The 57,671-nt window shown below is 72.9% G+C and carries 50 protein-coding genes and 1 pseudogene (1 of these 51 running past the window's edge); 25 read left to right on the top strand and 26 right to left on the bottom strand.

What is annotated here, in order from left to right; genetic code table 11:
- Both IF30_RS0123065 and IF30_RS0123060 read left to right on the top strand, forming a co-directional pair.
- Positions 1–271 carry the end of a purine-nucleoside phosphorylase gene (locus IF30_RS0123065; protein ID WP_030241621.1) on the top strand. It extends 551 nt beyond the left edge of the window, so only the last 271 of its 822 coding nucleotides appear in the window; its start codon lies off the left edge, out of view; its stop codon occupies positions 269–271.
- 368 nt (positions 272–639) lie between these two features.
- Positions 640–2,364, top strand: coding sequence for a phospho-sugar mutase (locus tag IF30_RS0123060; protein ID WP_030241619.1), 1,725 nt, complete (start codon positions 640–642; stop codon positions 2,362–2,364).
- 70 nt (positions 2,365–2,434) lie between these two features.
- Here IF30_RS0123060 and IF30_RS0123055 read toward each other — a convergent pair whose 3' ends face one another.
- Entirely contained in the window at positions 2,435–3,115 is a 681-nt protein-coding gene (locus IF30_RS0123055; protein ID WP_030241616.1) for a PH domain-containing protein, read from the bottom strand.
- Positions 3,116–3,221: 106 nt separating this feature from the next.
- Here IF30_RS0123055 and deoC point away from each other — a divergent pair, with 106 nt between their 5' ends.
- The 4 genes from deoC (at position 3,222) to IF30_RS0123035 (ending at position 7,519) form a co-directional block, all read left to right on the top strand.
- Entirely contained in the window at positions 3,222–4,208 is a 987-nt protein-coding gene (deoC, locus tag IF30_RS0123050; RefSeq protein ID WP_030241613.1) for a deoxyribose-phosphate aldolase, read from the top strand.
- Between the two features lie 5 nt (positions 4,209–4,213).
- Positions 4,214–5,695: an aldehyde dehydrogenase family protein gene (locus IF30_RS0123045; protein WP_051710892.1), complete on the top strand. Its 1,482-nt coding sequence runs from the start codon at positions 4,214–4,216 to the stop codon at positions 5,693–5,695.
- Positions 5,688–6,593 carry an aldehyde dehydrogenase family protein gene (locus tag IF30_RS0123040; RefSeq protein WP_030241608.1) on the top strand — a complete coding sequence of 302 codons (906 nt, stop codon included), beginning with the start codon at positions 5,688–5,690 and terminating at the stop codon, positions 6,591–6,593. Before IF30_RS0123045 ends, IF30_RS0123040 begins: the two co-directional genes overlap by 8 nt.
- A 284-nt stretch (positions 6,594–6,877) precedes the next feature.
- Positions 6,878–7,519, top strand: a complete 642-nt coding sequence (locus IF30_RS0123035) for an ATP-binding protein (protein ID WP_078891611.1) — start codon at positions 6,878–6,880, stop codon at positions 7,517–7,519.
- A gap of 209 nt (positions 7,520–7,728) precedes the next feature.
- On the opposite strand, the gene IF30_RS0123030 is transcribed toward IF30_RS0123035, so the two are convergent.
- Positions 7,729–8,712, bottom strand: a complete 984-nt coding sequence (locus IF30_RS0123030) for a SigE family RNA polymerase sigma factor (protein WP_420791153.1) — start codon at positions 8,710–8,712, stop codon at positions 7,729–7,731.
- Between the two features lie 268 nt (positions 8,713–8,980).
- On the opposite strand from IF30_RS0123030, the gene IF30_RS0123025 reads away from it, so the two are divergent.
- From IF30_RS0123025 to IF30_RS41820, 4 genes are all read left to right on the top strand, one after another.
- Positions 8,981–9,658, top strand: a complete 678-nt coding sequence (locus IF30_RS0123025) for a response regulator transcription factor (protein WP_030241600.1) — start codon at positions 8,981–8,983, stop codon at positions 9,656–9,658.
- Between the two features lie 87 nt (positions 9,659–9,745).
- Positions 9,746–11,287, top strand: a complete 1,542-nt coding sequence (locus tag IF30_RS0123020) for a sensor histidine kinase (RefSeq protein ID WP_051710890.1) — start codon at positions 9,746–9,748, stop codon at positions 11,285–11,287.
- Complete coding sequence (locus IF30_RS0123015) at positions 11,284–11,598, top strand: hypothetical protein (RefSeq protein ID WP_030241593.1); 315 nt, start codon at positions 11,284–11,286, stop codon at positions 11,596–11,598. The genes IF30_RS0123020 and IF30_RS0123015 overlap by 4 nt, the downstream gene beginning before the upstream one ends.
- Positions 11,599–11,776: 178 nt before the next feature.
- On the top strand, positions 11,777–12,406 hold the full coding sequence (locus tag IF30_RS41820; protein ID WP_051710888.1) for a VanZ family protein: 630 nt from the start codon (positions 11,777–11,779) through the stop codon (positions 12,404–12,406).
- On the opposite strand, the gene IF30_RS0123005 is transcribed toward IF30_RS41820, so the two are convergent.
- Complete coding sequence (locus IF30_RS0123005) at positions 12,376–13,050, bottom strand: PhzF family phenazine biosynthesis protein (RefSeq protein WP_051710886.1); 675 nt, start codon at positions 13,048–13,050, stop codon at positions 12,376–12,378. The genes IF30_RS41820 and IF30_RS0123005 overlap by 31 nt on opposite strands.
- A 145-nt stretch (positions 13,051–13,195) precedes the next feature.
- Between IF30_RS0123005 and IF30_RS43825 the strand changes: the two genes are divergently transcribed.
- Both IF30_RS43825 and IF30_RS0122995 read left to right on the top strand, forming a co-directional pair.
- Positions 13,196–13,759, top strand: a complete 564-nt coding sequence (locus tag IF30_RS43825) for a hypothetical protein (protein WP_051710883.1) — start codon at positions 13,196–13,198, stop codon at positions 13,757–13,759.
- Between the two features lie 276 nt (positions 13,760–14,035).
- Complete coding sequence (locus IF30_RS0122995) at positions 14,036–14,221, top strand: PspC domain-containing protein (RefSeq protein WP_030241583.1); 186 nt, start codon at positions 14,036–14,038, stop codon at positions 14,219–14,221.
- Positions 14,222–14,297: 76 nt separating this feature from the next.
- Here the strand turns inward: IF30_RS0122995 and IF30_RS41815 are convergent, their stop codons facing one another.
- The 3 genes from IF30_RS41815 to IF30_RS0122980 all read right to left on the bottom strand — a co-directional run bounded on the left by IF30_RS41815 (position 14,298) and on the right by IF30_RS0122980 (position 17,243).
- Complete coding sequence (locus IF30_RS41815; protein WP_051710881.1) at positions 14,298–14,669, bottom strand: hypothetical protein; 372 nt, start codon at positions 14,667–14,669, stop codon at positions 14,298–14,300.
- Between the two features lie 226 nt (positions 14,670–14,895).
- Positions 14,896–16,053, bottom strand: a complete 1,158-nt coding sequence (locus tag IF30_RS0122985; protein WP_030241578.1) for an adenosine deaminase — start codon at positions 16,051–16,053, stop codon at positions 14,896–14,898.
- A gap of 221 nt (positions 16,054–16,274) precedes the next feature.
- Complete coding sequence (locus IF30_RS0122980) at positions 16,275–17,243, bottom strand: LysR family transcriptional regulator (protein WP_078891609.1); 969 nt, start codon at positions 17,241–17,243, stop codon at positions 16,275–16,277.
- Positions 17,244–17,335: 92 nt separating this feature from the next.
- Between IF30_RS0122980 and IF30_RS0122975 the strand changes: the two genes are divergently transcribed.
- Positions 17,336–18,622, top strand: coding sequence for an MFS transporter (locus IF30_RS0122975; RefSeq protein WP_030241572.1), 1,287 nt, complete (start codon positions 17,336–17,338; stop codon positions 18,620–18,622).
- 176 nt (positions 18,623–18,798) lie between these two features.
- On the opposite strand, the gene IF30_RS0122965 is transcribed toward IF30_RS0122975, so the two are convergent.
- From IF30_RS0122965 to IF30_RS0122930, 8 genes are all read right to left on the bottom strand, one after another.
- Positions 18,799–20,076: a thymidine phosphorylase gene (locus tag IF30_RS0122965; protein ID WP_030241569.1), complete on the bottom strand. Its 1,278-nt coding sequence runs from the start codon at positions 20,074–20,076 to the stop codon at positions 18,799–18,801.
- Between the two features lie 106 nt (positions 20,077–20,182).
- Positions 20,183–20,584, bottom strand: coding sequence for a cytidine deaminase (locus IF30_RS49520; RefSeq protein WP_030241564.1), 402 nt, complete (start codon positions 20,582–20,584; stop codon positions 20,183–20,185).
- Entirely contained in the window at positions 20,581–21,846 is a 1,266-nt protein-coding gene (locus IF30_RS49515; protein ID WP_030241562.1) for an ABC transporter permease, read from the bottom strand. Before IF30_RS49515 ends, IF30_RS49520 begins: the two co-directional genes overlap by 4 nt.
- Positions 21,843–22,997, bottom strand: coding sequence for an ABC transporter permease (locus IF30_RS0122950; RefSeq protein WP_030241559.1), 1,155 nt, complete (start codon positions 22,995–22,997; stop codon positions 21,843–21,845). The genes IF30_RS49515 and IF30_RS0122950 overlap by 4 nt, the downstream gene beginning before the upstream one ends.
- Before the next feature lie 4 nt (positions 22,998–23,001).
- The gene (locus IF30_RS0122945) at positions 23,002–24,594 is read right to left on the bottom strand and encodes an ABC transporter ATP-binding protein (RefSeq protein WP_199807910.1); all 1,593 of its coding nucleotides are present in this window, start codon (positions 24,592–24,594) and stop codon (positions 23,002–23,004) included.
- Positions 24,595–24,887: 293 nt separating this feature from the next.
- Positions 24,888–25,949, bottom strand: a complete 1,062-nt coding sequence (locus IF30_RS0122940; protein ID WP_030241549.1) for a BMP family lipoprotein — start codon at positions 25,947–25,949, stop codon at positions 24,888–24,890.
- 264 nt (positions 25,950–26,213) lie between these two features.
- Positions 26,214–27,467, bottom strand: coding sequence for an amidohydrolase (locus IF30_RS0122935; protein ID WP_030241547.1), 1,254 nt, complete (start codon positions 27,465–27,467; stop codon positions 26,214–26,216).
- 293 nt (positions 27,468–27,760) lie between these two features.
- Positions 27,761–29,386 carry an acyl-CoA mutase large subunit family protein gene (locus IF30_RS0122930; RefSeq protein WP_051710879.1) on the bottom strand — a complete coding sequence of 542 codons (1,626 nt, stop codon included), beginning with the start codon at positions 29,384–29,386 and terminating at the stop codon, positions 27,761–27,763.
- A 131-nt stretch (positions 29,387–29,517) separates the two neighbouring features.
- Between IF30_RS0122930 and IF30_RS0122925 the strand changes: the two genes are divergently transcribed.
- From IF30_RS0122925 to IF30_RS0122895, 7 genes are all read left to right on the top strand, one after another.
- Positions 29,518–30,273, top strand: coding sequence for an SDR family oxidoreductase (locus IF30_RS0122925; RefSeq protein WP_030241544.1), 756 nt, complete (start codon positions 29,518–29,520; stop codon positions 30,271–30,273).
- Positions 30,274–30,340: 67 nt separating this feature from the next.
- A complete protein-coding gene (locus tag IF30_RS0122920; protein ID WP_030241542.1) occupies positions 30,341–31,996 on the top strand; it encodes an alpha/beta hydrolase in 1,656 nt (551 codons plus the stop codon).
- Positions 31,997–32,289: 293 nt separating this feature from the next.
- Positions 32,290–32,775: a 2-oxo-4-hydroxy-4-carboxy-5-ureidoimidazoline decarboxylase gene (locus IF30_RS0122915; protein ID WP_037900903.1), complete on the top strand. Its 486-nt coding sequence runs from the start codon at positions 32,290–32,292 to the stop codon at positions 32,773–32,775.
- A gap of 527 nt (positions 32,776–33,302) precedes the next feature.
- Positions 33,303–33,683, top strand: a complete 381-nt coding sequence (sdhC, locus tag IF30_RS0122910; RefSeq protein ID WP_037900898.1) for a succinate dehydrogenase, cytochrome b556 subunit — start codon at positions 33,303–33,305, stop codon at positions 33,681–33,683.
- Positions 33,684–33,691: 8 nt separating this feature from the next.
- Complete coding sequence (gene sdhD / locus IF30_RS0122905; RefSeq protein WP_030241534.1) at positions 33,692–34,183, top strand: succinate dehydrogenase, hydrophobic membrane anchor protein; 492 nt, start codon at positions 33,692–33,694, stop codon at positions 34,181–34,183.
- A gap of 51 nt (positions 34,184–34,234) precedes the next feature.
- Entirely contained in the window at positions 34,235–35,977 is a 1,743-nt protein-coding gene (sdhA, locus tag IF30_RS0122900) for a succinate dehydrogenase flavoprotein subunit (protein ID WP_030241531.1), read from the top strand.
- Positions 35,977–36,750: a succinate dehydrogenase iron-sulfur subunit gene (locus tag IF30_RS0122895; protein WP_030241529.1), complete on the top strand. Its 774-nt coding sequence runs from the start codon at positions 35,977–35,979 to the stop codon at positions 36,748–36,750. The genes sdhA and IF30_RS0122895 overlap by 1 nt, the downstream gene beginning before the upstream one ends.
- Before the next feature lie 118 nt (positions 36,751–36,868).
- Here IF30_RS0122895 and IF30_RS0122890 read toward each other — a convergent pair whose 3' ends face one another.
- The gene (locus IF30_RS0122890) at positions 36,869–37,126 is read right to left on the bottom strand and encodes an SCO4848 family membrane protein (RefSeq protein ID WP_030241526.1); all 258 of its coding nucleotides are present in this window, start codon (positions 37,124–37,126) and stop codon (positions 36,869–36,871) included.
- A 142-nt stretch (positions 37,127–37,268) separates the two neighbouring features.
- On the opposite strand from IF30_RS0122890, the gene IF30_RS0122885 reads away from it, so the two are divergent.
- Entirely contained in the window at positions 37,269–38,465 is a 1,197-nt protein-coding gene (locus tag IF30_RS0122885; protein WP_234322810.1) for a D-alanyl-D-alanine carboxypeptidase family protein, read from the top strand.
- 28 nt (positions 38,466–38,493) lie between these two features.
- On the opposite strand, the gene IF30_RS0122880 is transcribed toward IF30_RS0122885, so the two are convergent.
- Together IF30_RS0122880 and IF30_RS0122875 are read right to left on the bottom strand one after the other, a co-directional pair.
- Complete coding sequence (locus IF30_RS0122880) at positions 38,494–39,549, bottom strand: YihY/virulence factor BrkB family protein (protein WP_030241519.1); 1,056 nt, start codon at positions 39,547–39,549, stop codon at positions 38,494–38,496.
- Between the two features lie 97 nt (positions 39,550–39,646).
- Positions 39,647–40,642 (bottom strand): glycosyltransferase family 2 protein, encoded by a 996-nt coding sequence (locus tag IF30_RS0122875; RefSeq protein ID WP_030241516.1) that lies wholly within the window; start codon positions 40,640–40,642, stop codon positions 39,647–39,649.
- 133 nt (positions 40,643–40,775) lie between these two features.
- On the opposite strand from IF30_RS0122875, the gene IF30_RS0122870 reads away from it, so the two are divergent.
- Complete coding sequence (locus IF30_RS0122870) at positions 40,776–44,345, top strand: bifunctional glycosyltransferase/CDP-glycerol:glycerophosphate glycerophosphotransferase (protein WP_030241513.1); 3,570 nt, start codon at positions 40,776–40,778, stop codon at positions 44,343–44,345.
- A gap of 218 nt (positions 44,346–44,563) precedes the next feature.
- On the top strand, positions 44,564–47,107 hold the full coding sequence (locus tag IF30_RS0122865; RefSeq protein WP_158835371.1) for a CDP-glycerol glycerophosphotransferase family protein: 2,544 nt from the start codon (positions 44,564–44,566) through the stop codon (positions 47,105–47,107).
- Positions 47,108–47,183: 76 nt separating this feature from the next.
- Here the strand turns inward: IF30_RS0122865 and IF30_RS0122860 are convergent, their stop codons facing one another.
- From IF30_RS0122860 to IF30_RS0122835, 6 genes are all read right to left on the bottom strand, one after another.
- Positions 47,184–47,672: a 2'-5' RNA ligase family protein gene (locus IF30_RS0122860; RefSeq protein ID WP_234322809.1), complete on the bottom strand. Its 489-nt coding sequence runs from the start codon at positions 47,670–47,672 to the stop codon at positions 47,184–47,186.
- A gap of 62 nt (positions 47,673–47,734) precedes the next feature.
- Complete coding sequence (gene trpS, locus IF30_RS0122855; protein WP_063752750.1) at positions 47,735–48,775, bottom strand: tryptophan--tRNA ligase; 1,041 nt, start codon at positions 48,773–48,775, stop codon at positions 47,735–47,737.
- 30 nt (positions 48,776–48,805) lie between these two features.
- Complete coding sequence (locus tag IF30_RS0122850) at positions 48,806–50,017, bottom strand: hemolysin family protein (RefSeq protein WP_267884561.1); 1,212 nt, start codon at positions 50,015–50,017, stop codon at positions 48,806–48,808.
- Positions 50,018–50,141: 124 nt separating this feature from the next.
- Complete coding sequence (locus IF30_RS0122845; protein WP_030241488.1) at positions 50,142–51,134, bottom strand: malate dehydrogenase; 993 nt, start codon at positions 51,132–51,134, stop codon at positions 50,142–50,144.
- A 255-nt stretch (positions 51,135–51,389) separates the two neighbouring features.
- A complete protein-coding gene (locus IF30_RS0122840) occupies positions 51,390–51,815 on the bottom strand; it encodes a DUF3017 domain-containing protein (RefSeq protein WP_030241484.1) in 426 nt (141 codons plus the stop codon).
- Between the two features lie 19 nt (positions 51,816–51,834).
- Positions 51,835–52,689, bottom strand: coding sequence for a bifunctional methylenetetrahydrofolate dehydrogenase/methenyltetrahydrofolate cyclohydrolase (locus tag IF30_RS0122835; RefSeq protein ID WP_030241481.1), 855 nt, complete (start codon positions 52,687–52,689; stop codon positions 51,835–51,837).
- 523 nt (positions 52,690–53,212) lie between these two features.
- Here IF30_RS0122835 and IF30_RS0122830 point away from each other — a divergent pair.
- Positions 53,213–53,821, top strand: coding sequence for a hypothetical protein (locus IF30_RS0122830; RefSeq protein WP_030241479.1), 609 nt, complete (start codon positions 53,213–53,215; stop codon positions 53,819–53,821).
- A 69-nt stretch (positions 53,822–53,890) separates the two neighbouring features.
- On the opposite strand, the gene purH is transcribed toward IF30_RS0122830, so the two are convergent.
- Together purH and purN are read right to left on the bottom strand one after the other, a co-directional pair.
- The gene (gene purH, locus IF30_RS0122825; RefSeq protein WP_030241478.1) at positions 53,891–55,468 is read right to left on the bottom strand and encodes a bifunctional phosphoribosylaminoimidazolecarboxamide formyltransferase/IMP cyclohydrolase; all 1,578 of its coding nucleotides are present in this window, start codon (positions 55,466–55,468) and stop codon (positions 53,891–53,893) included.
- Positions 55,465–56,124 (bottom strand): phosphoribosylglycinamide formyltransferase, encoded by a 660-nt coding sequence (gene purN / locus IF30_RS0122820; RefSeq protein ID WP_030241476.1) that lies wholly within the window; start codon positions 56,122–56,124, stop codon positions 55,465–55,467. Before purN ends, purH begins: the two co-directional genes overlap by 4 nt.
- A 421-nt stretch (positions 56,125–56,545) precedes the next feature.
- Here purN and IF30_RS0122815 point away from each other — a divergent pair, with 421 nt between their 5' ends.
- Positions 56,546–57,178: a hypothetical protein gene (locus tag IF30_RS0122815; protein ID WP_051710876.1), complete on the top strand. Its 633-nt coding sequence runs from the start codon at positions 56,546–56,548 to the stop codon at positions 57,176–57,178.
- Positions 57,179–57,195: 17 nt separating this feature from the next.
- On the opposite strand, the pseudogene IF30_RS0122810 reads toward IF30_RS0122815, so the two are convergent.
- Positions 57,196–57,671, bottom strand: a pseudogene (locus tag IF30_RS0122810) (hypothetical protein); the annotation flags it as partial.

The following is a 57,671-nucleotide window of genomic DNA, read 5'->3' as shown; positions in this document are numbered from 1 at the left end:
CTACGTGCAGTTCCGCGGCCCGCACTACGAGACCCCGGCCGAGGTCAACATGGCCCGGGTGATCGGCGGCGAGCTGGTCGGCATGTCCACCACCCTGGAGGCCATCGCCGCCCGCGAGGCCGGCGCCGAGGTGCTGGGCATCTCCCTGGTCACCAACCTGGCCGCCGGCATCACCGGCGAGCCGCTCAACCACGCCGAGGTGCTGGAGGCCGGCAAGGCCTCCGCCGAGCGCATGGGCGAGCTGCTGGCGAAGGTCCTCGAACGGATCTGACGCCCACACGCATGAGCGACGGGGCCCGCGGGAAACAGTGATCCGCTGATCACACCCGCCCGCGGGCCCCGTCCGCGTGCCGCCCACCGCCTCGGGACGGAGCCGGCAGCCTTGACCGCACCGCGCCCGGAGCCCCGGCCGCCCTCCCTCCCGAGCGGACGCGTCCGCTCCACGGCCGGCCGCCCACGAGGATCGCCGGCCGGGGCGGCGGTCCCGGCCCGCGGCCGCCCACCGGCTCCGCGGACCCGACCCCCCGCCGGCCCGGCGGCACGCCTCGGCAACGCCACGACGCCGCCGAGGCGACACAGTGAGAACCACCCGTCCAGACGCCCTGACCCGTACCCGGGGCAACCACGCAAGGAGTTGGGATGACGCAGGCACCCACCACCGACCTCCTCACCCGGGCCAGGGCCTGGCTGGCCGAGGACCCCGACCCGCAGACCCGCGAGGAGCTCACCGCCCTGCTGGCCCGGGCCGAGGGCCCGGACGCCGAATCGGACAGCAAGACCGCCTGGGCGGAGCTCGCCGAGCGCTTCTCCGACCGCCTCCAGTTCGGCACCGCCGGCCTGCGCGGCGAACTCGGCGCCGGCCCGATGCGGATGAACCGCGCCGTGGTGATCCGGGCCGCCGCCGGCCTGGTCGCGTACGTCCGGAAGCAGGGCCTGGGCGACCTGGTCGTCATCGGCTACGACGCCCGGCACAAGTCGTACGACTTCGCCCGCGACACCGCCGCCGTGGTGGTCGGCGCCGGCCTGCGCGCCGCCCTGCTGCCCCGCCCGCTGCCCACGCCGGTGCTCGCGTTCGCCGTCCGCCACCTGGGCGCGGCCGCCGGCGTCACCGTCACCGCCAGCCACAACCCGCCGCAGGACAACGGCTACAAGGTCTATCTGGGCGACGGCTCGCAGATCGTCCCGCCGGCCGACGCCGGGATCGCCGCCGAGATCGACGCGATCGCCTCGCTGGCGGAGGTCCCGCGCGCCGAGGACGGCTGGGAGGTGCTCGGCGAGGACGTCGTCGACGCCTACCTGGCCCGGGCCGTCTCCATCGTCGACGAGCACACCCCGCGCGAGCTCGACGTCGTCTACACCCCGATGCACGGCGTCGGCCGCGACACCCTCGTCGCCGCCTTCCGCCGGGCCGGCTTCCCCGCGCCGACCGTGGTCGCCGAACAGGCCGAGCCGGACCCGGACTTCCCGACCGTGGCCTTCCCCAACCCGGAGGAGCCGGGGGCGATGGACCTCGCCTTCCGCACCGCCGCCGCGGTCGGCCCCGACATCGTGATCGCCAACGACCCGGACGCCGACCGCTGCGCGGTGGCCGTCCCCACCAACGGCAACGCGGTCGGCAGCGGCAACGGCAGCTCGGGCTGGCGGATGCTGCGCGGCGACGAGGTCGGCGCCCTGCTCGGCTCCGCCCTGGTCGCGAAGAAGGCCGAGGGCACCTTCGCCACCACCATCGTCTCCGCGACGCTGCTGGGCCGGATCGCCGAGGCGGCGGGCCTGGGCTACGCCGAGACGCTGACCGGCTTCAAGTGGATCTCCCGCGCCGACGGCCTGCGCTACGGCTACGAGGAGGCGCTCGGCTACTGCGTCGACCCGCAGGGCGTCCGGGACAAGGACGGCATCACCGCCGCCCTGCTGGTCGCCGAGCTCGCCGCCACCCTCAAGCGGTCCGGCCGCACCCTGTCCGACCTGCTGGACGACCTGGCGCTGGAGCACGGCCTGCACGCCACCGACCAGCTCTCCGTCCGGGTCCAGGACCTCTCGCTGATCGGCGACGCCATGCGCCGCCTGCGCGAGCAGCCGCCGACCGTCCTGGCCGGCCTGGCCGTCACCCGCGCCGACGACCTCGCGGCCGGCTCCGACGACCTGCCGCCCACCGACGGCCTGCGGTACTACCTGGCGGGCGAGGGCGTCCGCTCGGCCCGCATCGTGGTCCGCCCCTCCGGCACCGAGCCCAAGCTCAAGTGCTACCTGGAGGTCGTTCTCCCGGTCGCCTCCGCAGCCGACCTGGCCGCCACCCGCGACCGGGCCGCCGCCCTCCTCGCCACCGTCAAGCAGGACCTCGCCGCGGCGGCCGGCATCACCGTCTGACCCCCGCCCAGCAACGCGCGAGGGCCCGCCGGCGGCGAACCGGCGGGCCCTCGCGCGTCGTCGGGCGGCGTCAGACCGCGATGACCGTGATCAGCGCGATCAGGCCCACCAGGGTGGGGGCGATCACCCACCAGCACCAGCGCACCACGACCGGGCCGGCCGCGTCGGGGCGGGCGGCGTTGCGCTCGGCCATCCCCTGCAGCACGTCGGTGACCTGGTCGGACCAGGCGCGGGTCGGGTCGGACGAGCCCTGGACGACCGGGTTGGTACGGGCGGCGAGGCCCGGCCCCAGGCCCGTCCGGGAGGCGTGCTCGGCGCTGCCGCGGCCCTGCGCGCGGGCGGCGCGCTTGCGCTGGCGCAGCGAGACGGGCACCGCCCACACCTGGTACTTGCGGCCGCCGGCGAACAGTTCGACCGAGTAGCCGGCGCGCAGCCCCTCCACCGAGGCCCACGGCGCGACGATGGTCCGCCACGGATTGCGCACCACCAGCCGGCCGCGGCCGGCCCGTACCTCCGGGCGCAGCGTGTAGGCGATCACCGGGAAGGCGAACACCGGCACCGCGGCGAGCGAGACGTAGGGGGTCTTCCCGGTCCCGGTCACCGCCGCGTCGCCGATCAGCCAGGCGGCGACGGCCAGCAGGAGCACTCCGGAGATCACGCCGGGAACGGAGCGGTACACGCGGTCCGCGTACTCGGGTTCCCCGTCGGGGGCGGCGGGGCCCCGGTCGGGCCTGCCGTCGGAATCGGTCATGGCCTCGATTCTGCCCCATGGCTTTCCCCCCGAGGTCTCGGTCCGGCCACGAAAGGCCGCCACCCTGGCGCACTACTACGCGCGTAGATATGCTGGTCTGGTGACTATGTCCACTGTTGCAGCCAATGCCCCCGGCGTTGCGGGCAGCGGCCTTCAGGACGTTGCGGCGTCCGAGGCCTCGCTCCGCCGCTTCCTGCACGGCCTGCCCGGCGTCGACCAGGTCGGCCTTGAGGCGCGTGCCGCCACCCTCGGTACCCGCTCGATCAAGACCACGGCGAAGGCCTATGCCATCGACCTGGCGATCTCGATGATCGACCTGACCACGCTGGAGGGCGCGGACACGGTCGGCAAGGTGCGCGCACTGTGCGCCAAGGGCAGGACCCCCGACCCGACCGACCCGACCACCCCCCGCGTCGCCGCCATCTGTGTCTACCCGGACATGGTCGCCACCGCGAAGGCCGCCCTGCGGGGCACCGACATCCAGGTCGCCTCGGTGGCCACCGCCTTCCCGGCCGGCCGTGCCGCCCTCCCGGTCAAGCTCGCCGACACCGCCGACGCGGTCGCCGCGGGCGCCGATGAGATCGACATGGTGATCGACCGCGGCGCCTTCCTCTCCGGCCGCTACCTCGACGTCTTCAACGAGATCGTGGCCGTCAAGGAGGCGTGCAAGCGTCCCGATGGCAGCTCCGCCCACCTCAAGGTGATCTTCGAGACCGGCGAGCTGCAGACCTACGACAACGTCCGCCGGGTCTCCTGGCTGGCGATGCTGGCCGGCGCCGACTTCATCAAGACCTCCACCGGCAAGGTCGCCGTCAACGCGACGCCGCCGGTCACCCTGCTGATGCTGGAGGCGGTCCGCGACTTCCGCGCGGCCACCGGCGTCCAGGTCGGCGTGAAGCCCGCCGGTGGCATCAAGACCACCAAGGACGCCATGAAGTACCTGGTCATGGTCAACGAGACCCTCGGCGACGACTGGCTGACCCCGCACTGGTTCCGCTTCGGCGCCTCCAGCCTGCTCAACGACCTGCTGATGCAGCGCCAGAAGCTCGCCACCGGCCGCTACTCCGGCCCCGACTACGTGACGGTGGACTGATCACCATGGCCAAGAAGAAGAACATCGAGGAGCCGACGGGCAAGCCCGCCGGAGGCCTCTTCACCTACGCCCCGGCCCCCGAGTCCCCCGCCGCCGCGGGCGACATCGCCTCCTCCTACGGCCACTTCATCGGCGGCGAGTTCGTCGACTCCTCCGGCAGCGAGGCCCTGAAGACGGTCAACCCGGCCACCGAGCAGGTGCTCGCCGAGTTCGCCCAGGGCACCGACGAGGACGTGGACCGCGCGGTCGCCGCCGCCCGCAAGGCGTTCGGCGACTGGTCGGCGCTGCCCGGCAGCGAGCGCGCCAAGTACATGTTCCGGATCGCCCGGATCATCCAGGAGCGCGGCCGCGAGCTGGCCGTGCTGGAGTCGATCGACAACGGCAAGCCGATCCGCGAGACCCGCGACTTCGACATCCCGACCGTCGCCGCGTGGTTCTTCTACTACGCGGGCTGGGCGGACAAGCTGGACTACGCGGGCTTCGGCGCCAACCCGCGCCCGCTCGGCGTGGCCGGCCAGGTCATCCCGTGGAACTTCCCGCTGATGATGCTGGCCTGGAAGATCGCGCCCGCGCTGGCGACCGGCAACACGGTCGTGCTGAAGCCGGCCGAGACCACGCCGCTGACGGCGCTGCGCTTCGCCGAGATCTGCCGCCAGGCCGGTCTGCCGAAGGGCGTCGTCAACATCGTCACCGGCGACGGCCGCACCGGCGCCGCGCTGACCGCGCACCCGGACGTCAACAAAGTCGCCTTCACCGGCTCCACCCCGGTCGGCCGGGCGATCGCCAAGCAGCTGGCCGGCAGCCGCAAGCGGCTGTCGCTGGAGCTCGGCGGCAAGGCCGCCAACATCGTCTTCGACGACGCGCCGATCGACCAGGCCGTCGAGGGCATCGTCAACGGCATCTTCTTCAACCAGGGCCACGTCTGCTGCGCGGGCTCGCGCCTGCTGGTCCAGGAGTCGGTCCAGGACGAGCTGCTGGACGCCCTGAAGCGCCGGATGGCCACCCTGCGGGTCGGCGACCCGCTGGACAAGAACACCGACATCGGCGCCATCAACTCGGCCGCGCAGCTGGCCCGGATCACCGAGCTGACCGACGCCGGCGAGGCCGAGGGCGCGGACCGCTGGTCGCCGGAGTGCGAACTCCCCGGCAGCGGCTTCTGGTTCCGGCCGACCCTGTTCACCGGCGTCAGCCAGGCCCACCGGATCGCCCAGGAGGAGATCTTCGGCCCGGTGCTTTCGGTGCTGACCTTCCGCACCCCCGCCGAGGCGATCGAGAAGGCCAACAACACCCCGTACGGCCTCTCCGCCGGCATCTGGACGGAAAAGGGCTCGCGCATCCTCTGGGCGGCCGACAAGCTCAAGGCCGGCGTGGTCTGGGCCAACACCTTCAACAAGTTCGACCCGACCTCGCCGTTCGGCGGCTACAAGGAGTCGGGCTACGGCCGCGAAGGTGGCCGCCACGGTCTGGAGGCCTACCTCGATGTCTGACACGACCTTCGCGCGTCTTGACGTCCTCAAGACCTACAAGCTGTACGTCGGCGGGAAGTTCCCGCGCTCCGAGAGCGGGCGGGTGTACGAGGTGACCGACTCGAACGGCCAGTGGCTCGCCAACGCCCCGCTGGGCACCCGCAAGGACACCCGGGACGCCGTGCTGGCGGCCCGCGCGGCGGTCAAGGGCTGGGCCGGCACCACCGCGTACAACCGCGGCCAGGTGCTGTACCGGGTCGCCGAGATGCTGCAGGGCCGGCGCGAGCAGTTCGCCGCCGAGGTGGCCGCCTCCGAGGGCATCGGCCCGAAGAAGGCCGCCGCGCTGGTGGACGCCGCGATCGACCGCTGGGTCTGGTACGCGGGCTGGACGGACAAGGTCGCCCAGATCGCGGGCGGTGCCAACCCCGTCGCCGGTCCGTACTTCAACCTGTCGGCCCCGGAGCCGACCGGCGTGGTCGGGATCGTCGCCCCGCAGGCCGGCTACGGGCACTCGCTGCTCGGCCTGGTCTCGGTGATCGCCCCGGCGATCGCCACCGGCAACACGGTCGTGGTCGCGGCCGCCGCGGACGCCCCGCTGCCCGCGCTGTCGCTGGGCGAGGTGCTCGCCACCTCGGACGTCCCGGGCGGCGTGGTCAACATCGTCTCGGGCCGGACCGCGGACATCGCCCCCACCCTGGCCTCGCACCAGGACGTCAACGCGCTGGACCTCACCGGGGCGATCGCCGCCGACGGTCCCGGCGCGGCGCAGGCGCTGGAAGCGGCCGCCGCGGATACCCTGAAGAGGGTGGTCCGTCCGGTGCTGGACCCGTTCGCCCAGGACTGGACCAATGCGCCCGGTACGGACCGGCTACTCTCGTTCCTGGAGACGAAGACGGTCTGGCACCCGATGGGTATCTGACCCTTCGACGCTCCACCCGCTCCACCGCTCCGCCCGACAGACCGGACGGTGGAGTGACAACCCCACAGACTGGCCGTCCCCAGTGCCCTACCCCCCCCAGGGCCCGGACGGTCATTGGACGGACCCGCGCCTCTCCCCCCCTGGCGCGGGTCCGTCGCGTTCCGTCGACTTCCGTCGGATTCCGTCACCCGGTGCGACAGATCGCGGTCGCAGCCCGGATCGCCGCAGAAGGTCCGTCCCGACCGGTTTCGGCAACGGGCCCTGATGCGTCAGACTGGTGTCCCGTGAGTGACTCCCCCATGAACCCCGCACCGACCTCGCACGCCCGGGTGATCCTGCTCTCCGGGCCCTCCGGGTCGGGGAAGTCCTCGCTCGCCGAGCGCAGCGGCCTGCCGGTGCTCCAGCTCGACGACTTCTACAAGGACGGGGACGACCCCACCCTGCCGAGGCTGCCGGACGGCGCCGTCGACTGGGACTCCCCGCTCGCCTGGCACCGCGACCAGGCCCTCGCCGCCATCCGCGCCCTGCACGAGCACGGCCGCACGGACGTCCCGGTGTACTCCATCCCGGACAACGGCCGGATCGACACCCGCACCCTGGACCTCGGCGGCGCCGAGGCGTTCATCGCGGAGGGCATCTTCGCGGCCGAGATCACCGGCGCGTGCACCGAGGAGGGCCTGCTCGGCGACGCCCTGTGCCTGCGCAACGGCGCGCTCACCACGGCCTGGCGCCGGCTGCGCCGGGACGTCCGGGAGGGCCGCAAGTCGCTGCCGGTGCTGCTGCGCCGGGGCCTGCGGCTGATGCGGGCGGAGCGGTCCATCGTCGGGCGGCAGGTCGCGCTCGGCTCGTACGCGTGCGCCGGCCCGGAGGCCGAGCGGCGGATCCGTGCCGCGGCCCGGCCGACCGTGCTCTCCGCCGCGGCCTGAGGCCGTAGGGCGGCAGGGCGCGCCGAACGGCCCGCAAGGGCGGCCGGAAGGGCAGAACGACGAGCCCGGTGCGTCTCCCCCGCACCGGGCCGTCGCCTTCCCGAACGGTCCTCGGCTCCCCCACGGGCGCGCTCCCCCGAGCCGCCGCCCCCGGACCGTGACCGTCCGCTTCCCGTCCCCCGACGGGAGTCCTTCCCCTGCGTGCCGCGTTACGCGACCAGCTCGCCGAACGCCCGGACGGTGTCGCCCGACTTGTTCAGGTGCTCGTCGTCGCGCAGGCGGCGCAGGGCACGCCAGATGCTGCTCTTGACCGTGCCGACGCTGATCCCCAGCACGTCGGCGATCTCCGGGTCGGTCTTGCCCTCGTAGTACCGCAGCACCAGCATGGTCCGCTGGTTCTCCGGCAGCTTCGCCAGCGCCTGCCAGAGCACGGTGCGCAGCTCGGTGCCGCCCATCGCGTCGGTGTCGCCGGCCGTCTCCGGCAGCTCCTCGGTCGGGTACTCGTTGACCTTGCGGCGCCGCCAGGCGGAGATGTGCAGGTTGGTCATGGTGCGGCGGAGGTAGCCCCCGACCGCCGCCTTGTCGGTGATCCGGCCCCAGGCGCGGTAGGTGCTGAAGAGCGCGCTCTGCAGCAGGTCCTCGGCCTCGTAGCGGTCACCGGTGAGGTGGTACGCCGTGGCGTACAGGGAGGCGCGGCGCTCGCGCACGTACGCGGTGAACTCCGTGATGTGGTCCTCCGCGGCGGCCGAGTGCTCCCCCTGCGCGCCTCCCTGTCCGGCCTCGGCGGTGCGGGCCGCTGCGGGGTTCAGCCGCAGCAGCGTCGCACCGGCGGCCTCGCGACCGGCCGGCTCCCCCGAGCCGACCGTCCGCAGGCCGTTCCCCCCGGTCCCCCGGTTCCCCTCCGGGGCGTCCTTGCCCTCGACGCGGACGGGGAGGATCCCCCGCAGCGTGAGGGTGTCGGCGGAGTCGACCGCACTCCCCAGCCGGCCGATTCCGTACAGCTCCCCCGTCCTGGCACCGCCGCTCACCCGGCGGGCGACAGGGTTTCCACCGGTGCTGTGCGCGCACCCCCGTACGGTCACGGCACCGGAGTTCTCGTCGGTCCTGATCTCGTACCGGGTCCGGTGGGCCGTGGCTGACGAACGCGCGGTCCGGACAGCCGGGTTGGTCCGGGTCTGAAGCGTGGCGTTCATCGTGCGCCCCCTGGGTCGGTACGAGCGGTTCCGGTAGCCGCCCTCCGGCAGGCCTTCCGGCCCGCCGTCCTGCGGCGACACGGAAAATCCTGCCCGCCGGTTGTGATGGCACTGTCCGCCGACTGTCACAGGGGTGTCACAGGGGTGGGCCTTTCGTCCCGGTCCGCCTCCCTCCGTACCGGACGCCGGTGGCGGTCCTTCCGGTTCCCGAACGGCCGTGAGTGGGCCGGGGGGTGATTCGACGCTGCGGGTGGGCCAAAATGGGGCCGTGCCTTTCCTCCTACTGATCGAGGACGACGACGCCATCCGGACCGGCCTCGAACTCGCCCTCACCCGCCAGGGCCACCGTGTGGCCACCGCCGCCTCCGGCGAAGACGGTCTGAGGCTCTTCAAGGAGCAGCGGCCCGATCTGATCGTGCTGGACGTCATGCTGCCCGGGATCGACGGCTTCGAGGTGTGCCGCCGGATCCGCCGCACCGACCAGCTGCCGATCATCCTGCTGACCGCCCGCTCCGACGACATCGACGTGGTGGTGGGTCTGGAGTCCGGCGCGGACGACTACGTGGTCAAGCCGGTGCAGCCACGCGTGCTGGACGCCCGGATCCGGGCGGTGCTGCGGCGCGGCGAGCGGGAGAGCTCCGACTCCTCCGCGTACGGCAGCGTGGTGATCGACCGGGCGGCGATGACCGTCACCAAGGACGGGCAGGACCTCCAGCTCACCCCGACCGAGCTGCGACTGCTGTTGGAACTCAGCCGCCGCCCCGGGCAGGCGCTCTCCCGCCAGCAGCTGCTGCGGCTGGTCTGGGAGCACGACTACCTCGGTGACTCCCGGCTGGTGGACGCCTGCGTGCAGCGGCTGCGGGCCAAGGTCGAGGACGTGCCGTCCGCGCCGACGCTGATCCGCACCGTGCGCGGGGTGGGCTACCGGCTGGACCCGCCGATCTGACCCGGCCCCTCCCACCGTTCCCACCGTCCTCCGCTTCTCTTCCCTTTCCCTTGCCGGCGCTGAACTCCCGTATCACGACAGGCTCTTGTGACTGACCATCAGACGACTGCCCGGCGCTTCCCGGCGGGCCGGTGGCGACGGCTGCGCTCCCTGCGGGTGCGGCTGATCGCGGTGTTCGCGGCGGTCGCGCTGCTCGCCGCCGTCTCGGCCTCCGGCATCGCGTACTGGCTGAACCGCGACGCCGTGCTCAAGCGTGCCCAGGACACCGCGCTGAACGACTTCCGGGTCTCACTCAGCCGCAACGTCTCCGAGCTGCCGTTGAACGCGAGTTGCCCGGAGCTTGCCGCGCTGGCGTCCAACGTGGCCAGCTCGGGCCTGAGTTACGACGTGGTGGTGGTCGACCCGGCACACCCGGAGTGCGCGCCTTCCTCCGACCCCTCGCGCTTCACGCTGGCCGACGTGCCGACCGCGCTGCAGTCCACCGTCGCCAAGCCGCGCGAGATCACCGAGAACAACCCGTACCCGTACCACCTGTACTGGCAGCGGCAGAACCTGGACGGCCGGCCGTTCGTGATCGGCGGCACCAAGGTGGTGCCGAACGGCCCGACGGCGTACATGTTCAAGTCGCTGGAGAACGAGCGGGCCGACCTCAACACGCTGGCCATGTCGCTGGCCATCGCGACCCTGCTCGCGCTGATCGGCTCGGCCCTGCTCGCCCAGGCCGCCTCGGCCACCGTGCTGCGGCCGGTCAGGCGGCTCGGCGACGCCGCCCGGCGGCTCGGGCAGGGGCACCTGGACACCCGGCTCGAAGTCGACGGCTCCGACGAACTCGCCGATCTGGCGAGGACGTTCAACCGGGCCGCGGAGTCGCTGCACGAGCAGGTCGAGGAGCTCAGCGCACGCGAGGCACAGAGCCGGCGGTTCGTCGCCGACATGTCGCACGAACTGCGCACCCCGCTGACCGCGATGACCGCCGTCACCGACATCCTGGAGGACGAGGCCGAGTCGCTGGACCCGATGATCGAGCCGGCCGTCCGGCTCGTGGTCAGCGAGACCCGGCGGCTGTCCGACCTGGTGGAGAACCTGATGGAGGTGACCCGCTTCGACGCGGGCACCGCCAAACTCGTCGCCGACGAGGTGGACATCGCCGACCTGATCATGTCCTGCATCGACGGGCGGGCCTGGTACGACGCCGTCGAGCTGGACGCCCCGCGCGGCGTCCTGGCCGTGGTCGACCCGCGCCGGCTCGACGTGGTCTTCGCCAACCTGATCGGCAACGCGCTCAAGCACGGCGGCTCGCCGGTGCGGGTCAAGGTCCGGCAGACCGAGGACTCGGTCGTGGTCGAGGTCTCCGACAGCGGCCCGGGCATCCCCGAGGACGTGCTGCCGCACGTCTTCGACCGCTTCTACAAGGCGGACCGGGGCCGCGCCCGCTCGGAGGGCAGCGGTCTGGGCCTGTCGATCGCGATGGCCAACGCCCGGATACACGGGGGGACGATCACCGCGGCGAACGGTGAGGTCGGCGCGGTGTTCACCCTGACACTGCCACTGGCCCCGCCGGCGCCGTCCGCGGGCGAGACCGCCGGCGGCCCCGCCCGCGACGCCGCCGAGAACAAGGACGCCACGTGACCGCCCCCGCCCCCCTGCGCCGCGTCGGCGGCGTCCTGCTCCTGCTCGCACTGGCCTCCGGCTGCGGCATCCGGCCGACCGCCGTACCGGTCGACGCCGGCGCCCCGGCCAGCCGGACGGCCTGCCCGACCACCCCGCACATACCGACCGCGCCGGCCACCGCGCCCGGCCCCGCGCCGTCGCCCACCCCGGCCCGCGGCGCCGCCAAGGCGTCCACGAGCCCCAGCCCGTCACCCGCGCCCGTGGCGCCGGGCAGCCCGCCGCCGGACAACGTGTTCAGCGCGGTGCCGACGGCCGCACCCTGCAAGTAGCCGTACGGGCGGCCCGGAGGGCTGCGGCGACGGCAACCCGGGGAGGCGGGAAGAACCGGCCGGAGGAGCTGCCGGAGGAACCGGCGGGGGAACCGCCGGACGAACCGGCGGGGGCGCGTCCGGGAATGTTCACGCCCAGCGTGGAACCGCCGTGCCACCGGCTCACGTCCTTCCCCCCGTGCAGCGAGATGGCACCAGGACACGCGACGAGCGTTCCGGCGCGGGGACCGAAAGCAGCCCGGCGGCGGTCGTCCACCGTTCCCTCCGGCTGGCCGGACTGGCGGGCCTGGCCTGCCACCTGACACTGGTGCTCTGGCTGGTGCTCAGACCCCTGCCGGTGGCCTGGGTCTACGACGCCAACCTGACGCCGCTGGCCTCACTCCGCTCCTCCACGGCCTGGCAGGTGGCCGGCGAGCTCCTGCTGCTGGCCCCGCTCGGCATCCTGCTGCCACTGGCCGGCGGGCGCCTGCGAGCCCCTTGGCTGCCCTCCTTCCTGCGCACCACCGGCGCCTGCGCGCTGCTGGGCACCGCGCTGGAGTTCCTCTCCTCCTGGGCCCCCGGGCACGTCCTCAACGTGGACCACATCCTGTTCGCCGTCATCGGCGTCGCCGTCGTGCACCTCACGCTGGTCCCCGGCCTGCGGCGCCTGCTGCGGGAACGTCGGCCGGCGGCCCCCCGGGCGTCAGGGCCCGCCGACCCGGCCGGCCCGCCGGTGACCACCGTCCCGTTGGCCGCCGTCCCCGTGGTGGTCGGCGTGCACGCCGCCCGCCCCCGCGCCTACGCCGAGCCGACACCGCCCGCGGGCTGAGCCGCCCCGGCCACCACCAGGCCGCCGACCTCGACCAGCCCGTCGGGCCGCGGCCCGGCCAGCAGCCGGGAGCCCCGGCCCTGGGTGACGGTCAGCGCACGGCCGAACCGCGCGGCCAGCAGCAGGGCGGCCGCACCCGTCGCCTCGTCCTCGTCGATGCCGTCACCCCGCCCGGGGAAGGCCCGTGCCCGGACGGTGCCGGCCGCCTCGTCCTGCCAGGCCCAGGCGTAGATCCACTCCCCCGGCGGCGGCACCTCCAGCGCCTCCACCTCGGCCACCGAGCCGTACTGCCGCAGCGTGCGCCCCGGGGCCCACTCCGGCCGGGCCGCGATCCTGGTCAGCCCGTCCTCGCGCCGCACGCCCACCGCACCGGCGGCCGTGACCAGGCGGTCCACCCCGAGCAGCCAGGCGGCCCCGACGCACGGGTGGCCGGCGAAGGGCAGGCGCACCGACGGGGTGTAGATGTCGATCTCCCCGCGCTCCGGATCGTCGATGAACACCGTCTCGCCGAAAGCGAGTTCGCGCGCGATCCGCTGCCGGTCCCGGCGGTGCGGCACGGACGCCCCGTCACGCACCACCCCGAGCTCGTTCCCGTGCTCCCCGCCGGGCCCGCAAAAGACCCGCAGCACCTCATGTCCAGTCATTTCCCACCTCGTCGATCACCTTCCGGGAAGAGCGCAACGACACCGTGACACAAAGGCCGCGACGGATGTCGGCCGCCTCCAGTACTGTGCGCTCTCGTCCCCGAACGGCTCCGCCGTCCCACTTCCCTCCCACAGGAAACCCCCCTTGAACAATCTCGATTTCAGCGCCGAGCCGCTGTTCTCCTGGTACGTCGTCCTGCTGGCGCTCAGCGGCATCCTCATGGTGGTGCTCGGCGCCGTCGGCGGCGGACTGAAGGTCGGCCTGCGGATCCTCAACGTCCTCATCGGCCTCGGTTTCCTGGGGTACGCCTACTACCTCGCCTTCGTCTTCGAGGGCGGCACGTACTACCTCTTCTTCAAGGTGTTCATCCTGCCCGTCGCGATGATCGTCTACTCGGTGAAGACGATGGCCGAGCGCAGCAGGGCCAAGCGGCAGCCGGCCGCGCAGGCCGCCGCGTTCAACCCGAACGCCCCGCAGGCTCCGTACGACCCCAACGCGCCGCAGCCGCCGTACAACCCCAACGCCCCGCACCCGGGCGCGCCCGTGCCGCCGGCCGTGCCGCCGGCCGCTCCGCAGGCGGCGCCGCCGCAGGGCGGCTCGCCGTACCAGCCCGGCCTGCCGCCGCAGCCGGTGGCGGACAACCCGTACGCGCAGCCCGCGCCGCCGGCTCAGCCCGGGCAGCCGCAGCCGCCGCACCCGGTCGGCTGACCGGCCGCACGCCCGCCGTACGCGCGCCCGCGTACGCGCACCGGAAGGCCCGTCCGTGCCCCGCCGTCGAGCGGGGCCGGGCGGGCCTTCCGCGGTTTCCTCAGGGTGACCCTGAGGGCGACCCCGACGTTCGGCTCCGCCTCGCCGGTGAGCCGGGGGGTCGGAGAATCACCTCGCGGGTTGAGGACCGCCCGGCGGTCGCGGAGCAGGATGGAAGTACCCCGCCGGACCGGCCGGACCGGGCCGCCACCGTGCGAAGCAGATCAGGAGTGGATCATGAGCGCCCGCCTCGCCCGACCCCGCCACAACCGTGTCATCGCCGGCGTCTGCGCCGGGATCGCCGACCGCTTCGGCCTGACCCCGTGGACCGTCCGCCTGATCTTCCTGCTCTCCTGCCTGCTGCCCGGCCCGCAGTTCCTGCTCTACCTCGCCCTCTGGGTGCTCCTGCCCCAGGAGCCGTAGGAGGGAACGGCGACGGGCCGCCCGCCCCCGGTGATCCCGGGGGCGGGCGGCCCGTCGCCGTGTCGGGTGGCTCGGATCAGCCGCCCAGGCCCGGCAGACCCGGCAGGGCGCCGGTCAGCCCGCCGATGGGGGTCTTGTCGAGACCCGGGACGGACGGGACGGCGCCGCGCTGCTGGGTGACCCCGGCGATCGGGGCGGCGGCGGCCGGGGCGGCACGGCCGACGGACGGCGCGAGGCTGCCGAGCGTGCCGGTGACCTTGTCACCGCCGGGCAGCTTGGTGGCGGTGTCGGTGACCGCCCCCGTGACCGCGGGGTTCGTCACCGCGCCGGTGGGCAGTCCGAGGCCGCCGGGCGCCGGGGCGGCGTCGGCGGAGGCGGTGCCGGCGCCGACCGCCGCGATGGCGATGCCGAGCGCCGCGGTGCCGGCGGCCTTGAGAGCCTGCTTCATGGTTCGTCCCCTTGGGTCCTCGTCGGTGGCCGGCCTCGCGTACGGGTTCCGACGACCGGGAGGCCGCCACCGCGCCTGGTCGGCAATGACTGGCACACCGTAGTGAGCCGGTCGCGCGAGGACCAAAGGCCGTTCACTCACCCGAGTGAGTAGTCCGATGAACGCCAACTTCCGTGTCCGATCGGCCCGTTCCTCCGACACCCGGGAACGGGCCCGGCGCCACGGCTCAGTTGCCGCCGACACCCGCGCTGAACAGCCATTCCGCCTTCAGCTCGGCGTAGCCCGGCTTGATCACGTCGTTGATCATCGCCAGCCGCTCGTCGAAGGGCAGGAACGCGGACTTCATCGCGTTCACGGTGAACCACTCCAGGTCCCCCAGCGTGTAGCCGAAGGCCTCCACCACGTGGCCGAACTCCTGGCTCATGCTGGTGCCGCTCATCAGCCGGTTGTCGGTGTTCACGGTGACCCGGAACTTCAGCCGGCTGAGCAGCCCGATCGGGTGCTCGGCGTACGAGGTGGCCGCGCCGGTCTGGATGTTGGACGTCGGGCACATCTCCAGCGGGATGCGCTTGTCGCGCACGTACGCGGCCAGCCGGCCGAGCTCGACCGCACCGTCCTCGCCCACCGTGATGTCGTCGACGATCCGCACGCCGTGGCCGAGCCGGTCGGCGCCGCAGCACTGCAGGGCCTCCCAGATCGACGGCAGGCCGAAGGCCTCGCCCGCGTGGATGGTGAAGTGGTTGTTCTCGCCCTTGAGGTAGTCGAAGGCGGCCTGGTGGCGGGTGGGGGGGTAGCCGGCCTCGGCACCCGCGATGTCGAAGCCGACGACGCCCTGGTCCCGGTAGCGGTTGGCCAGTTCGGCGATCTCGGTGGAGCGGGCGGCGTGCCGCATCGCGGTCAGCAGGGTGCCGACCCGGATCCGGCGGCCGGCCTCGCGGGCGTTGGCCTCGCCGAGGCGGAAGCCCTCCTGGACGGCTTCGACGACCTCGTCGAGGGTCAGGCCGGCCTCCAGGTGCTGCTCGGGGGCGTAGCGGACCTCGGCGTACACGACGCCGTCGGCGGCCAGGTCCTCGGCGCAGTCGGCGGCGACCTTGATCAGGGCCTCGCGGGTCTGCATCACGGCGCAGGTGTGCGCGAAGGTCTCCAGGTAGCGGACCAGCGAGCCGGAGTCGGCGGCCTCGCGGAACCACTCGCCGAGCTCCTTCGGGTCGGTGGTGGGAAGGCCCTGGTAGCCGACGGCGGCGGCCAGCTCGACCACGGTCTCCGGGCGCAGCCCACCGTCGAGGTGGTCGTGCAGGAGGACCTTCGGCGCGCGGCGGATCTGGTCGGCGGTGGGGATGCGCGGGCCGGTGCCCGCGGTGGTGACGGGGATCTGCTTTTCCATTGCGGAAATATAGCCCCTACGCGCGTAGACCTACCACCGGGAGTACCACCGGATGGTCCAAACCGCACCCGGAATTCCACCGGCCGGTCCATGCGATCCGCCAAACGCCGACCTCCCGGGGCGGCTCCGCGGGGCCCGGCGGAGCAACGCCACCGGCCTGCCGGAGCAGCACCCCCGGTCGTGCCGAGCGGCACCCGTCAGTCGTGCTGGAGCAGCACCCGTCAGTCGTGCTGGAGCAGCCGCCCGCGCCGGGACAGCACGAAGTCCCGGAACGCCCTCGCCGGCGGGGTCAGCGGCCGCCCCGCCGCCCAGGCCACCCCGATCGCCCGCCGGGTGCGCGGCGCCGTCACCTCCAGCTCCACCACCCCCGGCCTCGGCACCAGGGCCGGCGGCAGCAGCGCCACCCCCAGCCCGGCCGCCACCAGCCCCCGCAGCGTCTCCGCCTCCTCCCCCTCGAACGCCAGCCGGGGCACGAAACCCGCCTCCGCGCAGAAGCCCTCCGTGATCGCCCGCAGCCCGTACCCCTGCTCCAGGCCGACGAACGGCTCCTCGGCGACCTCCGCCAGCCGGATCCTCCGCCGCCCGGCCAGCCGGTGGTCCGCCGGCACGACCAGGTGCAGGCGCTGCTCGTCCAGCGGGCGGGCCGTGAACGCCGGGTCGTCCGGCAGCGGCGACACCAGGCACAGGTCCAGCTCACCGGCCCGCAGCCGCTCCAGCATCGCCGCGCCGTAGTCCTGCACCAACTGGAACCGCACCTTCGGGTGCGCCGCGCGGAAGCCCCGCAGCAGGGCCGGCACCGTGTCCGGACCCATCGTGTGCAGGAAGCCGAAGGCCACCAGGCCCACCTCCGGGTCCGCCTCCGCCCGGGCCGCCTGCGCGCCGCGCTCGACCTCGGCCAGCGCCCGCTCCACGGCGGCCAGCAGCAGCCAGCCCGCCCTGGTCAGCCGGACCGTACGGCCCTGCCGCGCCAGCAGGTCCACGCCCAGGTCCTCCTCCAGCCGGGCCACCGCGCGCGACAGCGTCGGCTGCGGCACCCCGAGCAGCGCCGCCGCCTGCGTCACGTGCTCCAGCCGGGCCACCGCCGCGAACTGCGCGAGCCGGGGCGCCAGCCGGACGGCCGGCCCGTCCGACTCCAACTCGGCCAGCCGGTACCGCTGTTCGCCACCGTCCGACACCTCGGGACCGGTCATCGCGCCACCACCTCGACTCATACGCCAGTGCATCGATCATCCACGCTTCATGCATTGGACGCATCAACGGCGGCGGGCCTACCGTCGATGTCATGCAGCCCTCCGATACCAGGGCATCCGTGACCGCCCCGGATGCCCCAGCCACCGGCCCCGACACCCGCCCCACCGAGGACGACCGCCACCGCCCGGGGCAGCGCGCCTTCCGCCGCGCCAACCTCGCCCTGTTCTCCGCCGGGGTCGCGACCTTCGTCCTGCTCTACTCCACCCAGGGCCTGCTGCCGGTCCTCTCCGCCGACCTCGACCTCACCCCCGGCCAGGCCAGCTGGACGGCCTCCGCCGCCACCCTCGGACTCGCCCTCGGGCTGCTCCCGGCGAGCGCGCTGTCCGACAAGTACGGCCGCACCGCGGTGATGACGGCCTCCACCCTCGCCGCCTCCGCCCTCGCCCTCGCGCTGCCCTTCGCACCGGACCTCACCACCCTCGTGGTGCTGCGCGTCCTCCAGGGCGCCGCCCTCGCCGGGCTCCCGGCCACCGCCATGGCCTACCTCGCCGAGGAGGTCCACCCCAGCGCCCTGGCCTCCGCGATGGGCCTGTACGTGGCCGGCAACAGCATCGGCGGCATGGGCGGCCGACTGCTCTCCGGCTGGACGGCCGCCGGCTTCGGGTGGCGCTGGGGCCTCGCCGCCTCCGCCGCCCTCGCGCTGCTCGCCACCCTCGCCTTCCGGCTGCTGATCCCCGCCGCCCGGCACTTCACCCCCGCGCCGGTGGACGCCCGCGCGCTCGGCCGCACCGTCGCGGGGCACCTGCGCAACCCGCTGCTGGTGCGGCTGTACGCGCTCGGAATGCTGTTCATGGCCGTGTTCGGCGCGGTCTACAACACCGTCGGCTACCGGCTGATCGGCGCGCCGTTCCACCTGCCGGAGTCGATCGCCGCCTCGATCTTCGTGGTCTACCTGGTCGGCACCGGCACCTCCGCCGCGGCCGGCCGCCTCTCCGGCCGCCTCGGCCGCCGGGGCGCCCTCTACGTCTCCATCGGCGTCACCGCCACCGGCCTGCTGCTCTCCCTCGCCGACTCGCTGGTCTGCGCGCTGCTCGGCCTGGTCCTGATCACCGCCGGCTTCTTCGCCGGCCACGCCACCGCGTCGTCCGCCGTCGGCCGCACCGCCACTGCGGGCCGCGCCCAGGCCTCCGCGCTGTACCTGATCGCCTACTACCTCGGCAACAGCCTCGGCGGCACCGTCGGTGCAGACGCCTACCACGCCACCGGCTGGCCCGGCGCCGCCGCCGTCGGCCTCACCGCCATGACCCTGGCCGCCGGCGTGACGCTCTACGCCACCCGGCAGGCGCACACGGCCCGGCGAGCGGTCGCGGACGCGTGACAGCCGACGCCGACACGGTCCGGAACATGACCGGCACCGTGCGTCCGGAACCCGGTCACGAGTCCCGCGAGAAGTTCACCTTCGGCGACGGGATCGGCGTCGGCCCCTCGACGGTCGACACCGGCGGTCCGCTCACGCACGCCTGAACCGGCGCACGTGAGCGGACCTCGCGCCCGTCAGGCGATGCGGTCGAGGACGATCGGGTTCGGGGTGAACGCCGTGCCCTCGGGGGCGACGGTGACGCCGCCCGCCAGGGCCTCGATGGCGTACTCGTAGCGCTCCGGGGTGTCGGTGTGGAGGGTCAGCAGCGGCTGGCCGGCCACCACGGTGTCACCGGGCTTGGCGTGCATCTCGACACCGGCACCGGCCTGGACCGGGTCCTCCTTGCGGGCGCGGCCGGCGCCCAGGCGCCAGGCGCAGACGCCGATGGCGTAGGCGTCGAGCTCGGTGAGCACGCCGGAGGCGGGCGCGGGGATGACGTGCTGCTCGCGGGCGACCGGGAGGGGGGCGTCCACGTCGCCGCCCTGGGCGGCGATCATGCGGCGCCAGTGGTCCATCGCGGAGCCGTCGCGCAGCGCGTCGGCCGGGTCCTTGCCCTGGACGCCGGCCGCGGCGAGCATCTCGCGGGCGAGCGCGATGGTCAGCTCGACGACGTCGGCCGGGCCGCCGCCGGCCAGGACCTCGACGGACTCGCGGACCTCCAGCGCGTTGCCCGCGGTGAGGCCGAGGGGGGTGGACATGTCGGTGAGCAGGGCGACGGTGTTGACCCCCGCCGTGGTGCCCAGGCCCACCATGGTCCGGGCGAGCTCGCGGGCGTCGTCCAGGTTCTTCATGAAGGCGCCGGAGCCGACCTTGACGTCGAGGACCAGCGCGCCGGTGCCTTCGGCGATCTTCTTGGACATGATCGAGGAGGCGATCAGCGGGATCGCCTCGACGGTGCCGGTGACGTCGCGCAGCGCGTACAGCTTCTTGTCAGCGGGCGCGAGGCCGTCGCCGGCCGCGCAGATGACGGCGCCCGCGTCGCGCAGCACGTCCATCATCTCCTCGTTGGAGAGCAGGGCGCGCCAGCCGGGGATGGACTCCAGCTTGTCCAGGGTGCCGCCGGTGTGGCCGAGGCCGCGGCCGGAGAGCTGCGGGACGGCGGCGCCGCAGGCGGCGACCAGCGGGGCGAGCGGGAGGGTGATCTTGTCGCCGACGCCGCCGGTGGAGTGCTTGTCGCTGGTTGGCAGCGGCAGCGAGGAGAAGTCCATCCGGACGCCGGAGCGGATCATCGCGTCGGTCCAGCGGCTGATCTCGCGCGGCTGCATGCCGTTCAGCAGGATCGCCATGGCCAGCGCGGACATCTGCTCGTCGGCGACCTCGCCGCGGGTGTAGGCGTCGATGACCCAGTCGATCTGAGCGTCGCTCAGCTCTCCGCGATCGCGCTTGGTCCTGATGACGGAGATGGCGTCCATGCGTGCTCCAAGAGGGGTTTCAAAAAGCGTGAAATGCGTAGAGTGCCGCGAGATGACCGGGTTCCGGCCCACTCGCGACACTCTACGCGCGTAACAAACGGAGAGGCTAGAGCCGCTCCGGCCCGAACGCGTCGGGTAGGACCTCACTCATCGGCTTCACTCCCGACGCGAGGTCGACCAGCAGGTCCGGCCCGCCGTGCTCGTACAGCAACTGGCGGCAGCGCCCGCACGGCATCAGCAGCTCGCCCCCGCCGTCCACGCAGGTGAAGGCCGTCAGCCGTCCCCCGCCGGTGGCGTACAGCGCGGACACCAGGCCGCACTCGGCGCACAGCCCGAGCCCGTACGAGGCGTTCTCGACGTTGCAGCCGGTGACCACCCGCCCGTCGTCCACCAGCGCGGCCGCGCCGACCGGGAACTTGCTGTACGGGGCGTACGCGTGGCCCATGGCCTCGCGCGCCGCCTCGCGCAGCCGCTCCCAGTCGATCGCCGAGGGCGTCGGCGCCGTCACTTGCCCTGGCCCTTGCGGTAGATCTGACCGTCCGCCTTCGGCATCCGCAGCCGCTGGGACGCCAGCGAGAGCACGATCAGGGTGATCAGGTACGGCGTGGCGACGATCAGCGGACGCTGCACCTGGTCGGTCAGCGAGTACCAGGCGATCAGACCGCCGGCGATGACGAAGGAGACCACCGTCGCGGTGAACTTGCGCCGGTACAGCTGCCACAGGGCGAGCAGGATCATCGCGATGCCGACGGTGAGGATCAGCACGTGCACCGACTCCGGGTCGCGCAGCTGGAGGCTGTCGGTGAAGCCGAACAGGCCCGCGCCCATGGCGAGACCGCCGGGCATCCAGTTGCCGAAGATCATCGCCGCGAGGCCGATGAACCCGCGGCCCAGGGTCTGGCCGTCCTTGTAGAAGTGCGCGGCGACCAGCGAGAGGTACGCACCGCCGAGGCCCGCGAAGGCGCCGGAGGCGATGACCGCCAGGTACTTGTACTTGTAGACGTTGACGCCCAGCGACTCGGCGGCGGTCGGGTTCTCGCCGCAGGAGCGCAGCCGCAGGCCGAACACCGTGCGCCACAGCAGGAAGTAGCTGACCACGATCAGCGCGCCGGCCAGGACCACGACCACCGAGATGTTGGTGACCAGGCCGCCGACCACGCCGGCGATGTCGGAGACCAGGAACCAGTGGTGGTTCTCGATGGTCTTCAGGCCCGAGGACAGCCCCGGAATGGTGATGTACGGCAGCGGATCCGCCGGCGGGGACTGGTTCGCCCCGGCACCGGCCGAGATGTAGTCCTTGTAGTAGATCCGGTTGACGTACGCGCAGATGCCGGGGATCAGCAGGTTGATCCCGACACCGGAGACGATGTGGTCGACGCCGAACGTGACGGTGATGATCGCGTGCAGCAGACCGCCGAGCGCCCCGCCGAGCATGCCGGCCAGCAGGCCGACCCACGGGTTGACCAGGTACCCGGCCCAGGCGCCGCAGAAGGTGCCGGCGACCATCATGCCTTCGAGGCCGATGTTGACCACACCGGCCCGCTCGGACCAGAGACCGCCGAGACCGGCCATGCCGATCGGCACGGCGGCACTGAGCGCGGCGGTGACCTGACCGGAGGACGTCAGCGAGTGGTTGCCGGTGGCCATGCCCACGGCGGAGAACAGGACCAGGGCGCCCGCGATCAGGAGCAGCACCACCGGCCAGGACAGCTTGCGCTTCTTCGCGGGTGCGCCCGACGACTTCGGACGGGCAGCGGTAGCCGTGCTCACGCGGACACCTCCTTCTTCTCAGTGGCCGCGAGCTGGGCGGCGAGCTGCTCGCCGACCTTCTGCTGCTGGCGCTTCAGGCCGTAGCGGCGCACCAGCTCGTACGCGACGACGACGCAGATGACGATGGTGCCCTGCATGACCGAGACGATCTCGGACGGGAAGCCGCCCTGCAGGGGCAGCTGCGCGCCGGTGGCGTCCAGGAAGGCGAACAGCAGGGCCGCGAAGGCCATGCCGATCGGGCTGTTGCGGCCGAGCAGGGCGATCGAGATGCCCAGGAAGCCGAGGCCGGGCTGGAAGCTCTGGCCGTAGTAGAAGGAGTTCTGCAGCAGCTCCGGCATGCCGATCAGACCGGCGATCGCACCGGAGACGGCCATCGAGACGACCACCATCTTCTTGACGTTCACGCCGGACGCGGTCGCGGCGGACTCCGAGCGGCCGGTGGCGCGCAGGTCGAAGCCGAAGCGGGTGCGGGTCAGGGTGAACTGGAAGAGCACACCGACCAGGACGGCGATGAAGAGGAAGCCCCAGAGGGTGCCGCCGGCCGTCTCGATGCCGAAGAAGTGGCTGGACTGCGAGATCGGCTCGGTCTGGATCGAGTTGCTGGTGCCGCTGACCTTCGGCGCGAAGACGCCGGGGACGAGCAGCAGACCGACGATCGCGAGCGCGATGGCGTTCAGCATGATGGTCGCGATGACCTCGCTGACGCCGCGGTAGACCTTCAGCAGGCCGGCGATGCTCGCGTACAGGCCGCCGACCAGCATGGCGGTGACCAGCAGCAGCGGGATCTGGACGAACGCCGGCAGGTCGACCTCGGCGCCGATGTAGGCCGCGAACAGCGCCGCGATCTTGTACTGGCCCTCGACGCCGATGTTGAACAGGTTCATCCGGAAGCCGAAGGCGGCGGCCGCGGCGGCCAGGTAGTAGGTGGTGGACCGGTTGAGGATCGCCACCTGGCCGTCCGACTTGGTGGCGTACGTGATCATCACGTTCCACGCGTCGAACGGGTTCTTGCCCGAGGTCGCCAGCAGGACGGAGCAGATCGCGACGGAGAGCACGACCGCGAGCACCGGCGCCGCCAGTGCGAGCACGATGCGCTCACCGCTGATCCGCTGTGCCAGGCTGCGCTTGGCGGCGGGGTTGGGACTGGTCATGTGGTTACTCCCCCGCCTGCGGGTCGTCGGCGGTGTCGGACGGGTCGGTGCCGTCGGCCGGGGTGTTCTCGGCCTGGGTGCCCTCGGCGGCGACGGCGTGCGCCTCGGCGAGGGCCTCCGGCTCGGACTCGATGTGGCCGCTGGCCGCACCGGTCATCGCGGTGCCGAGGTCCTCGGCGGTCACGGTGGCCGGGTCCGCGTCGGCGACCAGGCGGCCGCGGTAGATGACCCGGATGGTGTCGGAGAGCCCGATCAGCTCGTCCAGGTCGGCGGAGATCAGCAGGACGGCCAGGCCCTCCCGCTGGGCGGCCCGGATGTGCTCCCAGATCTGGGCCTGCGCGCCGACGTCCACACCGCGGGTGGGGTGGGCGGCGATCAGCAGCTTGGGCTGGTGGCTCATCTCGCGGCCGATGATCAGCTTCTGCTGGTTGCCACCGGAGAGCGAGGCCGCGGTCACCTCGATGCCGGGCGTGCGGACGTCGTACTGCTCGACGATCCGGCGGGTGTCCACCCGGGCTGCGGACGGGTCGAGCAGCATGCCCTTGGAGTTGGGCTCCTCGGTGACGTGCCCGAGGATGCGGTTCTCCCAGAGCGGGGCCTCCAGCAGCAGGCCGTGCCGGTGGCGGTCCTCGGGGATGTAGCCGATGCCGGCCTCGCGGCGGGCCCGGGTCAGGGTGCCGGAGAGGTCCTTGCCGTCCAGGGTGACGGTGCCGCCGTCCAGCGGCAGCATGCCCATGATGGCCTCGACCAGTTCGGCCTGGCCGTTGCCCTCGACGCCCGCGATGCCGAGGATCTCACCCTTGTGGATGCGCAGCGAGATGTCGTCCAGGACGACGCGCTCGATGCCCTCTGCGTCGGTCTTGGCGATCCGCAGGTCCTTGACGTCGAGCATCTCGGCCGTGGTGACGGTCGACTCGCGGCTCTCCGGGGAGGGCAGCTCGGCGCCGACCATCATCTCGGCGAGCTGGCGCGCGGTGACGGCCTTCGGGTCGGCGTCGCCGACCGTGGTGCCGCGCCGGATGACGCTGATCGCGTCGGCGACCGCCAGCACCTCGTGCAGCTTGTGCGAGATGAAGATGACGGTGACGCCCTCGGACTTGAGCTCGCGCAGGTTGTCGAACAGGGCGTCGACCTCCTGCGGGACCAGCACGGCCGTGGGCTCGTCGAGGATCAGGATCTTGGCGCCGCGGTACAGCACCTTGAGGATCTCGACGCGCTGGCGGTCGGCGACGCCGAGGTCCTCGACCAGGGCGTCCGGGCGCACGCCCAGGCCGTACTGGTCGGAGATCTCCTTGATCTTCGCCTTCGCCTTGGCGCCGATGCCGTGGATCTTCTCGCCGCCGAGGACGACGTTCTCCAGCACCGTGAGGTTGTCGGCGAGCATGAAGTGCTGGTGCACCATGCCGATGCCGCGGGAGATGGCGTCGCCGGGGGTGCTGAACTCGCACTGCTCGCCGTTGATCGCGATGGTGCCCTCGTCCGGCTTCTGCATGCCGTAGAGGATCTTCATCAGCGTCGACTTGCCGGCGCCGTTCTCACCCATCAGGGCGTGCACGGTGCCGGTGCGGACGGTGAGGTTGATGTCGTGGTTGGCCACGACACCGGGGAAGCGCTTGGTGATGCCGCGCAGCTCGACGGCCGATGTCGCCGTCCCCGCGCTGGGGGTGCCGTCCTTGCGCAGGGGGACGGGGTCGGATGCGGTGATGGCGGTCTCCTGGTGGTCTGGAGGCGCGTCGTTGCGCTCGGAGGGCCAAGGGGGGAAACGGGGGGACGGAACGGGGCCCGGGGGTACGCGTTGAGCGCACCCTGCCGGGCCCCTCCCGTGAACTGTGTCGATCATCGCGCTGCCGGGCAGGCGGCAGGCGCTGTCGCGTCCGAGACGCGCGGCCCTTACTTGGCCGGCGCGGTCGGGATGGTGGTGGCGCCGCTCTTGATGGCGTCGGCGGCCATCTTGAGCTTGTCCTGGATGTCGTCGATCTTGCCGCCGGTGGTGGCGAGCGAGACACCGTCGGCCTTCAGGTCGAAGAGCTTGATGCCGGTGAAGGCGCTGCCCTTCTTGACCGAGTCGATGTACGCGAAGACCGCGTTGTCGACGTTCTTGACCATCGAGGTCATGATGCTGTTCTTGTACTTCGCCAGGGCCGGCTGGCTGGCCTGGTCGGAGTCGACACCGATGGCCAGGGCGCCCTGCTTGTTGGCGACGGCCTCGATGGCGCCGTTGCCGGAGGAGCCGGCGGCGGTGTAGATGATGTCCGCGCCCTTGTCGAGCTGGCCCTGCGCGGCCTCCTTGCCCTTGTCGGGCGAGTTGAAGCCGGTGAAGTCCGGAGGCGTGGTCAGGTAGGTGGTCTCGATCACGATGTTCGGGTCGACGGACTTGGCACCCGCCTCGTAGCCGGCCTGGAACTTCTTGATCAGCTCGGACTGCACACCACCGATGAAACCGATGTGGTGGGCCTTCGACTTGTTGGCGGCGGCGACACCGGCCAGGTACGAACCCTCCTGCTCGGCGAAGAGCAGCGAGGTGACGTTGGACGGCTGGTCCTTGTCGTTCGAGTCGATGATCGCGAACTTGACGTTCGGGTTGTCCTTGGCGACCTTGTTGACCGCCGGCTGGTAGACGAAGCCGACCGCGATGATGGTCTTGTAGCCGGCGTCGACCAGGTTCTTGAGGCGGGTCTCCTTGTCGGCCTCGGCCTCACCGGACTTGGCCTCGGCCTCGGTCACGGAGGCGCCCAGCTCGGCCTTGGCCTTGTCGAGACCGCGGGCGGCGGAGTCGTTGAACGACTGGTCGCCGCGGCCACCGATGTCGTAGGCCATGCCGACCTTGAGCGAACCGTCGCCCGAGGCGGAGGAGGAGGTGCTGTCGGTGCTCTTTGCGCCGCAAGCGGCGAGCGAGGCCATGCCCAGGGAACCCGAGAGCACAACCGCGGCGAGCTTCATTGAACGGCGCAAGGGAGTATCTCCTTCTGACACGCAACCGTTTGGCGTGGTTGGACGCCACCGTAACGCGCGTAGAACACGGTTGTGTTACGGGGTGCCAGAGCATTCGGGTTGTTATCAAACCGTGGTCTGACGCCCGTCCCGAGGCCCTTTCCCCTGCACGGACGGTGGTCCGGGGTTGGTTCAGCCCAGTTTACGGAAACCGCCCCGGAACCCCGGATGCCGACGATCCGCCCACGCCGTCCGAGCCGCCGCGCCCGGACGGCGGCGCCGCGCTCAGCTCCCGTCCGCCCCCAGGGCCAGTGCCGCGAACAGCTCCGTACCGATGCCGATCGCCCGCTCGTCCACGTCGAACCGGCCCTGGTGCAGGTCGCGGACGGCGGTGTCGCCGGGCGCGCGGACGCCGAGCCGGGCCAGTGCGCCCGGGGCGTGCTCCAGGTACCAGGAGAAGTCCTCCCCGCCGAGGCTCTGCTCGGTGCTCTCGACCACCTGGGCGCCCTCGCGCCCGAACCGGGCGTTCATCGCCTCGTCCAGCTGCGCGACCGACACCGCCTCGTTGACCACCGGCGGCACCCCGCGGTGGTAGTCCAGCGTCCACTTGGCCCGGTAGGTCTCGGCGAGCTTGGCGATCAGCTCGTGCAGCAGGTCCGGCGCCTCGCGCCAGCCGTCCAGCTCCAGGCAGCGGACGGTGCCCTCCAGCTCGGCGTGCTGCGGGATGACGTTGGGCGCGGAGCCGGAGGCGATCCGGCCCCAGACCAGGCTGACGCCCCAGCGCGGGTCCATCCGGCGGGCCAGCGCGCCGGGCAGGTCGGCGGCCATCCGGGCCACGGCCGTCACCAGGTCGGTGGTCAGGTGCGGGCGGGCGGTGTGGCCGCCGGGGCCGTCCAGGTGCAGCACCAGGCGGTCGCAGGCCGAGGTGATCGCCCCGGCCCGCAGGGCGACCCGGCCGACCTCCACCTTCGGATCGCAGTGCACCGCGAAGATCCGGCCCACGCCGTCCATCCCGCCGGCCTTGATCACGTCCAGTGCGCCGCCCGGCATGACCTCCTCGGCCGGCTGGAACACCAGCCGGACCGGACGGCGCAGCTCGCCGGCGCGGGCGGCCTCGGCCAGCACCAGGCCGGTGCCGAGCACCACGGAGGTGTGCACGTCGTGGCCGCAGGCGTGGGCCCGGCCGGGGACGGTGGAGCGGTACGGCACGTCGGTCTTGGCGTCGTCGATCGGCAGCGCGTCGATGTCGGCGCGGAAGGCCAGGAACTCGGTGCCCGGGGCGGTGCCGCCCGGGACGATGTCGACGAGCAGTCCGGTGCCGCCGGGCAGCACCCGGGGTTCGAGGCCGGCCTCCACCAGCCGGTCCCGCAGCAGCCCGGTGGTGCGGAACTCCTGGCGGCCCAGCTCCGGGTGCCGGTGCAGATCACGGCGGAAGGCGATCAGCTCGGGCTCCAGCGCCCTCACCCGGTCGCGCAGATCGGCGGCGGGGCGTGCGGCGGCGAGAGTGGCGCCCGGCTGAGCGGGCTCAGGACGGTTCATCTCCCCAAGAGTAGGCCTGTCGGGGGGATTTGGCCCGGCTTCCGGGAAACTAGTCCCCGGATGGGTGCATACCGGCCCGACAGGTGGGTATGACATCTCGTTTCAGCCGCCTTCCCCGGATTGCCTGCCCTGTGCAACGACCGCCCCGGTCGGCGGTCACGGCCGCCAGCGCCTCGACGCACGCCGACCGCTGACGGCCGTTCAGGGGAGCCGGGCGGGGCGGGGTGGACCCGGGGCCGGGAAGGGCCGGGAGGTGCCCGGCGGGCGGGCGCGGATCGGCGGGCGGGCGCGGATCAGAAGCGCTCCACCGGGGTGTGGGTGCCCCACACCCCGCGCAACGCGTCGCACACCTCGCCGACGGTGGCCCTGGCCGCCAGCGCCTCCTTCATCGGGGGGAGCACGTTCTCCGGCCCCTCGGCGGTGCGGCGCAACGCGTCCAGCGCCCGGGTGACGGCGCCGGCGGAGCGCTCGGCCCGCAGCCGGGCCAGCCGCGCGGCCTGCCGGCGTTCGATCGCCGGGTCCACCCGCAGCGGCCGGTACGGCTCCTCCGTGTCCAGCCGGAACCGGTTGACCCCGACCACGGTCCGCGCACCGGAGTCGGTCTCCTGCTGGACGCGGTACGCCGTGCGCTCGATCTCGGCCTTCTGGAATCCCTGTTCGATCGCGGCCACCGCGCCACCCTGCTCCTCGATCCGGTCCATCAGCGCCAGGACCGCGGCCTCCACCTCGTCGGTGAGCGCCTCGACCGCGTAGGAACCGGCGAACGGGTCGACGGTGGCGGTCACGTCGGTCTCGTGGGCGAGCACCTGCTGGGTGCGCAGCGCGAGCCGGGCGGCCTTCTCGGTGGGCAGCGCGATCGCCTCGTCGTAGCTGTTCGTGTGCAGCGACTGGGTGCCGCCGAACACCGCGGCGAGCGCCTGCACGGTGACCCGGGCCAGGTTCACCTCGGGCTGCTGGGCCGTGAGCTGCACTCCGGCGGTCTGGGTGTGGAAGCGCAGCATCTGCGAGCGCGGATCCCGCGCACCGAACCCGTCCCGCATGATCCGCGCCCAGATCCGGCGGGCCGCCCGGAACTTGGCGACCTCCTCCAGAAGGGTCGTCCGGGCCACGAAGAAGAACGAGAGCCGGGGCGCGAAGTCGTCCACGGCCATCCCGGCCGCGATCGCGGTGCGGACGTACGCGATGCCGTTCGCGAGGGTGAAGGCGATCTCCTGCACGGGATCGGCCCCGGCCTCGGCCATGTGGTAGCCGGAGATGGAGATGGTGTTCCAGCGCGGGATCTCGGCCCGGCAGTACCGGAACACGTCGGCGACCAGCCGTAGCGAGGGCTGCGGCGGAAAGATGTACGTGCCGCGGGCGACGTACTCCTTCAGCACGTCGTTCTGGACCGTGCCGGTGAGTGCCGACGCCGGCACGCCCTGGGCCTCGCCGACCAGCTGGTAGAGGAGCAGGAGCAGGGCGGCGGGCGCGTTGATGGTCATCGAGGTCGACACCTCGCCGAGCGGGATGCCGTCCAGGAGCACCGCCATGTCCTCGACGCTGTCCACGGCCACGCCCACCTTGCCGACCTCGCCGGCCGCGAGCGGGGCGTCCGAGTCGTAGCCCATCTGGGTGGGCAGGTCGAAGGCGACCGACAGGCCGGTGCCGCCGCCCGCGATCAGCTGCCGGTAGCGGGCGTTGGACTCGGCGGCGGTGCCGAAGCCGGCGTACTGGCGCATCGTCCAGGGCCGTCCGGTGTACATCGTCGGGTAGACGCCCCGGGTGTACGGGTACTCCCCGGGCCGGCCCAGCCGGGCGGCCGGATCCCACCCGGCCAGTGCCTCGGGGCCGTAGAGCGGCTCGATCGGGAGGCCCGATTCGGAGCGCCGGGCGGGCTGCGGGGGATGGCTCGACTCGGCGCGGCGCGGCTCGGCTGCCATGGGTCCTCCACGGGATCGGCGGGCGCTGGTCCTCGCAATGTAGGACGTGACCGGCCCACCGGGCCCTGCGACGCGGTTGAGATGATCGGGTGAACGACCGATGAGCCCCACGATGAGCCCCAGGAGTGGCAATGACCGAGCAGAAGGTGGCCGTGGTCACCGGTGCCAGCAGCGGAATCGGCGCGGCGACCGCCCGCCGCCTGGCCGACGAGGGCTTCGAGGTGGTGCTGACCGCCCGCCGCACCGACCGGATCGAGGCGCTGGCCAAGGAGATCGGCGACCGGGGCGGTGCGGCGCGGGCGGTCACCCTGGACGTCACCGACCGGGCCGCCGTGGACGCCTTCGCGGCCGCGGTCGGCCGGGTCGACGTCCTGGTGAACAACGCCGGCGGGGCGATCGGCGCCGAGACGGTCGAGCACGGCGACCCGGCCGACTGGCGCGCCATGTACGAGGTGAACGTGCTCGGCGTGCTGCACGTGACGCAGGCGCTGCTGCCGGCCCTGCGGGCCACCGGCGACGGCACCGTGCTGGTGCTCTCCTCGACCGCCGCGCTGGCCGCGTACGAGGGCGGCGGCGGGTACGTGGCCGCCAAGCACGCCGCGCACACCATCGCCGCCACGCTGCGGCTGGAGCTGTGCGGGGAGCCGATCCGGGTGATCGAGATCGCGCCCGGCATGGTGAAGTCCGAGGGCTTCGCGGTCACCCGCTTCCGCGGCGACGAGGAGAAGGCGGCCGCGGTGTACGCGGGCGTGGCCGAGCCGCTGACCTCGGAGGACATCGCGGACACGGTGGCCTGGGCGGTCACCCGGCCCGCACACGTGAACATCGACCTGCTGGTGGTCCGGCCGCGGGCGCAGGCGGCCAACCACAAGGTCCACCGGGGCTGATCCCGGCGCGGCGGGCGGCCGGGGGGCCAGGATCGAACGCGTCACCCACCGGTGGTACACACGTGCGATGAGAACCTTCCGGGCCGCCCGCCCCCGCGTCCTGCTGACCGCCGTGGCGGCAGGCACCCTCCTCCTGGCGAGCGCCTGCAACGACACCTCCAAGCCCGCCCAGGACCAGGCCGCCGGCAGCGCCGCGCCCACCGCCGCGAGCCCCGCGGCCACCCCGACCCCGACCCCGACCGCCAGGCCCGGCGGCGAGGCAGACCCGGCGCTCCGGCCCTTCTACGGCCAGCAGATCACCTGGGCGGCCTGCCCGGCCGACCCCAAGGCCGAACAGGCCGGGATCGACACCTCCGGGATGCAGTGCGGCAAGCTGCACGTCCCCCTCGACTACACCGCCCCCACCACCGACGCGATCGACCTCGCGCTGATCAGGTACCCCGCCGCCAAGCCGGACCAGCGGATCGGCTCGCTGATGGTCAACCCCGGCGGCCCCGGCGGCTCCGGCGTCGAGATGGTCGAATACGGGGCCAAGGACTTCGTCGGCACCCTGCACAACCGCTTCGACGTGATCGGCTTCGACCCGCGCGGCACCGGCGCCAGCGCGCCGGTCGTCTGCTACGACGACAAGCAGCACGACGCCATCGAACAGCTGGACGATCCGGTGGACCCGGCCGAACGCAAGGCCGCGCACATCAAGCAAGCCACCGACCACGCCGCCGCCTGCCAGGCCAGGTCCGGCAGGCTGCTGCCCTTCGTCGGCACCCGCAACACCGCCCGCGACCTGGACGTGCTGCGCGCCGTCGTCGGCGACCGGAAGCTCAACTACCTGGGCATCTCCTACGGCACCTACCTCGGCGCCCTCTACGCCGAGGAGTTCCCGAAGAACACCGGCCGGCTCATCCTGGACGGCGCCGTCGACCCCGCCCAGGACACCCTGGACCACGGCGTGGACCAGCAGGTCGGCTTCGAGAAGTCCTTCGAGCGCTTCGCCGCCGACTGCGTGGAGAACCACGCCGCCGAGTGCCCGCTCGGCAAGGACAAGGACAAGGCCGCCAAGAAGGCCGCCGACTTCCTCGACGGCCTGCACGACGACCCGCTGACCACCAAGGACGGCCGCAAGCTCGGCCGCGACCTGGCCTGGACCGGCACCATCTCGATGCTCTACGGCGACGAGAACACCTCCTGGAAGTACCTGCGGGCCGGCCTCGGCATGGCGATGACGATGAAGCGCGGCGACCTGCTGATGGCCTTCGCGGACGACTACGACGGCCGCGACCAGAACGGCCACTACAGCCCGATGGAGGAGGCCAACGGCGCGATCGGCTGCGCCGACGCCGCCCGCCCCGCGCCCACCCCCGAACACGCCAAGGCCGCGGTGGACCGGCTGCTCGCCGAGGCGCCGCTGCTGTCCAAGGGCGTCACGGTGGACGACTACAGTGAGGCCGGCTGCGCCTACTGGCCGTTCAAGACGCCGGAGAAGCCGCACACCATCCGGGCCGAGGGCAGCGCGCCGATCCTGGTCGTCGGCTCCACCGGCGACCCGGCCACCCCGTACGCATCGGCCGAGGCACTGGCCAAGGGCTTCGCCGACGCCACCCTGCTGACCCGGGTCGGCGAGGGCCACGGCGCGTTCGGCAAGGGCAACGTCTGCATCGACCGGGCCATGGAGGCCTACCTGACCGACGGCACGATGCCGGCCCCGGGCACCCGCTGCACCTGAGGTGACCCCGGCGCCCGAACCCGGGGAGGGCGCTGACACGAAGGTGTCAACGTCACAACTTGATAGCTCGTCCGGATGAATTCCGCGTGCGCCCTCCCCAACTGATGACCGCTCAACTACCTTGAAGGAGCTGCCGGACCGGGCCGGAGTCCCCGCCGCAGCCCCCATACTTCAGCTGCTCCACCACCACTCCACTTCACCGGCCACCTTCCCGCCCTCACGAGGAGGACCCGCTGGCCAGCGACATCCCGTCACAGCGGCTCGACGTCACAACAGAGCCGACCCTCCTCGGGTTGCACCGCTTCAACGAGGCCGACGCCGGCGCCGCCGAGGAGGCCCTCCTGGCCTGCTGCGGCAGCCACCGCTGGGCCCTGCGGCTCACCGCGCACCGGCCGTACCCCGACATAGAGTCCCTGCTGGCCGCCGCCAGCGAGGCCTCCTACGACCTCCGCCCGGCCGACCTCACCGAGGCGCTGGCGGACGAGAGCTGGATGCCGCAGCCGCTGCTCGGCATGCGGGCCCCCGGAAGCCAGGCCGCGCACACCGCGCTGCGGGCGGCGCACGCCGCGTACGAGGCCAGGTTCGGCCACGTCTTCGTCGTCTGCCTGGAGGGCGTCGCCCCGGAGGAGATGCTCGACACCGTGCTCTCCTCCATCCGCACCCGGCTGGCCAACGACCCGGACGAGGAGCGGCTGATCGCGGCGGACGAGCTCCGCCGGATCGCCCTCACCCGGCTGGAGCACCTGGTCGCCACCCATTCGGAGGCCGGAGCCCACTGAGCCCGGCCCTCCCCGCCCCCTTACTCCCCTTACTCCTCCTACTCCCACCACGCCGGCCGCTCCTCCGCCCGCGCGGCCCGGAGCCCGGCCACCCGCCGGCGGACGATCCGGACGGCACCCGCGCGCCGGGCGGGGACGGCGGCAGCCGGTTCATTCGTGCGGGTGAATCCGATCGCCGCGCCCGATCCCCCGCACGTGGACGTGCCCCGGGTCGGCCCGGTGCCCGGTCAGGGATCGGCGCCCGCCTCCCCGGCTTCCCGGCCGGCGGAGGCGGGGCCGCCGAGAGGTCGGCGAGGCGCCAAGGAAGCGGACACCGCAGCGCGAGCAGCCGGTCACCCAGGGTCGCGGACACCGGGTCGGTTCCCGTCGCGCTAGGCCAGAAGTGCCTGATTGATCACACCTGGGGCCCCCGGGGGCGGTTACCGAGAAGGCGTCGATAGGATGCTGGCGGCCGGTGGACCATACCCGGCCGGGCTGACCGACACCGAAGCCGGCCGAGCCCCCAATCGCTTCCGGAGGGTTTTTCCGTGCCGGCTGGAACGCTGTACCGCGGCCGGGAAGGTATGTGGAGCTGGGTGGCTCATCGAGTCACCGGCGTCCTCATCTTCTTCTTCCTGTTCGCCCACGTCCTGGACACCGCTCTGGTGCGAGTGTCGCCGGAGTCCTACGACACCGTCATCCAGACATACAAGCAGCCCCTCGTGAACCTGATGGAGTACGGCCTGGTGGCCGCCATCCTGTTCCACGCCCTGAACGGCCTGCGGGTCGTCGCGGTGGACTTCTGGTCCAAGGGCCCGAAGTACCAGAAGCAGATGCTCTGGACCGTCGTCGGCGTCTGGGTCGTCCTGATGGCCGGCTCCTTCTACGGGGTCCTGCAGCACACGCTGATCGCCTGGTTCGGGAAGTGAGCCGAGACATGTCCACGGAAATCTCCGACGCCGTCGTCGTCCCCTCCAAGCAGGCGCACACCGGCAAGGGCCTCGGGACCGGCAACCCCGCCGACGCGTTCGTCATCGAGCCGCCCCGCAAGCGGACCACGAAGACCCCGCGCCGCACCCGCACCAACTTCGAGATGCTGGCCTGGCTCTTCATGCGCCTGTCCGGTGTCGTCCTGGTCGCGCTGATCCTCGGCCACCTGATCATCATGCTGCTGCTCGACGGCGGCGTCTCCAGGATCGGCTTCGCCTTCGTGGCCGGCCGCTGGGCCTCGCCGTTCTGGCAGGGCTGGGACCTCCTGATGCTCTGGCTCGCCATGCTGCACGGCGCCAACGGCATGCGTCAGGTCATCAACGACTACGCCGAGAAGGACTCGACCCGGCTCTGGCTCAAGGGGCTCATGGGTACCGCCACGGTCTTCACCGTGCTGCTCGGCACCCTGGTGATCTTCACCTTCGACCCCAACATCTGAGCCGCGAGCACCATCGACCATCGGCAGAGGCCAGAGGCGAGTTAAACCCCCATGCAGATTCACCAGTACGACACCGTCATCGTCGGCGCCGGCGGCGCCGGCATGCGTGCGGCCATCGAGTCGACGCAGCGCAGCCGCACCGCCGTCCTGACCAAGCTCTACCCGACCCGGTCGCACACCGGCGCGGCCCAGGGCGGCATGTGCGCCGCCCTCGCCAACGTCGAGGAGGACAACTGGGAGTGGCACACCTTCGACACGGTCAAGGGCGGTGACTACCTGGTCGACCAGGACGCCGCCGAGATCATGTGCAAGGAGGCCATCGACGCCGTCCTCGACCTGGAGAAGATGGGCCTGCCCTTCTCCCGCACCGAGCAGGGCCGGATCGACCAGCGCCGCTTCGGCGGCCACTCCCGCAACCACGGCGAGGCCCCGGTCCGCCGCTCGTGCTACGCGGCCGACCGCACCGGCCACATGATCCTCCAGACGCTGTTCCAGAACTGCGTCAAGCACGGCGTCGAGTTCTTCAACGAGTTCTACGTCCTCGACCTGCTGCTCAACGAGGGCCGGACGGCCGGCGTCGTCGCCTACGAGCTGGCCACCGGCGAGATCCACGTCTTCCAGGCCAAGTCCGTCGTGTTCGCCTCCGGCGGCACCGGCAAGTTCTTCAAGGTCTCCTCCAACGCCCACACCCTCACCGGTGACGGCCAGGCCCTGGTGTACCGCCGCGGCCTGCCGCTGGAGGACATGGAGTTCTTCCAGTTCCACCCGACGGGCATCTGGCGCATGGGCATCCTGCTCACCGAGGGCGCCCGCGGCGAGGGCGGCATCCTGCGCAACAAGGACGGCGAGCGCTTCATGGAGCGCTACGCCCCGGTCATGAAGGACCTCGCGTCCCGTGACGTCTGCTCCCGCGCGATCTACACCGAGATCCGCGAAGGCCGCGGCTGCGGTCCGGACGGCGACCACGTCTACCTGGACCTGACCCACCTGCCGCCGGAGCAGCTGGACGCCAAGCTCCCGGACATCACCGAGTTCGCGCGCACCTACCTCGGCATCGAGCCCTACACGGACCCGATCCCGATCCAGCCCACCGCGCACTACGCCATGGGCGGCATCCCGACCAACGTCGAGGGCGAGGTCCTGCGCAACAACACCGACGTCGTCCCCGGCCTGTACGCGGCCGGCGAGGTCGCGTGCGTGTCCGTGCACGGCGCCAACCGCCTGGGCACCAACTCGCTGCTCGACATCAACGTCTTCGGCAAGCGGGCCGGCATCGCCGCCGCCGACTACGCGCAGACGGTCGACTTCACCGAGCTGCCCGAGAACCCGGCCGACAAGGTGCAGGCGCTGGTCGACGGCCTGCGCGAGTCCACCGGCACCGAGTCCGTGGCGCAGATCCGCAAGGAACTGCAGGAGACCATGGACGCCAACGCGATGGTCTACCGCACCGGCGCCACCCTGAAGCAGGCGGTCGAGGACATCGCCGCGCTGCGCGAGCGCTACAAGCACGTCTCCATCCAGGACAAGGGCTTCCGCTACAACACGGACCTCCTGGAGGCCGTCGAGCTGGGCAACCTGCTCGACCTGGCCGAGGTGCTGGCCGTCTCCGCGCTGGCCCGCGAGGAGTCGCGCGGCGGTCACTACCGCGAGGACTTCCCGACCCGTGACGACGTGAAGTTCATGCAGCACACCATGGCGTACCAGGAGGTCGCCGCCGACGGCACCACCTCCATCCGCCTCGACTACAAGCCGGTCGTCACGACCCGCTACCAGCCGATGGAGCGTAAGTACTGATGAGCACTCCGACCGTGGAGAAGCACTCGGCCGCTCTGGACGCGGCCGAGAGCGGTGCCGCCCAGCTGATCACCGTCACCTTCCGGATCCGCCGGTTCAACCCGGAGGAGCACCCGGACCCGGTGTGGGTCGACTACCAGCTGGAGATGGACCCGAAGGAGCGCGTCCTGGACGCGCTCAACAAGATCAAGTGGGAGCAGGACGGCACCCTCACCTACCGCCGTTCCTGCGCGCACGGCATCTGCGGCTCCGACGCCATGCGGATCAACGGCCGCAACCGGCTGGCGTGCAAGACCCTGATCAAGGACGTCAACCCGGAGAAGCCGATCACGATCGAGGCCATAAAGGGCCTCACGGTCCTCAAGGACCTGGTCGTGGACATGGACCCGTTCTTCCAGGCGTACAAGGACGTCATGCCGTTCCTCATCACCAACGGGAACGAGCCGACCCGCGAGCGCCTGCAGTCCGCCGAGGACCGCGAGCGCTTCGACGACACCACCAAGTGCATCCTGTGCGCCGCGTGCACGTCGTCCTGCCCGGTGTTCTGGAACGACGGCCAGTACTTCGGCCCGGCCGCGATCGTCAACGCGCACCGCTTCATCTTCGACTCGCGCGACGAGGGTGCCGAGCAGCGCCTGGAGATCCTCAACGACCGCGAGGGCGTGTGGCGCTGCCGCACCACCTTCAACTGCTCCGAGGCCTGCCCGCGTGGCATCGAGGTCACCAAGGCGATCCAGGAAGTGAAGCGGGCGCTGGTCACCCGCCGCTTCTGATCCCCGCCTGACCGACGCCCGAAGGCCCCCGCCCGATCTCCGGATCGGACGGGGGCCTTCGGCGTCTCCCGGCGCGGCGCGCCGGGCTGCCCGGGGGGCGGGCCGGCGGCAACAGAGATCAGTCGGTGGCCGGGCTGCGCCGGGTGGCGCGCAGCCCGCGCACGCCGACGGCGCCGACCGCGACGCCGAGCACGAAGGAGGTGACGGCGAGCAGCAGGTGCACCCAGAAGAAGGCGGTGGGCTGGGAGTGGTCGCCGTTGACGAACGCCTGGCCGCCGGAGTCCTTCCAGAGGTTCTTGACGAAGGTCGACCAGATGATGACCGACCAGACGCCGAAGGCGGTCAGGAACCAGGAGGTGCGGCGGCTGAGCTTCATGGGGTGGTCCTCGGCGGGGGGTGTGAAGACGGTGTGCCACCCAGTATGCGCGGGCCTCCGATCGGCGTACGGCGGGCCCCTCCTGCGGAGGACGGCCCCGGAGCGGCGGACGCCGGGGTGTCGGAATGGGTACGGTCAGCTGGTGTCCACACCCCGTCACACCTTCGCGCGTCTGTGCGCCGCGGCCACCGCGGCCCTTCCGGTCCTGCTCGCCGCCCCGGCGGCCGTCGCGGCCCCGCAGCAGCCGCCTCCGTCGGTCGCGGTCGGCGGCGAGCGGCTCGGGCTGCCCGGGGTCCAGGTCGCCGCGCCGGCGGGCACCCCGCCGCTGCCGACCGGCCTCACCGGCCAGTCCTGGATAGTCTCCGACGCCGCGTCAGGAGACGTGCTGGCGTCCTACAACCCGCACCTCAGGCTGCCGCCGGCCAGCACGCTCAAGATCCTCTTCGCCGACACCGTGCTGCCCAAGTTCGACCGCAACGCGGTGCACAAGGTCGCCGACGAGGAGATCACGGGGATCGGCCCCGGCAGCAGCCTGGTCGGCATCAAGGAGGACCTGGAGTACCGGGTCGAGGACCTGTGGCGCGGCGTGTTCCTGAGTTCGGGCAACGACGCCGTGCACGTCCTGTCGCACATGAACGGCGGCATCCCGCAGACCGTCGCCGAGATGCAGGCGCGCGCCGAGGCGCTGCAGGCGAAGGACACCAAGGTGGTCTCCCCGGACGGCTACGACATGGACGGCCAGGTCTCCTCGGCCTACGACCTGTCGCTGTTCGCCAGGGCCGGCCTGCGCAACGCCGACTTCAGGGCGTACTGCGCCACCCGGGACGCGATGTTCCCGGGCGCCGTGGACAAGAACACCGGCCAGCGCGGCAGCTTCGGGATCGCCAACACCGACCGGCTGCTGGGCAAGTACCCCGGCCTGATCGGGGTGAAGAACGGCACCACCACGAACGCCGGCTCCACCTTCGTCGGCGCCGCCGAACGCGACGGGCGCACCCTGCTGGTCACGGTGATGCACCCGGCGAGCTACCAGAAGGTGTACGACGAGACGGCCGCCCTCCTCGACTGGGGCTTCGCCGCGGCCGGGAAGGTCCAGCCGGTGGGCAGGCTGGTCGACGAGCTGCCGCCGGGCGGCACCGAGCCGACCGGCCAGGCGGGCGGCGCCGCCGGCACGCCCGCGCCGCCGCCGCACCCCTCCCCCACCGCCCCGCGAGCCGCCGCTCCGGCCGGCGGCGGGGACGACTGGCTCGGCCTGGCCGGCTGGGCGGCGGTCGTGCTCGCCGGAGCCGCGGCCGGGTATGGCGGGCTGGTGCTGTGGCGGCGGCGCTCCGCCGGCTGACCTCCGTGTCCCGCGGGGCGGCCCGGTCTCAGTCCCGGGGCCGGGCCCTGCCGTCCCCGGCGGCGGCCGTCCCGGGGGCCTGCCCCGCGGTGTCCGCGGCCCCTTCCGCCCGCTCGGGCTGCTCGGTCTTCTCGGCCCGCTCGGGTTGCTCGGCCTGCCCGGCCCGCTCGGCGGTCGAGGCCGCCGCCTCGTCCGCAGCCTCCAGGATCGCCCGTCCCCGCGCCCTGGCCCGTTCCAGGGCGGCCGCCGGGTCTGCCGTCGCCGTCCAGGCCACGCAGTACATCAGCAGCCGGGAGACGAAGTTGATCCACAGCAGCAGCGCCACCGGCGTGGCGAAGGCCCCGTACAGGCTCCGCCCGGCGACCGAGCCGAGGTAGGAGGCGAGCAGGAGCTTCAGCAGTTCGAAGCCGACCGCACCGATCAGCGCGCCCTGCACGAGGTCCCGGCGGCGCTGGCCGGTGATGCCGGGGAACGGCGCCAGCAGGTAGGCGAAGAGCAGCGTGTCGCACCCTATGGCGATCAGCACGCCGACCCCGGTCAGCAGGTAGCCGCTGCCCAGGCCGATCGCCTGGGCGGTCCGCCCGGCCAGGGTCGTCCCGGCGGCGGAGGCGGCCATCGAGAACAGCGACACCAGGCCGAGGCCGCCGAGCACCACGACGTCCCAGGCCTTGCGCAGGACGGGATTGGCGTCCTCGTCGGGGAGCTGCCAGACGTCCCGGATCGAGGTGCGCATGGTGTCGACCCAGCCGAGGCCGGAGACCAGCAGCAGCGCCCCGCCGACCACCCCGACCGCGCCGGCGTTGGACACCAGGGACGGCAGGTCGAGCGCGTCGGAGATGCCCGGGAGCTGGTCGGAGATGCGGTCCTGCAGGTCGTGCACCCGGCTGTCGCTGAGCGTCGCGACCGCGATCGCCAGGCCCACCGTGAGCAGCGGGAAGAGGGCGAGGAAGCCGAAGAAGGTGACGGCGCCCGCCAGCCGGTTGCCGCGGGCGGCGGTGAAGTGCTCGTACGCGCGGTACGGGCGGCTGCGCAGCACCCGGAGCGCGAGCGGGCCGACGACCGGGAGGCGGGTCAGGAAGTCCACCCGACCGGTTATACCGGTCCGTCCCCCGAACGGCCGCCAGGCGCGGGCCGCACCGCCCGGTGAGTCGGCGGCCTCACCGCTTGGCGGGTCGGCGGCCTCACCGCTTGGCGAGTCGGCGGGCCTTCGCGAGCGCGCGGACGGCCTGGTACGCGCCGTAGCGGCCGCGGCTGAGCAGTTCGGTGCGCACGCCGTCCACACCGGCGGGCGGGCGGTAGCCGGCCGGGCGCAGCCGGGCACAGTGCGCGGCCGCGCGGCGGAAGTACTCGCGGCGGTCGCCGGGCGGGACCCGGCCGGGCTTGGAGACCACGGTGTTGAGGTGGTGCAGCATCCGGCCGTAGACCACGGGTCGCCAGCGGTCCAGGTCGGGGCGGCGGTCGAGGAAGGCGAAGACGAGGTCGTACTGGTCGAAGACGTCGAAGTGCTTGCGGCTGGCGGTGGCCAGGATGTTGCCGCCCTCCTGGCGCTGGCGGTAGTGCACGCCGACCTGGTCGAGCAGGGTGATCCGGGCGGCGGCCAGCAGCGCCGGGTACGTCCAGGGGGTGTCCTCGTAGTACCCGGCCGGGAAGACCAGCCGCTGCTCGGTGACGAAGTCGCGGCGGTAGGCCTTGTTCCAGACGACCTGGAGCAGGTCGAGCAGGTCGGGGCGGGCGGCGAGGTCGAAGACGTCCGGGGAGGCGGCGCCGAAGACGTGCGCGGAGGCGGCCCTGGTGGTGCGGCCGTCGGCGTAGGTGCGGGCGTAGTCGTAGACCAGGACGTCCGGGTCGCCGGTGGCGGTGAGCCGGGCGTCGATGCTCTTGAGCAGACCGGGGGTGAGGGTGTCGTCGCTGTCGAGGAAGACCACGTAGTCGCCGGTGGCGACCTCCAGGCCGGCGTTGCGGGCCCGGCCGAGGCCGACGTTCTCCGGCAGGTGCAGCACCCGGACCCGGGGGTCCGCGGCGGCCTCGTCCAGCATCGCCCCGCAGCCGTCCGGGGAGCGGTCGTCCACCGCGATCAGTTCGAAGTCCGGGCCGTCCTGCCCGAGCACCGAGTCGAGGCACTCGGCGAGGTAGTCCTGGACCTTGTACACGGGGACGATGACGCTGAAGCGGGGCACGGGCCCAGGGTAGTAGCCCCGGGGGAGGCTGCGGCCCCGGAGGTAGTATCAGGACGCACGTGCGCACCGATCAAGTGCGGTCAGACCCCCACCGGGCTGCCACGCTCCTTCCCGAGAAAGGCCTGCGTAGCCGATGGCTCCCCGCCTCTCCATCGTCGTTCCGATCTACAACGTCGAGCGTTACCTCGTCGAGTGCCTCGACTCGATCGCCGCCCAGTCCTTCACGGACTTCGAGTGCGTCATGGTCGACGACGGGTCGAAGGACGGCAGCGCGGCGCTCGCCGAGGCGTACGCGGCCCAGGACTCCCGCTTCCGGCTGGTGCGCCAGGTGAACAAGGGCCTCGGCGCGGCCCGCAACACCGGCATCCGGCACATCGACCCGGACTCCGAGTTCCTGTGCTTCGTGGACAGCGACGACTCGATGCCGCCGAGCGCGTACGAGCTGATGATCAACACGCTGGACGAGACCGGCTCGGACTTCTGCACCGGCAACGTGCTGCGCTTCCGTGCCGTGGGCTACTACCAGTCCGGCGGCCACGTGAAGCCGTTCAAGGAGACCCGGCTCAAGACCCACATCACCGAGATCCCGGCGCTGGTCACCGACCGCACCGCGTGGAACAAGGTGTACCGCCGCTCCTTCTTCGACGCGGCCGGCCTGCTCTACCCCGAGGGCATCCTGTACGAGGACGCCCCGGTCAGCGTGCCGCACCACTACCTGGCCAAGAGCGTGGACGTGCTCTCCGAGCCGATCTACCACTGGCGCGAGCGCGAGGTCGGCGAGATGTCGATCACGCAGATGCGCACCAACCCCAAGGGCCTGGTCGACCGGGTCGCCTCGGTGGAGCTGGTCCGCGGCTGGCTGAAGAAGCAGACCGAGCCGCGCTTCGCCCAGTACCTGCGCTCCTACGACGAGAACACCCTCGTCGAGGAGATCCCGATGTTCTTCTGGTCCGTCGTGGACGGCGACAGGGAGTACCGGGACGCCTACGTCCAGAGCGTCAGCCGGCTGCTCCGGGCGATCGGCCCCGAGCAAGTCCGCAAGCTGCGCGCGCCGCTGCGGCTGAAGTACCACCTGACCCTGGCGGGCCGGGTGGACGAGCTGGTCGAGCAGATCAAGTACGAGGGCGAGACCAGCGGCGGCGTCCGGGCCCGCGGGCTGCTGCGCCCGTACGCGGACTACCCGTTCCTGCGCGGCGGGCGCAAGAGCGTGCCGGCCGGCGTGCTCAAGCTCGACAACTCGCTGGTCATGCGCAGCCGCCTCTACGAGAGCGCCTGGGTGGGCGGGAAGCTGCGGCTGAGCGGGCACGCGTACCCGGAGCAGCTGGGCGCGGCCAGCAAGCACGACATGGTCCGCACCCTGGTGCTGCGCGAGACCAAGGGCCGGCGGACGATCGCCGTCCCGATGAAGACCACGTACAGCCCCGAGGCCACCGCCAGCTGCAGCCACGACCTGTACAGCTGCGACTGGTCCGGCTTCACCGTCGCCGTCGACCCGAAGAAGCTCAAGCACCGCGGCCAGTGGAAGGACGGCCACTGGCGCTTCCTGGTGGCCGGCGCGGGCAAGGGCGGGGTGTACAAGGGCCGGATCTCGGCCGGCTGGAGCGACACCGCGCAGTACGTCCCGTCGCACTGGGTCGAGCCGGACGTGCGGATCGCGCCGTGGGTCCGGGACGGCTTCCTCTACCTCCGGGTGGAGACGGTCAAGGCCCGGGTGACCGGCCTGACCGCGCACGCCGACCGGGTCGAGGTCTCGGGCGCGGCGCGCTCCGGCCCGAGCTACGCCGGGGCCCGGCTGCAGCTGACCCACCTCGAATCGGACCGCGAGGTGACCGTCCCGCTGGAGCTGGGCGCGCCCGCCGGCTCGCTGCAGCCCTTCACCGCGTCCTTCGCGACGGCCGAGCTGACCGCCGTCCGCGAGGCCTGGGCCGAGCTGGACCCGCTGGCCTCCGAGCGCAGCCGCGACCGCTGGGACACCGCGCTGCTGCTGGCCGACGGCAGCGTCGTCGAGCTGGCCTGGGACGAGCGCAACGCGCCCGAGCGGCTGCACCTGCCGCTGAACCCGCAGGCCCCGGAGGGCAGCCGCCGGGCGCTCTACGCCAAGCCCTCCCCCGGCGGGCACCTGCAGTTCTCCGACCAGGTGCTCCAGCCGCTGGTCGACGAGGTGTCCTCGCGCGGCGCCGACGGCTTCCTGCTCAGCGGCTCGTTCCCGCTGCCCGGCGCGCACCGCTGGGAGCTGGTGGTCCGTCACCACTGGCGCGAGGAGGAGCACGTCTACCCGGTGGAGATCTCGGACGGCCGGTTCCGCACCGCGCTGCCCACCGTGCCCACCGCCACCTACGCCGGCCGGGTGCCGCTCGCCAAGGGCACCTGGAACGTCTTCTTCCGCCCGGTCGGGGCGGAAGAAGTGCTGCCCGACGCGTCCGCGCTGGTCACCCCGGACTGCTTCGACGCACTGCCGCTCGAAGTCGAGTCCCGCGGCAAGCGCATAGTGCTGGAGCGCCGCCACCACGACGGCCTGTCGCTGGAGGCGCACGGGGCGCTGCTGCCCGAGGAGCGGTCCGGCTACCGCCAGCGCCAGCTGCGCACCGTCGACTACCCGGCCGCCCGCCGGCTGCCGGTGCGCGACGCGGTGCTGTACAACGCCGGCAACGGCAGCATGTACGCCGACTCGCCGCGGGCGATCCACGAGGAGCTGGTCCGCCGGGGCCTGCCGCTGGAGCACCTGTGGGGCAGCGACGACTTCCAGGTCGAGCTGCCGCAGAGTGCCACGCCCGTGCGGCTGTGGAGCCCGGAGTGGTTCGAGGCGCTGGCCACCGCCAAGTACATCGTCACCGGCACCCACCTGCCCGACTTCTTCGTCCGCCGCCCCGGCCAGGTGGTCCTGCAGACCTGGCAGGGCACCCCGCTGAAGCAGGTCGGCCTGGACTTCGAGAAGGTCTGGTTCACCGACTCCAACTACCTCAAGGGCCTGGCCCGGGAGGTGCCGAACTGGAGCCTGCTGACGGCCGGCAACAGCTGGTCGGCCCCGGTGCTGCGGCGCGCCTTCGACTTCAAGGGCGAGATCCTGGAGAGCGGTTCGCCCCGGAACGACCGGCTGTTCGCGGCCGACCGGGAGAAGACCGCCGAGCAGGTCCGGGAGCGGCTCGGCCTGCCCGAGGGCAAGAAGGTCGTGCTCTACGCGCCGACCTGGCGCGAGGACCGGCGCCGCCCGCAGGGCGGCTACCAGATCGACCTGCGGATCGACCTGGCGGCGGCCAAGGCCGCGCTCGGCGACGACCAGGTGCTGCTGGTGCGCCGGCACAACGTGATGTGCGGCCAGATCCCGGGCGCCGGCAACGGCTACATCTGGGACGTCGGCAGCTACCCCGACATGGCGGAGCTGCTGCTGATCGCCGACGTCCTGGTGACCGACTACTCGGCGAGCGTGTTCGACTTCGCGTCGACCGGCAAGCCGATGCTCTTCTTCACCTACGACCTGGAGCACTACCGGGACAACCTGCGCGGCTTCAGCCTGGACTTCGAGGCGGAGGCGCCCGGCCCGCTGATCTCCACCTCCGAGGAACTGGTCGCCGCACTGGGCCGGACGGACGAGATCGCGGCCGAGTACGCGGACAAGGCGGCCGCGTTCCGGGAGGCGTACTGCGACCTGGACGATGGCAAGGCCGCCGCCCGGGTGGTCGACGCGATGCTCCGCAAGGAGTAGCTTCCGCGACTGGTCCACGAGGCGCCCGACACCCCAGGTGTCGGGCGCCTCGGCGTTTCCGGTCAGGCATTCCGGAATGCCCTGCCGAACGCCGGAGCAATTCTCGAACCCGCGTTCCCAGAAATGAATTCCGAGGGAATTCGAAAAAGCGTGCAGTTTGACCCGGGCGTAATTTCTGGATGGGATATGGATTACCATTCCGAAGGGCTCCCACCGCCATGCCTGTGCTCACCCGGATCGTCCTGCCGCACGCCGCCCCCCGCGTCACCACGGGGCGCCCCGCCGAAGACCGGGACGTGGCGTTCGGGCTGTTAAGCGCCCGCTGGCACGACCGCGGCCTGGAGCTCACCGGCTTCGCCCGCCCGGACGGCCTGGACACCGGCCGCCCCGGCTCCGCCTGGACCTGGCTGACCCTGCGCCACGAGAACGGGAGCGAGCCGCCCGTGCACCTGCGCTCCAGACCGCGCCGGATGCCCGAGATCACCGACGACAGCGCCCAACCCGAGTACAACCACGACTGGTCGGGCTTCACCGCCCTGCTGGATCCCGGCCGGCTGCGCCGCGAGGCCGGCTGGCTGCTCGGCGACTGGCAGATCGAGACCACCCTCTTCACCCGCCGCCGCGCCACCCTGGTGCGCCGCCAGTACGGCGCCCTCGCCCCGCACTGGTGCGGCTCCGGCGAGTACCCGCCGGCCCGCTGGGTGGACCACGACGTCCGCCTCCAGCCGTACTTCGAGGACGGCCGGCTGCGGCTGCGGCTGGAGCGCCCCGCCGCCCGGATCACCCGGGCTGCCCGCACCGCCGACGGACTCGGCCTGACCGGCGTCGCCGACTCCTGCCCCGCCGGCACCGTGTTGCGACTGCGCCACCGGGAGAGCGACACGACGGTCGAGCAGCCGCTCGCCCGCTCCGGCAACGCCTTCACCGCCCCACTGCCGTACCGGCCGCTGACCACCGCGGGGCGCGGCACCGGCGAACTGGAGCACTGGGACGCCGAACTGCTGCACCCCGACGGCGCCGCCGTGCGGCTCTGCCTCGACGAACGCGGCGGCCCGGTGGCCGGCCAGCACCCGCTGCCCGACGCGCCGGACCGCGTGCTCTACCTCAAGCACCTCGCCGACGGCCGGCTCCAGGTCTGCGTCCAGCCCGCGGCCGGCCTGGTCGACCGGATCGCCGTACGGCCCGACGGCTTCGAACTGTCCGGCCACTGCCCCGCCCCGGCCGCGCACCGGCTGGACCTGGTGCTGCGGCACCGCGGCACCGCGAGCGAGGTCCGCACCCCGCTGGAGACCGCCCCGGACGGCCGGTTCCGGGCCCGGGTGCCCGCCACCCGCACCGGCTCGGACGGCGTCGCGCTGCCCCTGCGCAAGGGCATCTGGCAGGCCACGCTGGAGTCGGGCGACGGTACCGGGCCGAGCCGCCCGCTGCTCGCCGCCCCCGCCGCGCTGCCCGCTCTCCCCGCCGCCGTCCCCGCTGCCGTCCCTGCCGCTGCCCCCGCCGCCGCGGTCGGCGGAAAGCAGGTCCTGCTGCAGCGCCGCTGGCACGACACCCTGCTGGTGGACTCCACCCCCGTGCTCACCGCCGCCGAGCGCAGCGCCTGGACGCAGAGCCGCCAGCGCACCGAGCACTACCCGGCCGCCCGCCGCGAGCCGCTGCGCGAGGCGGTCCTGTACGACGTGTTCGGCGGCCGCGGCTACGCCGACTCCCCGCGCGCGGTGCACGCCGAACTCGCCCGCCGCGGCGCGCCCTTGGAGCACCTGTGGGTGGTCGACGACGCCCAGGCCGCGGTGCCGGCCGGGATCACCCCGGTGCGGCCCTGGAGCCCGGAGTGGTACCGGGCCCTGGCCACCTGCCGGTACCTGGTCGGCAACACCCACTTCCCGGACTTCCTGGAGCGCCGCCCGGGCCAGGTCGTCGTGCAGACCTGGCACGGCTCACTGCTGAAGCGGATCGCCCACGACGTGGAGAGCCCCTGGCTGGCCGACCACGGCTACCTGGCGGCGCTCGACCGGGAGACCCCGCACTGGAGCCTGCTGCTCTCCCCCAGCCCGTTCGCCACCCCGATCCTGCGGCGCGCCTTCCGCTACCGGGGCGAGGTGCTGGAATCCGGCTACCCCCGCAACGACGTGCTCGCCCGCCCGGACGGCCGGACCGCCGCAGCCGTCCGCCGCCGGCTCGGCGTCCCCGACGGCAGGCGGATCGTGCTGTACGCGCCCACCTGGCGCGAGGACCAGCAGCGCGGCGACGGCGACGGCTTCCGGCTCGACCTGCGACTGGACCTCGACCACGCCCGACGGCTGCTCGGCGGGGACCACGTGCTGCTCGTCCGCCCGCACACCCACGTGCGGGAGCCGCTGCCCGGCGCCGGCGACGGCTTCCTGTACGACTGCGGGGACTACCCCGACCCGCAGGAACTGCTGCTGGTCGCGGACGTGCTGGTGACCGACTACTCGTCGATCATGTTCGACTTCGCGATCACCGGCCGCCCGATGTACTTCTTCACCTACGACCTGGAGCACTACCGCGACAGCCTGCGCGGCTTCTGCTTCGACTTCGAGTCGAAGGCCCCCGGCCCGCTGGTGCCGACCTCGGCCGACCTGCTCGGCGCGCTGCGTCGGCTCGCCGACGGCGGCACCCGGCTGCCGCCCGGCTACACCGGGCGCTACCGGCGCTTCCGGCGCGAGCACTGCGCCCTGGACGACGGCGGCGCGGCCCGCCGGGTGGTCGACCGGATGCTCGAACTCGGGCGGGCCGCAGGCTAGTTCGAGCGCGGGCCCGGCAGCGACAGCGGGCGCGCCGGCGGGCGCGGCAGCGGGCTCCCGGCCACCGGACTCCCGGTCAGGAGAACGAGTAGCTCCGCCAGGGCCGCCAGACCTCGTCCGCGTCGAAGCGGGAGAGGCCGAAGCCCGGCACCGGGAAGGCGGCCCGGAAGCCGCGCGCCTGCTCGTACGCCTGGTCCAGCACGTCGTCCGGCAGGCCGTGCGCGACCGTCACGTGCGGGTGGTACGGGAACGCCAGCTCGCGGGCCAGCGGGCCGGAGCGGATGTCCGCCTCCAGCAGTCGGCACTCCTGCGCGCCCTCCTCGACCCGGACGAACACCACCGGGGAGACCGGGCGGAAGGTCCCGCTGCCGCGCAGCAGCATCCGGAACGGCCGGTGCGCGGCGGCCACCGCCGCCAGGTGCTCCTCGATCTTCGGCAGCGCCCCGGCCGGCACCTCGGTCGGCGGCAGCAGGGTGACGTGCGTCGGTATCGACCGGGCCAGCGGATCGCCGTGCCCGGCGCGGGCGTCCTGGATCGCCGCGCCGTACGGGTCCGGGACGCTCACGGACACGCCGATGGTGACGACCTCCGGGAGGCCGCCACCACCGGGCGGGGGTGTGAGGGCAATCACCGCTTGGCGGCCGGGAGGAAGCCGATCCGGTCGTACACCGTCTCCAGCGTCCGGGAGGACACCTCGCGGGCCTTGCGGGCGCCGTCGGCCAGGACCCGGTCCAGCTCGGCCGGGTCGTCCAGGAAGGTGCGGGTGCGCTCCTGGAAGGGGGTGACCCACTCGGTGAACAGCTCGGCCAGCTCGGTCTTCAGGGCGCCGTACATCTTGCCCTCGAAGTGGTCGACCAGCTGGTCGACCGACTGGCCGCTGAGCGCGGAGTGGATGCGCAGCAGGTTGGAGACGCCCGGCTTCTGCTCCTCGTCGTAGGACACGACGGTGCCGGTGTCGGTGACGGCGCTCTTGAACTTCTTGGCGCTCGCCTTCGGCTCGTCCAGCAGGCTCACCAGGCCCTTGGCCGAGGAGGCGGACTTGCTCATCTTCACGCCCGGGTCCTGCAGGTCCATGATCTTCGCCGTCTCCTTGAGGATGTACGGCTTCGGGATCGTGAAGCTCCGACCGAAACGGGTGTTGAAGCGGTCGCCGATGTCGCGGGTGATCTCCACGTGCTGGCGCTGGTCCTCGCCGACCGGGACGGCGTCCGCCTGATAGAGCAGGATGTCCGCGATCTGCAGGATCGGGTAGGTGAACAGGCCGACGGTGGTGCTGTCGGAGCCGTACCGGGAGGACTTGTCCTTGAACTGGGTCATCCGGGCGGCCTCGCCGAAGCCGGTGAGGCAGTTCATCACCCAGGCGAGCTGCGCGTGCTCGGGCACGTGCGACTGGACGAACAGCGTGCAGTGGTCCGGGTCCAGGCCGGCGCCGAGCAGCTGGGCGGCGGAGATCCGGGTGTTCTCGCGCAGCGTCGCCGGATCCTGCGGCACCGTGATCGCGTGCAGGTCGACGACCATGTAGAAGGCGTCGTTGTCCTTCTGCAGGTCGACCCACTGGCGCACCGCGCCCAGGTAGTTGCCGAGGTGGAACGAGCCGGAGGTGGGCTGGATGCCGGAGAGCACCCGGGGACGGTCCTTGACCGGACCGGTGACCGCTGCGTTGACCATGCGGGCCATTGTTCCAGTTCCACCGGTCGCTCAGGAAACCTCCGACCCAGGAGGTTCGGCCAGTGTGACCGCACTCACCCTCACCCGGGCGATCCGCCGGCCCTCCACCTTGGCCACCGTCAGCAGGACCCGGCCGCCGCCCTCCAGCGGCACGCGCACCTGGTCGCCGTCCCGGGGCAGCCGGCCGAGCGAGGCGACCAGGCAGCCGGCCACCGTCTCGTACGGGCCCTCGGGAAGGGTGACGCCGGTCTCCTCGGCGAAGTCGCCGAGGTTGAGCAGGCCGTCCAGTTCCATGCCGCCGCCGGCGAGGCGGCGGGTGGGGGCGGTCTCCGGCCGGTCGTACTCGTCCCGGATCTCGCCGATCACCTCCTCGACCAGGTCCTCCAGGGTGACGATCCCCGCCGTGCCGCCGTACTCGTCCACCACGATGGCCAGGTGGTGGCCCTCGCGGCGCATCTCGCCCATCGCCTCCAGCACCCGCTTGGTGCCGGGCAGCAGCTTCACCGGGCGGGACAGGTCGCGGACCTTGGCGGCCTGCTCGCCGCGCGCGCCGTACAGGTCGCGGACGTGGACGAAGCCGACCACCGCGTCGGCGCTGCCCTCGACCACCGGGTAGCGCGAGTGCGGCGAGGTGTCGGCCTGCTGCCGCACGGCGGCCAGCGGGCGCTCGGCGTCCAGGAAGGTCACCTCGGTGCGCGGGACCATCACCTCGCGCAGCTGGCGCTCCCCGGCGGCGAACACGTCGGCGATCAACGCCCTTTCGTCGCTCCCGAGTTCGGTGTTGGCGGCGACCAGGCCGCGCAGTTCCTCGGAGCTCATCGAGCCGCGGCCGGCCGTCGGGTCGCCGCCGAGGAGGCGGACCATCAGGTTGGTGGAGTGGCCGAGCAGCCAGATCACCGGGCGCAGCACGACCGACATCACGTCCACCACCGGGGCGGCGGTGACCGCGATGGACTCGGCGCGCTGCAGGCCGATCCGCTTGGGGGTCAGCTCGCCGAGCACCAGGGAGACGTAGCTGATCACCAAGGTGAGGCCGACCAGGGCGACCGCGTCGGCCGCGCCCTGGGCCAGGCCGGCCCGGACGAACAGCGGGGCGACCTTGCCGGCCAGGGTGTCCGCGCCGAAGGCGGCGGACAGGAAGCCCATGCAGGTCACGCCGACCTGCACGGCGGCCAGGAAGCGGTTCGGATCGGCGGCCAGGTGCGCGGCCCGGGCCGAGCGGCGGGTGCCGTGCGCCTCCAGCGCCCGGATCTGGCCCTCGGGGGGGGGGGGGGGGGGGGGGGGGGGGGGGGGGCGGGACGGGGGGGCGCCCCGCCGCTTCCGAGGGGAAGACGGCGGGCCGCCGGTGCAGCCGTGCGGGGCGGGCTCAGATGAGGCCGAGCTCCTGGACCGCGTCGCGCTCCTCGGTGAGCTCCTTGATCGAGGCGTCGATGCGGGCGCGCGAGAAGTCGGAGATCTCCAGGCCCTGGACGATCTCGAACTTGCCGTCCTTGGTGGTGACCGGGAAGGAGGAGATCAGGCCGGCCGGGACGCCGTAGGAGCCGTCGGAGACGACGCCCATGGAGGTCCAGTCGCCCTCCGGGGTGCCGTTGACCCAGGTGTACACGTGGTCGATGGCGGCGTTGGCGGCCGAGGCGGCCGAGGAGGCGCCACGGGCCTCGATGATGGCCGCGCCGCGCTTGGCGACGGTCGGGATGAAGTCGTTCTCCAGCCAGGCCTGGTCGCTGCCGACGGCCTCGAAGGCCGGCTTGCCGGCGACCTCGGCCTGGAAGACGTCCGGGTACTGGGTCGCGGAGTGGTTGCCCCAGATGGTGACGCGCTTGATGTCCGAGACCAGGGCGCCGGTCTTGGCGGACAGCTGGCCGACGGCGCGGTTGTGGTCCAGGCGGGTCATCGCGGTGAAGCGCTCGGCCGGGACGTCCGGGGCGTTGCGCTGGGCGATCAGGGCGTTGGTGTTCGCCGGGTTGCCGACGACCAGGACCTTGATGTCGTCCGCGGCGTGGTCGTTGATGGCCTTGCCCTGCGGGCGGAAGATGCCGCCGTTGGCCTGCAGCAGGTCGCCGCGCTCCATGCCGGCGGTGCGCGGGCGGGCGCCGACCAGCAGCGCGACGTTGGCGCCGTCGAAGGCCTCGTTCGGGTTGTCGGTGATCTTGATGTCGCGCAGCAGCGGGAAGGCGCAGTCGACGAGCTCCATGGCGGTGCCCTCGGCGGCCTTGAGGCCCTGCGGGATCTCCAGGAGGCGCAGGTTCACCGGCACGTCGGCACCGAGCAGGTGGCCCGAGGCGATGCGGAAGAGCAGCGCGTAGCCGATCTGGCCGGCCGCTCCGGTGATGGTGACGTTGACGGGGGTGCGGGTCATTTCTACCTTCTCCAGCAGTTCGCCAGGCGCCCCAGGCACACCGGCACTGGAGCCGAGGATGGTCTCTCGACATCGAGAGACCGGCGTCAGGTTATCGCAAAGGGAAGCGTATGCCGTGGGTTCCGGCCTGGCTGATGCGTCACAAACGCGGTGCGGCCCCCGCTCGGCTCCCAGAATCCAAGGAGCCCGGCGGGGGCCGGGTGCGGCCGCGGACGGTCGGCCCGGCGCCCGGGGGACGGCCGGCGCGCGGGCCGGTCAGCGCTTGGGCCGGCCCATCAGCTGGCCGATGTTGTCGAGCAACGGGACGTGCAGCCACGGGTTCGGCTGCGCGACCAGGGTCAGCAGCACGATCGACGCACCCAGGAAGGTCAGCACGATCACGTCGGTGAAGCGGCTGCGCACCGCCAGCATCCCGACCTCGGACAGCACCAGGCGCAGCACCGCGCCCAGCAGCACCCCGCAGCCGAGGATCAGCAGCCCGTACTTGAACCCGTCCTTGGAGCCGGCGAACCACGTCACCGCGAGGCCGGCGCCGACCACCAGCAGGACCAGCGTTATGGGCCACTGCCGCACCGGCAGGGCGTGGTCGCGTCCGAGGGCCGCGGCCGAGCCCTCGGGCGGCAGGGTGCCGGTGGTCTTGACCGGCCTGCGCCGGGACCGCGCCGGTCGCGGTTCAGTCATGCTCGCCGTCCCTGGGGTGTCAGATGCCGGCGCGGCGCTCGGCCGCCTCGACGATGTTGTTGAGCAGCATCGCGCGGGTCATCGGGCCGACGCCGCCGGGGTTCGGGGAGATCCAGCCGGCCACCGCGGCCACGCCCGGGTGGACGTCGCCGACGATCTTGCCCTCGCTGCGGCTGACGCCCACGTCCAGCACCGCCGCGCCCGGCTTGACGTCCTCCGGCTTGATCAGGTGCGGCACACCGGCGGCGGCCACGATGATGTCGGCCTTGCGCAGGTGGTAGGCGAGGTCCCGGGTGCCGGTGTGGCACAGGGTCACGGTGGCGTTCTCGCTGCGGCGGGTCAGCAGCAGGCCGATCGAGCGGCCGACGGTGACGCCGCGGCCCACCACGACCACCTCGGCGCCGTTGATCTCGACGCCGTGGCGGCGCAGCAGCTCGACGATGCCCAGCGGGGTGCAGGGCAGCGGGCCGTCGATGCCGAGGGCGAGGCGGCCGAGCGAGGTCGGGTGCAGGCCGTCCGCGTCCTTGTCCGGGTCCATCAGCTCCAGGACCGGGTTCTGGTCCAGGCCCTTGGGCAGCGGCAGCTGGACGATGTAGCCGGTGCAGGTCGGGTCGGCGTTGAGCTCGCGGACGACGTCCTCGACGTCCTGCTGGGTGGCGGTGGCGGGCAGCTCGCGCTGGATCGAGGCGATGCCGACCTCGGCGCAGTCCTTGTGCTTGCCGTTCACGTACCAGCGGCTGCCCGGGTCGTCACCGACCAGGACGGTGCCGAGGCCGGGCGTGACGCCCTTCGCCTTGAGGGCCGCCACGCGGGCGGCGAGTTCGGACTTGATCGCGGCGGCGGTGGCCTTGCCATCGAGAATCTGGGCAGTCATGACCCCATTCTCCCGGATCGCGACAGGTCGCCGTACCACGGCCGGCGCTGCCCCGCGACGCCCGGCGGCCGGGCCGGCGCGACCGGGCCCGCACGGGCGACCGGTCGGGCACGAAGGTCCGCCGCACGTTGCGGTTGCGCCACAGTCTTGACCTGGCCCGTGGAACCGGCTGGACACGGCACGGCCGTCCGGATCACGATAAGCGGGCATTCCCGCCGCGACCGGCCCGGTGACGGGCCGACGGATCCTGCGGCGGGGCGTACCCGGGGGAAAGAGCCAGTGAGTCGACCACAGCAGACCGAGCGATCCGCACGCCGCGGTGCCGTCCCGCCCGCGCCGTGCCCGTCGACGCTCCCACCGACCCGGCGCTCACCACGCCGCTGAGCCGACGGCGCCCGTCACCGCCGCCGGGCTGTCACCCTGCTCCGCTACTGTCCCGTCCGGTCGGCGATCCGACTCTCCGACCGGCACCGGGCCGTCCGCCGTCCCGTCCCCGCGTCCCCGTAACTGCCCGGAGGCATCCATGAGTTACCCGCCCGACCCGAACAACCCCTACGGCCAGCCGCCGGCCGCCCCGGGCTACGGCTACCCGCAGCAAGCCCCGCCGCCGCCCGCCGGGTACGGCTACCCGCAGGCCGCCCCGGCCTACGGCTACGCGCCGGCCGTGCCGCCGTCCATGCCGGGCCTGGTGACGACCGCCCGGGTGCTGCTGTTCATCGTCGGCGGCGTGCAGGCGATCCTCGCGATCATCTACGTGATCATCGGGGCTGCCGCGAAGGACGCCACCAACACCCTCAGCAGGACCACCAGCAGCGACAACCCGTTCACCGCGATGGGCAACGCCGCCGCCGGTGTCCTGATCGTCGTCGCCGTCCTGTTCGGGCTGTTCGCCGCGCTCTCCATCACCCTCGGGGCCAAGTTCGGCAAGGGCGGCAACACCGTCCGGGTCATCACCATCGTCTACGGCTCGCTCGGCGCCCTCGTCGGCCTGCTGATCCTGCTGGGCGCCATCAGCGGCGGGACCGCCGTGGGCCTGGTCATGGCCTTCCTCTGGCTGGCCATCAGCGTCATCTGGATCACCGCCATGTGCGTCCGGGACGGCGTCAGCTGGTTCAACCGGCCGCGGTACTGACCGGACGGCACGGCACACGGCGAAGCGGCCCGGCTCCCTCCTCGGAGGGGCCGGGCCGCTTCGTGCCGGTCAGTGGAAGAAGTGGCGCGCGCCGGTGAGGTACATGGTCACGCCGGCCTCGGCGGCCGCCGCGATGACCTCTTCGTCGCGGATCGAACCGCCGGGCTGGACGATGGCCTTGACCCCGGCCGCGATCAGGATCGCCGGGCCGTCCGCGAACGGGAAGAAGGCGTCGGAGGCCGCGTACGCACCCTTGGCCCGCTCGCCGGCCCGCTCGACCGCGAGCCTGCAGGAGTCGACCCGGTTGACCTGGCCCATGCCGACGCCGACCGAGGCGCCGTCCTTGGCCAGCAGGATCGCGTTGGACTTGACGGCCCGGCAGGCCCGCCAGGCGAAGGCCAGCTCGGACAGTTCGGCGGGGGAGAGCGCCTCACCGGTGGCGAGCGTCCAGTTCGCCGGGTCGTCGCCCTCGGCGTGCACCCGGTCGGCGTCCTGCAGCAGGACGCCGCCGGAGATCGGGCGCACCTCCTGGCGGTTGGCCGGGGCCTCGGGCGCGACCAGCACCCGCAGGTTCTTCTTGCGGGTCAGCACCTCCAGGGCGCCCTCCTCGTAGCCGGGGGCCACGACGACCTCGGTGAAGATCGGGGCGATCTGCTCGGCCAGCGCGACGGTGACGGGGCGGTTGACCGCGATCACGCCGCCGTACGCGGAGACCGGGTCGCACTCGTGCGCCTTGCGGTGCGCCTCGGCGACGTCGGCGCCGGTCGCGATGCCGCACGGGTTGGCGTGCTTGATGATCGCGACGGCCGGCTCGGCGTGGTCGTGGGCGGCGCGGCGGGCGGCGTCGGTGTCGACGTAGTTGTTGTACGACATCTCCTTGCCGTGCAGCTGCCGCGCACCGGCCAGGCCGCCGGTGCCGTCGCTGTAGAGCGCGGCGCCCTGGTGCGGGTTCTCGCCGTAGCGCAGCACGTTCTGCCGCTCCCAGGTCGCGCCCAGGAACTCGGGGAAGGTCTCGTCGCTCGGCGCGTAGCCGGCCTCGAACCAGGAGGCGACGGCCACGTCGTAGGCGGCGGTGTGGGCGAACGCCGCACCGGCCAGGCGCTTGCGGGTGGCCAGGTCGAAGCCGCCCTCCCGGGCGGCCCGCAGCACGTCGCCGTAGCGGGCCGGGTCGACCACGACGGCCACCGAGGGGTGGTTCTTCGCCGCGGCGCGGACCATGCTCGGGCCGCCGATGTCGATCTGCTCGACGCACTCGTCCGGGGTGGCGCCGGAGGCGACGGTGGCCTTGAACGGGTAGAGGTTCACCACGACCAGGTCGAAGGGCTCGACGCCCAGCTCGGCCAGCTGCGCGCGGTGCGACTCCAGCCGCAGGTCGGCCAGCACGCCGGCGTGCACGCGGGGGTGCAGGGTCTTCACCCGGCCGTCCAGGCACTCCGGGAAGCCGGTCAGCTCGGACACCTCGGTCACCGGGACGCCGGCGGCGGCGATCCGGCCGGCGGTGGAGCCGGTGGAGACGATGGCGACCCCGGCGGCGTGCAGGCCCTGGGCCAGCTCCTCCAGACCGGTCTTGTCGTACACGCTGATCAGCGCGCGACGGATCGGACGGATGTTCTCGGAGACAGGGGGCGTGGTGGAGCTCGCGCTCATGCCGGAATCCATACCTTTCGGTCCTCGATGCGGTGGCCCTCGCGGGCCAGCCGGCCCACGACGTCGACGAGCAGCTGGCGCTCGACAGTCTTGATGCGCTCGTGCAGCGCTTCGCCGCCATCGGCGTGGTCGGCGTCGACGACCTCGACGACGCCCTGCGCGATGATCGGCCCGGTGTCCACGCCGGCGTCGACCAGGTGGACGGTGCAGCCGGTGACCTTCACGCCGTACGCCAGCGCGTCGGTGACGCCGTGGGCGCCGGGGAAGGACGGCAGCAGTGCGGGGTGGGTGTTGACGATCCGCCCGGCGAAGGCGGCGATGAACTCGGGGCCGAGGATCTTCATGAAACCGGCCGTGACGACCAGGTCCGGCTCGTACTCGGCGACCGAGGCGGTCAGCGCGCGGTCCCAGGCGGCGCGGTCCGGGTGGTCCTTCACCCGGTGCACGAAGCTCGGCAGGCCGGCCTTCTCCGCCCGCTCCAGACCGGCGATGCCGTCCCGGTCCGCGCCGACGGCGAGGATCTCGGCGCCGTAGGCCGGGTCCGCGACCGCGTCCAGCAGCGCCTGCAGGTTGGTGCCGGAGCCGGAGACCAGCACCACCAGGCGGGCCGGTCCGGGCGTGCGGGGCGGGAAGTGCTGGGCGGGGGCGGCGGCCACTGCGCGATTCTCCGTAGGTCGGGCGCCGTCCGCTGGTACGTCCACCGGCGGTGGGGCCACTACGAACGGCAGGTCGAGCAAGGGGGAACACCAGGAGAACCCGCCGCGACGCGGGCCCCGGGAACCGATGCGAGCTGCTGACCGTCACCACGATAACGGCTGGTCGGACGGCCTCCGAACCCTCCTGGCGGCGCTACGCGCGTAGTTGAGACGGGGATCTCCTCGGGCCCGCCGCACCGGAGTTGCACCCCCCCCCACCGGTGACCGGGCCCGGGGCACGGGCCGCCGGTCGGCCGTCGAACGGCTGCGGGATCATTGGACGGCACGGCAGACCGCGACGACCGCGAGACCCTCCGGCCGGGCTCCCCCGAGCCCGGCCGGGTCCCGACCGAGTCCCGACCGACAAGGATTGGCTGAACCCATGAGCAGCGGCGACGACAACGGCGAGCGCAACCCCTTCGCGCCGCCGCCGGCGGATGCCCCGGACCAGCCGTGGCAGCCGCGCAGCCCCAAGCCCGGCGAAGGCCAGGGCGGCGCCGGCGGCCAGGGCGGCGAGCGCCCGCAACTCCCGCCGCCGTGGGGCTCCGGCCAGGGCGACGGCCACCCCGGCCAGCGGCCGCCGGCCCCGCAGCCGCCCCGGCTCGACCCCGCCGACCCGGCCCACCGCCGGGCCCGCAACGCCGCGCTCGCCGGGCCGTTCGCCCTGGTCTGCCTGTTCGCCGGGTTCCACTGGATCGCCCTGCTCGTCGGAGCGCTCGGCATCGTCTGGGGCATCGGCGCCCTCCGGGCCCCGCGCCCCGCCCGGACCGCCGCCACCGCTGCGGCCGGCCACGCCCCCGGGGCCCCGGCGCCGAACCCGCTGACCCCGGCCGCGCTCGCCGGGATCCTGACCGGCGCGATGACCGTCGTGGTCGCCACCGCGGTGATCGGCCTCGGCTACCACTACCGCGAGTACGTCACCTGCGTGCAGGACTCGCTGACCTCCGTCGGCGCCGAGAACTGCGACCGGTACGCGCCCCAGTGGTACGTGGACTTCACCGGGAACACCGAGTAGCCGCCCGCACCGCCCCGTCAGTCGATCGGATCCCCGCCGCCCCGGCCCGCGCGGCCCGGCTCGGAAAGCCGCAGTACGAGGGCGTGGGCCCGGGCGCGCAGCTCGAGCACGCCCCGGCGCGCCTGCCGCGCGAGCCGGGCGTACGCGCCCTGGCCGACCGCCGGGGCGGGCGGGTGCTGCCGCACCGGGGCGAGGGCGCGGCGCACCGGGGCGAGGGCGCGGTGCCGCACCAGCAGGGCGCCCGGGACGGCCACCAGCGCGAACCAGCCCGCCGCCGCCAGGCCCGTCCACCACGGCGCCGGCCCCAGCCAGGCCATCCGCTCGCCCGCCAGTGCCCCGCCGGACAGCCAGCCCGACAGCGCCGCCCCCGCCCCGACCGACAGCGCCGCCGCCAGGGCGGCCGTCACCGTCGCGGCGGGCGGCCAGGGCTCGAACCGGCCCTCGCCCCCGCCCCCAGGGCCTTCGCCCGCCACTCCCCCGCCCGCCGCGCCCG

This window comes from Streptomyces sp. NRRL S-350 (assembly GCF_000719705.1).
Lineage (GTDB): Bacteria > Actinomycetota > Actinomycetes > Streptomycetales > Streptomycetaceae > Kitasatospora.
This window is presented reverse-complemented; position numbering and strand designations above follow the sequence as displayed.

Excerpts from the sequence above, each read along its gene's own strand:
- IF30_RS0123060 (WP_030241619.1), top strand. The coding sequence starts at position 640 with ATGACGCAGGCACCCACCACCGACCTCCTCACCCGGGCCAGGGCCTGG.
- IF30_RS0123055 (WP_030241616.1), bottom strand. The coding sequence starts at position 3,115 with ATGACCGATTCCGACGGCAGGCCCGACCGGGGCCCCGCCGCCCCCGAC.
- deoC (WP_030241613.1), top strand. The coding sequence starts at position 3,222 with ATGTCCACTGTTGCAGCCAATGCCCCCGGCGTTGCGGGCAGCGGCCTT.
- IF30_RS0123045 (WP_051710892.1), top strand. The coding sequence starts at position 4,214 with ATGGCCAAGAAGAAGAACATCGAGGAGCCGACGGGCAAGCCCGCCGGA.
- IF30_RS0123040 (WP_030241608.1), top strand. The coding sequence starts at position 5,688 with ATGTCTGACACGACCTTCGCGCGTCTTGACGTCCTCAAGACCTACAAG.
- IF30_RS0123030 (WP_420791153.1), bottom strand. The coding sequence starts at position 8,712 with ATGAACGCCACGCTTCAGACCCGGACCAACCCGGCTGTCCGGACCGCG.
- IF30_RS0123005 (WP_051710886.1), bottom strand. The coding sequence starts at position 13,050 with ATGACTGGACATGAGGTGCTGCGGGTCTTTTGCGGGCCCGGCGGGGAG.
- IF30_RS0122995 (WP_030241583.1), top strand. The coding sequence starts at position 14,036 with ATGAGCGCCCGCCTCGCCCGACCCCGCCACAACCGTGTCATCGCCGGC.
- IF30_RS41815 (WP_051710881.1), bottom strand. The coding sequence starts at position 14,669 with ATGAAGCAGGCTCTCAAGGCCGCCGGCACCGCGGCGCTCGGCATCGCC.
- IF30_RS0122985 (WP_030241578.1), bottom strand. The coding sequence starts at position 16,053 with ATGGAAAAGCAGATCCCCGTCACCACCGCGGGCACCGGCCCGCGCATC.
- IF30_RS0122980 (WP_078891609.1), bottom strand. The coding sequence starts at position 17,243 with ATGACCGGTCCCGAGGTGTCGGACGGTGGCGAACAGCGGTACCGGCTG.
- IF30_RS0122975 (WP_030241572.1), top strand. The coding sequence starts at position 17,336 with ATGCAGCCCTCCGATACCAGGGCATCCGTGACCGCCCCGGATGCCCCA.
- IF30_RS0122965 (WP_030241569.1), bottom strand. The coding sequence starts at position 20,076 with ATGGACGCCATCTCCGTCATCAGGACCAAGCGCGATCGCGGAGAGCTG.
- IF30_RS0122950 (WP_030241559.1), bottom strand. The coding sequence starts at position 22,997 with ATGACCAGTCCCAACCCCGCCGCCAAGCGCAGCCTGGCACAGCGGATC.
- IF30_RS0122935 (WP_030241547.1), bottom strand. The coding sequence starts at position 27,467 with ATGAACCGTCCTGAGCCCGCTCAGCCGGGCGCCACTCTCGCCGCCGCA.
- IF30_RS0122930 (WP_051710879.1), bottom strand. The coding sequence starts at position 29,386 with ATGGCAGCCGAGCCGCGCCGCGCCGAGTCGAGCCATCCCCCGCAGCCC.
- IF30_RS0122925 (WP_030241544.1), top strand. The coding sequence starts at position 29,518 with ATGACCGAGCAGAAGGTGGCCGTGGTCACCGGTGCCAGCAGCGGAATC.
- IF30_RS0122920 (WP_030241542.1), top strand. The coding sequence starts at position 30,341 with ATGAGAACCTTCCGGGCCGCCCGCCCCCGCGTCCTGCTGACCGCCGTG.
- sdhD (WP_030241534.1), top strand. The coding sequence starts at position 33,692 with ATGTCCACGGAAATCTCCGACGCCGTCGTCGTCCCCTCCAAGCAGGCG.
- sdhA (WP_030241531.1), top strand. The coding sequence starts at position 34,235 with ATGCAGATTCACCAGTACGACACCGTCATCGTCGGCGCCGGCGGCGCC.
- IF30_RS0122895 (WP_030241529.1), top strand. The coding sequence starts at position 35,977 with ATGAGCACTCCGACCGTGGAGAAGCACTCGGCCGCTCTGGACGCGGCC.
- IF30_RS0122890 (WP_030241526.1), bottom strand. The coding sequence starts at position 37,126 with ATGAAGCTCAGCCGCCGCACCTCCTGGTTCCTGACCGCCTTCGGCGTC.
- IF30_RS0122870 (WP_030241513.1), top strand. The coding sequence starts at position 40,776 with ATGGCTCCCCGCCTCTCCATCGTCGTTCCGATCTACAACGTCGAGCGT.
- IF30_RS0122865 (WP_158835371.1), top strand. The coding sequence starts at position 44,564 with ATGCCTGTGCTCACCCGGATCGTCCTGCCGCACGCCGCCCCCCGCGTC.
- trpS (WP_063752750.1), bottom strand. The coding sequence starts at position 48,775 with ATGGTCAACGCAGCGGTCACCGGTCCGGTCAAGGACCGTCCCCGGGTG.
- IF30_RS0122845 (WP_030241488.1), bottom strand. The coding sequence starts at position 51,134 with ATGACCCGCACCCCCGTCAACGTCACCATCACCGGAGCGGCCGGCCAG.
- IF30_RS0122840 (WP_030241484.1), bottom strand. The coding sequence starts at position 51,815 with ATGACTGAACCGCGACCGGCGCGGTCCCGGCGCAGGCCGGTCAAGACC.
- IF30_RS0122835 (WP_030241481.1), bottom strand. The coding sequence starts at position 52,689 with ATGACTGCCCAGATTCTCGATGGCAAGGCCACCGCCGCCGCGATCAAG.
- IF30_RS0122830 (WP_030241479.1), top strand. The coding sequence starts at position 53,213 with ATGAGTTACCCGCCCGACCCGAACAACCCCTACGGCCAGCCGCCGGCC.
- purH (WP_030241478.1), bottom strand. The coding sequence starts at position 55,468 with ATGAGCGCGAGCTCCACCACGCCCCCTGTCTCCGAGAACATCCGTCCG.
- IF30_RS0122815 (WP_051710876.1), top strand. The coding sequence starts at position 56,546 with ATGAGCAGCGGCGACGACAACGGCGAGCGCAACCCCTTCGCGCCGCCG.